This is a genomic window from Pantoea sp. X-Soil-ISGK-275 (assembly GCF_059730795.1).
Window position 1 is genome coordinate 1 of the sequence record NZ_AP035976.1, and the last position, 57,295, is coordinate 57,295.

55 protein-coding genes (1 of these 55 cut by a window edge) are annotated in these 57,295 nt (G+C 55.4%); 34 read left to right on the forward strand and 21 right to left on the reverse strand.

The annotated features are described in order from the left end of the window. The first annotated feature begins 325 nt into the window (after positions 1–325). The 19 genes from mnmG to AC6I8A_RS00095 all read left to right on the forward strand — a co-directional run bounded on the left by mnmG (position 326) and on the right by AC6I8A_RS00095 (position 20,170). Positions 326–2,215 carry a tRNA uridine-5-carboxymethylaminomethyl(34) synthesis enzyme MnmG gene (gene mnmG / locus AC6I8A_RS00005; protein WP_497817831.1) on the forward strand — a complete coding sequence of 630 codons (1,890 nt, stop codon included), beginning with the start codon at positions 326–328 and terminating at the stop codon, positions 2,213–2,215. A 47-nt stretch (positions 2,216–2,262) separates the two neighbouring features. After that, complete coding sequence (gene rsmG, locus AC6I8A_RS00010) at positions 2,263–2,880, forward strand: 16S rRNA (guanine(527)-N(7))-methyltransferase RsmG (RefSeq protein WP_256697885.1); 618 nt, start codon at positions 2,263–2,265, stop codon at positions 2,878–2,880. Positions 2,881–3,593: 713 nt separating this feature from the next. Further along, positions 3,594–3,974, forward strand: a complete 381-nt coding sequence (gene atpI / locus AC6I8A_RS00015; protein WP_008106725.1) for a F0F1 ATP synthase subunit I — start codon at positions 3,594–3,596, stop codon at positions 3,972–3,974. Between the two features lie 8 nt (positions 3,975–3,982). Further along, positions 3,983–4,801, forward strand: a complete 819-nt coding sequence (gene atpB / locus AC6I8A_RS00020; protein WP_007893608.1) for a F0F1 ATP synthase subunit A — start codon at positions 3,983–3,985, stop codon at positions 4,799–4,801. A gap of 49 nt (positions 4,802–4,850) precedes the next feature. Beyond that, positions 4,851–5,090: a F0F1 ATP synthase subunit C gene (gene atpE / locus AC6I8A_RS00025; protein WP_003849523.1), complete on the forward strand. Its 240-nt coding sequence runs from the start codon at positions 4,851–4,853 to the stop codon at positions 5,088–5,090. A 107-nt stretch (positions 5,091–5,197) separates the two neighbouring features. Continuing rightward, positions 5,198–5,668: a F0F1 ATP synthase subunit B gene (gene atpF, locus AC6I8A_RS00030; RefSeq protein WP_007893603.1), complete on the forward strand. Its 471-nt coding sequence runs from the start codon at positions 5,198–5,200 to the stop codon at positions 5,666–5,668. A 14-nt stretch (positions 5,669–5,682) separates the two neighbouring features. Then, the gene (atpH, locus tag AC6I8A_RS00035; protein ID WP_008106723.1) at positions 5,683–6,216 is read left to right on the forward strand and encodes a F0F1 ATP synthase subunit delta; all 534 of its coding nucleotides are present in this window, start codon (positions 5,683–5,685) and stop codon (positions 6,214–6,216) included. 14 nt (positions 6,217–6,230) lie between these two features. Then, entirely contained in the window at positions 6,231–7,772 is a 1,542-nt protein-coding gene (gene atpA, locus AC6I8A_RS00040) for a F0F1 ATP synthase subunit alpha (RefSeq protein WP_497817832.1), read from the forward strand. Positions 7,773–7,824: 52 nt separating this feature from the next. Continuing rightward, positions 7,825–8,691, forward strand: a complete 867-nt coding sequence (gene atpG, locus AC6I8A_RS00045; RefSeq protein WP_007893596.1) for a F0F1 ATP synthase subunit gamma — start codon at positions 7,825–7,827, stop codon at positions 8,689–8,691. 63 nt (positions 8,692–8,754) lie between these two features. After that, positions 8,755–10,152: a F0F1 ATP synthase subunit beta gene (atpD, locus tag AC6I8A_RS00050; RefSeq protein WP_008106718.1), complete on the forward strand. Its 1,398-nt coding sequence runs from the start codon at positions 8,755–8,757 to the stop codon at positions 10,150–10,152. Positions 10,153–10,176: 24 nt separating this feature from the next. Beyond that, positions 10,177–10,596, forward strand: a complete 420-nt coding sequence (locus AC6I8A_RS00055; protein WP_008106717.1) for a F0F1 ATP synthase subunit epsilon — start codon at positions 10,177–10,179, stop codon at positions 10,594–10,596. A 163-nt stretch (positions 10,597–10,759) separates the two neighbouring features. Further along, positions 10,760–12,130: a bifunctional UDP-N-acetylglucosamine diphosphorylase/glucosamine-1-phosphate N-acetyltransferase GlmU gene (gene glmU / locus AC6I8A_RS00060; protein WP_497817833.1), complete on the forward strand. Its 1,371-nt coding sequence runs from the start codon at positions 10,760–10,762 to the stop codon at positions 12,128–12,130. 130 nt (positions 12,131–12,260) lie between these two features. Continuing rightward, complete coding sequence (gene glmS / locus AC6I8A_RS00065) at positions 12,261–14,090, forward strand: glutamine--fructose-6-phosphate transaminase (isomerizing) (RefSeq protein ID WP_497817834.1); 1,830 nt, start codon at positions 12,261–12,263, stop codon at positions 14,088–14,090. Between the two features lie 176 nt (positions 14,091–14,266). After that, the gene (gene pstS / locus AC6I8A_RS00070; RefSeq protein WP_008106709.1) at positions 14,267–15,310 is read left to right on the forward strand and encodes a phosphate ABC transporter substrate-binding protein PstS; all 1,044 of its coding nucleotides are present in this window, start codon (positions 14,267–14,269) and stop codon (positions 15,308–15,310) included. A gap of 89 nt (positions 15,311–15,399) precedes the next feature. After that, complete coding sequence (gene pstC / locus AC6I8A_RS00075; RefSeq protein WP_256697888.1) at positions 15,400–16,362, forward strand: phosphate ABC transporter permease PstC; 963 nt, start codon at positions 15,400–15,402, stop codon at positions 16,360–16,362. Next, positions 16,359–17,246, forward strand: a complete 888-nt coding sequence (gene pstA, locus AC6I8A_RS00080) for a phosphate ABC transporter permease PstA (protein WP_008106705.1) — start codon at positions 16,359–16,361, stop codon at positions 17,244–17,246. The genes pstC and pstA overlap by 4 nt, the downstream gene beginning before the upstream one ends. 43 nt (positions 17,247–17,289) lie before the next feature. Beyond that, on the forward strand, positions 17,290–18,063 hold the full coding sequence (gene pstB / locus AC6I8A_RS00085; protein ID WP_007893584.1) for a phosphate ABC transporter ATP-binding protein PstB: 774 nt from the start codon (positions 17,290–17,292) through the stop codon (positions 18,061–18,063). Between the two features lie 14 nt (positions 18,064–18,077). Further along, positions 18,078–18,812, forward strand: coding sequence for a phosphate signaling complex protein PhoU (gene phoU / locus AC6I8A_RS00090; RefSeq protein WP_007893583.1), 735 nt, complete (start codon positions 18,078–18,080; stop codon positions 18,810–18,812). Between the two features lie 119 nt (positions 18,813–18,931). Beyond that, positions 18,932–20,170 (forward strand): MFS transporter, encoded by a 1,239-nt coding sequence (locus AC6I8A_RS00095; RefSeq protein ID WP_265301388.1) that lies wholly within the window; start codon positions 18,932–18,934, stop codon positions 20,168–20,170. 107 nt (positions 20,171–20,277) lie between these two features. On the opposite strand, the gene yieH is transcribed toward AC6I8A_RS00095, so the two are convergent. After that, entirely contained in the window at positions 20,278–20,940 is a 663-nt protein-coding gene (yieH, locus tag AC6I8A_RS00100) for a 6-phosphogluconate phosphatase (RefSeq protein WP_479490354.1), read from the reverse strand. 151 nt (positions 20,941–21,091) lie between these two features. Here yieH and AC6I8A_RS00105 point away from each other — a divergent pair, with 151 nt between their 5' ends. Further along, positions 21,092–22,405, forward strand: coding sequence for an NCS2 family permease (locus AC6I8A_RS00105; RefSeq protein ID WP_101763902.1), 1,314 nt, complete (start codon positions 21,092–21,094; stop codon positions 22,403–22,405). A 28-nt stretch (positions 22,406–22,433) separates the two neighbouring features. On the opposite strand, the gene AC6I8A_RS00110 is transcribed toward AC6I8A_RS00105, so the two are convergent. Continuing rightward, the gene (locus AC6I8A_RS00110) at positions 22,434–23,183 is read right to left on the reverse strand and encodes a 4'-phosphopantetheinyl transferase family protein (protein WP_497817835.1); all 750 of its coding nucleotides are present in this window, start codon (positions 23,181–23,183) and stop codon (positions 22,434–22,436) included. 295 nt (positions 23,184–23,478) lie between these two features. Here AC6I8A_RS00110 and AC6I8A_RS00115 point away from each other — a divergent pair, with 295 nt between their 5' ends. Then, a complete protein-coding gene (locus AC6I8A_RS00115; protein ID WP_256697894.1) occupies positions 23,479–23,988 on the forward strand; it encodes a flavin reductase family protein in 510 nt (169 codons plus the stop codon). 46 nt (positions 23,989–24,034) lie between these two features. Here the strand turns inward: AC6I8A_RS00115 and AC6I8A_RS00120 are convergent, their stop codons facing one another. The 6 genes from AC6I8A_RS00120 to rpmH form a co-directional block, all read right to left on the reverse strand. After that, a complete protein-coding gene (locus tag AC6I8A_RS00120) occupies positions 24,035–24,625 on the reverse strand; it encodes a malonic semialdehyde reductase (RefSeq protein WP_497817836.1) in 591 nt (196 codons plus the stop codon). 206 nt (positions 24,626–24,831) lie between these two features. Further along, positions 24,832–26,196 (reverse strand): tRNA uridine-5-carboxymethylaminomethyl(34) synthesis GTPase MnmE, encoded by a 1,365-nt coding sequence (gene mnmE, locus AC6I8A_RS00125; RefSeq protein WP_137386828.1) that lies wholly within the window; start codon positions 26,194–26,196, stop codon positions 24,832–24,834. Positions 26,197–26,280: 84 nt separating this feature from the next. Beyond that, the gene (gene yidC, locus AC6I8A_RS00130) at positions 26,281–27,927 is read right to left on the reverse strand and encodes a membrane protein insertase YidC (RefSeq protein ID WP_497817837.1); all 1,647 of its coding nucleotides are present in this window, start codon (positions 27,925–27,927) and stop codon (positions 26,281–26,283) included. A 2-nt stretch (positions 27,928–27,929) separates the two neighbouring features. Further along, positions 27,930–28,187: a membrane protein insertion efficiency factor YidD gene (gene yidD / locus AC6I8A_RS00135; protein ID WP_007893564.1), complete on the reverse strand. Its 258-nt coding sequence runs from the start codon at positions 28,185–28,187 to the stop codon at positions 27,930–27,932. After that, positions 28,151–28,510, reverse strand: coding sequence for a ribonuclease P protein component (gene rnpA / locus AC6I8A_RS00140; protein WP_036648555.1), 360 nt, complete (start codon positions 28,508–28,510; stop codon positions 28,151–28,153). The genes yidD and rnpA overlap by 37 nt, the downstream gene beginning before the upstream one ends. Positions 28,511–28,524: 14 nt before the next feature. Next, positions 28,525–28,665 carry a 50S ribosomal protein L34 gene (gene rpmH / locus AC6I8A_RS00145; protein WP_003849659.1) on the reverse strand — a complete coding sequence of 47 codons (141 nt, stop codon included), beginning with the start codon at positions 28,663–28,665 and terminating at the stop codon, positions 28,525–28,527. A gap of 602 nt (positions 28,666–29,267) precedes the next feature. Here rpmH and dnaA point away from each other — a divergent pair. The 11 genes from dnaA to AC6I8A_RS00200 all read left to right on the forward strand — a co-directional run bounded on the left by dnaA (position 29,268) and on the right by AC6I8A_RS00200 (position 42,889). Next, complete coding sequence (dnaA, locus tag AC6I8A_RS00150) at positions 29,268–30,674, forward strand: chromosomal replication initiator protein DnaA (protein ID WP_008105301.1); 1,407 nt, start codon at positions 29,268–29,270, stop codon at positions 30,672–30,674. A 5-nt stretch (positions 30,675–30,679) separates the two neighbouring features. Then, the gene (gene dnaN / locus AC6I8A_RS00155) at positions 30,680–31,780 is read left to right on the forward strand and encodes a DNA polymerase III subunit beta (RefSeq protein WP_008105300.1); all 1,101 of its coding nucleotides are present in this window, start codon (positions 30,680–30,682) and stop codon (positions 31,778–31,780) included. Between the two features lie 138 nt (positions 31,781–31,918). After that, a complete protein-coding gene (gene recF / locus AC6I8A_RS00160; RefSeq protein ID WP_256697901.1) occupies positions 31,919–33,004 on the forward strand; it encodes a DNA replication/repair protein RecF in 1,086 nt (361 codons plus the stop codon). 17 nt (positions 33,005–33,021) lie between these two features. Further along, on the forward strand, positions 33,022–35,430 hold the full coding sequence (gene gyrB / locus AC6I8A_RS00165) for a DNA topoisomerase (ATP-hydrolyzing) subunit B (RefSeq protein ID WP_265301409.1): 2,409 nt from the start codon (positions 33,022–33,024) through the stop codon (positions 35,428–35,430). 169 nt (positions 35,431–35,599) lie between these two features. Further along, on the forward strand, positions 35,600–36,409 hold the full coding sequence (gene yidA / locus AC6I8A_RS00170) for a sugar-phosphatase (RefSeq protein ID WP_497817838.1): 810 nt from the start codon (positions 35,600–35,602) through the stop codon (positions 36,407–36,409). A 259-nt stretch (positions 36,410–36,668) separates the two neighbouring features. Next, the gene (locus AC6I8A_RS00175; RefSeq protein ID WP_479490351.1) at positions 36,669–37,367 is read left to right on the forward strand and encodes a FadR/GntR family transcriptional regulator; all 699 of its coding nucleotides are present in this window, start codon (positions 36,669–36,671) and stop codon (positions 37,365–37,367) included. Then, positions 37,364–38,242, forward strand: coding sequence for a 2-dehydro-3-deoxygalactonokinase (locus AC6I8A_RS00180; protein ID WP_497817839.1), 879 nt, complete (start codon positions 37,364–37,366; stop codon positions 38,240–38,242). The genes AC6I8A_RS00175 and AC6I8A_RS00180 overlap by 4 nt, the downstream gene beginning before the upstream one ends. Next, positions 38,226–38,843, forward strand: coding sequence for a 2-dehydro-3-deoxy-6-phosphogalactonate aldolase (locus tag AC6I8A_RS00185; RefSeq protein ID WP_256697907.1), 618 nt, complete (start codon positions 38,226–38,228; stop codon positions 38,841–38,843). Before AC6I8A_RS00180 ends, AC6I8A_RS00185 begins: the two co-directional genes overlap by 17 nt. Next, a complete protein-coding gene (gene dgoD, locus AC6I8A_RS00190) occupies positions 38,840–39,988 on the forward strand; it encodes a galactonate dehydratase (protein WP_007893527.1) in 1,149 nt (382 codons plus the stop codon). The genes AC6I8A_RS00185 and dgoD overlap by 4 nt, the downstream gene beginning before the upstream one ends. Positions 39,989–40,180: 192 nt before the next feature. Then, positions 40,181–41,473, forward strand: coding sequence for an MFS transporter (locus AC6I8A_RS00195; protein ID WP_256697908.1), 1,293 nt, complete (start codon positions 40,181–40,183; stop codon positions 41,471–41,473). A gap of 153 nt (positions 41,474–41,626) precedes the next feature. Further along, positions 41,627–42,889, forward strand: a complete 1,263-nt coding sequence (locus tag AC6I8A_RS00200) for a YidR family protein (RefSeq protein WP_497817840.1) — start codon at positions 41,627–41,629, stop codon at positions 42,887–42,889. Here AC6I8A_RS00200 and AC6I8A_RS00205 read toward each other — a convergent pair. Continuing rightward, positions 42,867–43,226: a YceK/YidQ family lipoprotein gene (locus tag AC6I8A_RS00205; protein ID WP_293795770.1), complete on the reverse strand. Its 360-nt coding sequence runs from the start codon at positions 43,224–43,226 to the stop codon at positions 42,867–42,869. The two genes, AC6I8A_RS00200 and AC6I8A_RS00205, sit on opposite strands and share 23 nt — an antisense overlap. 286 nt (positions 43,227–43,512) lie before the next feature. On the opposite strand from AC6I8A_RS00205, the gene ibpA reads away from it, so the two are divergent. After that, on the forward strand, positions 43,513–43,926 hold the full coding sequence (ibpA, locus tag AC6I8A_RS00210; RefSeq protein ID WP_008105285.1) for a small heat shock chaperone IbpA: 414 nt from the start codon (positions 43,513–43,515) through the stop codon (positions 43,924–43,926). Positions 43,927–43,973: 47 nt separating this feature from the next. On the opposite strand, the gene AC6I8A_RS00215 is transcribed toward ibpA, so the two are convergent. Genes AC6I8A_RS00215 through AC6I8A_RS00240 form a run of 6 tightly spaced genes read right to left on the reverse strand, consistent with a single transcriptional unit; the run spans position 43,974 to position 49,691 of the window. Then, positions 43,974–44,879: an EamA family transporter gene (locus tag AC6I8A_RS00215; RefSeq protein ID WP_293795534.1), complete on the reverse strand. Its 906-nt coding sequence runs from the start codon at positions 44,877–44,879 to the stop codon at positions 43,974–43,976. A 21-nt stretch (positions 44,880–44,900) separates the two neighbouring features. After that, positions 44,901–45,401, reverse strand: a complete 501-nt coding sequence (locus AC6I8A_RS00220) for a YbaK/EbsC family protein (protein ID WP_497817841.1) — start codon at positions 45,399–45,401, stop codon at positions 44,901–44,903. A gap of 27 nt (positions 45,402–45,428) precedes the next feature. After that, positions 45,429–46,229, reverse strand: coding sequence for a 2OG-Fe(II)-dependent halogenase WelO5 family protein (locus tag AC6I8A_RS00225; RefSeq protein WP_154156943.1), 801 nt, complete (start codon positions 46,227–46,229; stop codon positions 45,429–45,431). A gap of 5 nt (positions 46,230–46,234) precedes the next feature. Continuing rightward, on the reverse strand, positions 46,235–46,942 hold the full coding sequence (locus tag AC6I8A_RS00230; protein WP_497817842.1) for a class II glutamine amidotransferase: 708 nt from the start codon (positions 46,940–46,942) through the stop codon (positions 46,235–46,237). Next, positions 46,930–48,207: an ATP-grasp domain-containing protein gene (locus AC6I8A_RS00235; protein WP_497817843.1), complete on the reverse strand. Its 1,278-nt coding sequence runs from the start codon at positions 48,205–48,207 to the stop codon at positions 46,930–46,932. The genes AC6I8A_RS00230 and AC6I8A_RS00235 overlap by 13 nt, the downstream gene beginning before the upstream one ends. 17 nt (positions 48,208–48,224) lie before the next feature. Then, a complete protein-coding gene (locus tag AC6I8A_RS00240) occupies positions 48,225–49,691 on the reverse strand; it encodes a hypothetical protein (RefSeq protein ID WP_497817844.1) in 1,467 nt (488 codons plus the stop codon). Positions 49,692–49,904: 213 nt separating this feature from the next. Here AC6I8A_RS00240 and AC6I8A_RS00245 point away from each other — a divergent pair, with 213 nt between their 5' ends. Continuing rightward, positions 49,905–51,338: an aminotransferase-like domain-containing protein gene (locus AC6I8A_RS00245; RefSeq protein ID WP_497817845.1), complete on the forward strand. Its 1,434-nt coding sequence runs from the start codon at positions 49,905–49,907 to the stop codon at positions 51,336–51,338. 102 nt (positions 51,339–51,440) lie between these two features. Here AC6I8A_RS00245 and AC6I8A_RS00250 read toward each other — a convergent pair whose 3' ends face one another. From AC6I8A_RS00250 to AC6I8A_RS00275, 6 genes are all read right to left on the reverse strand, one after another. Then, on the reverse strand, positions 51,441–52,688 hold the full coding sequence (locus tag AC6I8A_RS00250) for a valine--pyruvate transaminase (protein WP_497817846.1): 1,248 nt from the start codon (positions 52,686–52,688) through the stop codon (positions 51,441–51,443). A gap of 81 nt (positions 52,689–52,769) precedes the next feature. Beyond that, a complete protein-coding gene (gene ghrB, locus AC6I8A_RS00255; protein WP_497817847.1) occupies positions 52,770–53,744 on the reverse strand; it encodes a glyoxylate/hydroxypyruvate reductase GhrB in 975 nt (324 codons plus the stop codon). A 50-nt stretch (positions 53,745–53,794) separates the two neighbouring features. Further along, a complete protein-coding gene (locus AC6I8A_RS00260; protein WP_256697921.1) occupies positions 53,795–55,078 on the reverse strand; it encodes an MFS transporter in 1,284 nt (427 codons plus the stop codon). A 143-nt stretch (positions 55,079–55,221) separates the two neighbouring features. Beyond that, the gene (locus tag AC6I8A_RS00265) at positions 55,222–56,169 is read right to left on the reverse strand and encodes a sugar kinase (protein ID WP_497817848.1); all 948 of its coding nucleotides are present in this window, start codon (positions 56,167–56,169) and stop codon (positions 55,222–55,224) included. Positions 56,170–56,176: 7 nt separating this feature from the next. Beyond that, a complete protein-coding gene (locus tag AC6I8A_RS00270) occupies positions 56,177–56,923 on the reverse strand; it encodes a sugar phosphate isomerase/epimerase family protein (RefSeq protein WP_265301442.1) in 747 nt (248 codons plus the stop codon). Positions 56,924–57,048: 125 nt separating this feature from the next. Beyond that, positions 57,049–57,295 carry the 3' portion of a LacI family DNA-binding transcriptional regulator gene (locus tag AC6I8A_RS00275; RefSeq protein WP_265301444.1) on the reverse strand. It continues 779 nt past the right edge of the window, so the window shows 247 of its 1,026 coding nt (coding positions 780–1,026); its start codon lies off the right edge, out of view — the gene reads right to left on this strand; it ends in the stop codon at positions 57,049–57,051.

A 57,295-nucleotide genomic window follows, 5' to 3' on the forward strand; every position in this document is an offset into this window, starting at 1 on the left:
CCAGTAGTTATCCAAAGAATAACGGTTGATTCTATTTTGACCTGTGTATAAGTCGCTATTTTGATCCCAGCTTATACGGATCAGGATCACCGATCATTCACAGCTAATGATCTTCTCTAATCTGCTGTTAAGCCTGCGCTTTTCGAGGTTATCAACAGCAAGGTGCGATCCTAATAGTAGATCTAACAGAGAGATCATATAAAAGACTTAAGATCCTTTCTTTTAAATCTCAGGATCCCGCGACTTTCGCCGCCGACATTATTTCAGTAGAATCCACCGCCCAGGGCAACGATCCCTGTCCGAAACATTAACGAGGACCCACTTCATGTTTTATCCAGATCCTTTTGACGTCATCGTAATCGGTGGTGGTCATGCGGGCACCGAGGCCGCGATGGCCGCAGCCCGAATGGGTCAGCAAACCCTGTTACTCACCCATAACATTGATACGCTTGGACAAATGTCCTGTAACCCGGCGATCGGTGGCATCGGGAAAGGACATCTGGTGAAGGAAGTGGATGCCTTAGGCGGTTTGATGGCCACGGCAATTGACCAGGCAGGTATCCAGTTTAGGATACTAAACGCGAGCAAAGGCCCCGCCGTTCGTGCCACCCGTGCTCAGGCTGACCGTGTACTGTATCGCCAGGCGGTACGCACTGCGCTGGAGAATCAGCCGAACCTGATGATCTTCCAGCAGGCGGTTGATGATCTGATTGTGGAAAACGATCGTGTCGTCGGTGCGGTAACGCAAATGGGCTTGAAGTTCCGCGCCAAAACCGTGGTGCTGACCGTTGGAACCTTCCTCGATGGCAAAATCCACATTGGCCTGGATAACTACAGCGGTGGCCGTGCAGGCGATCCGCCATCAATCCCATTGGCAAAACGCCTGCGTGCACTGCCGCTGCGCGTAAATCGTCTGAAAACCGGTACGCCGCCACGTATTGACGCACGCTCGATTGATTTTTCGGTGCTAACACCGCAGCACGGTGATAATCCGATGCCGGTGTTCTCGTTCATGGGCAAGGTTTCACAGCATCCTCAACAAGTGCCGTGCTGGATCACCTACACCAACGAACAGACGCATGATGTGATCCGCAATAACCTCGATCGCAGCCCGATGTATGCCGGGATCATTGAAGGTATTGGTCCACGTTACTGTCCGTCGATCGAAGACAAAGTGATGCGCTTTGCCGATCGCAACGCGCATCAGATCTTCCTGGAGCCGGAAGGCCTTACCAGCAACGAGATCTACCCGAATGGTATCTCCACCAGCCTGCCGTTTGACGTACAGATGCAGATCGTACGTTCGATGATAGGACTGGAAAACGCGAAGATCATCCGTCCGGGTTATGCTATTGAGTATGACTTCTTCGATCCACGCGATCTTAAACCGACGCTGGAGAGCAAATTTATCCACGGCCTGTTCTTTGCTGGCCAGATCAACGGCACCACCGGCTACGAAGAAGCGGCAGCGCAAGGTTTGCTGGCTGGTCTGAACGCAGCACGCGCTTCCGCCGACAAAGAAGGCTGGGCGCCACGCCGCGATCAGGCTTATCTCGGTGTGCTGGTTGACGATCTCTGCACGCTTGGCACGAAAGAGCCGTACCGCATGTTTACATCGCGCGCGGAGTACCGCTTGATGCTGCGCGAAGATAACGCCGATCTGCGTTTGACCGAAGCCGGTCGCGAACTCGGTCTGGTTGATGATGCACGCTGGGCGCGCTACAACCAGAAACTGGAAGCGATTGAGCAGGAGCGTCAACGTCTGCGCGATCTGTGGGTGCATCCAAAATCGGATAACGTGGCTGAAGTGAACGCGGTGATCAGCGCGCCGCTTACCAAAGAAGCCAGCGGTGAAGATCTGCTACGTCGTCCAGAGATGACCTATCCGCTGCTGACGTCACTCGCCAGCTACGGTCCGGCACTGCCTGATGAGCAAGCCGCTGAGCAGGTGGAGATTCAGGTGAAATACGAAGGATACATTGCGCGTCAGCAGGAAGAGATTGATCGCCAGCTGCGTAATGAAAACACCTTGTTGCCTGTTGAGCTCGACTATCGTCAGGTGAATGGCTTGTCGAATGAAGTGATCGCCAAACTCAACGATCACAAACCGACGTCCATCGGCCAGGCTTCGCGTATTTCGGGTATCACGCCTGCGGCAATCTCAATTCTGCTGATTTACCTGAAAAAACAGGGCCTGCTGCGTAAAAGCGCCTGATAGACTTTGGGGCGAGGCAACTCGCCCCCGTTAATGGAATTCTCGTCGTGATCAACAAACTCTCCTCGCTGCTCAATGCGGCAAACATTTCCCTTACCGATCAACAAAAACAGCAGTTGGTTGGCTATGTTGAGTTGCTGCATAAGTGGAATAAGGCCTATAACCTGACATCGGTGCGCGATCCGCAGCAGATGCTGGTGCGCCATATTCTCGACAGCGTGGTGGTTGAGCCACATTTGCAGGGCGAACGCTTTATTGATGTGGGCACCGGTCCGGGCTTACCGGGTATTCCGCTGGCCATTGTGCGCCCGCAATCGCATTTCACCTTGTTGGATAGCCTTGGCAAACGCGTGCGTTTCCTGCGTCAGGTACAACATGAGTTAGGACTTACTAACGTCACGCCAGTGCAGAGCCGCGTTGAAGAGTTCCCGTCTGAGCCGCCATTTGATGGTGTTATCAGCCGTGCATTTGCGTCACTTGAAGATATGCTGAACTGGTGCCATCATCTGCCGAGCCCTGAAGGTCGCTTTTATGCCCTGAAAGGCGTGCGTCCGGATGATGAAATTGCTGCATTACCCGCAGGCTTTACAGTAGAGAAAATTCAACCGCTGCAGGTACCCGAACTGGATGGTGAACGTCATCTGGTGGTGATAACCCGCCAATAGCCTTTTAAACGGTATGGATTTAAGCCAGTTCATGCCGTTTGCCTTCGTCTTTTCACTGAACGAAAAAGCAGCGATTGAACACTTTTAGGTAAACGCTTTTATTTAGCAGGGCAGGGCGAGCGAGTTAACAACTCCGACGGAAATTATCCGAAAAGCTCTGTTACATTTAACGAACATTTCACATTTCATTATCACTTAGATCACTTTATTGCGTGTATTTACCCAACCAAATAATCACTGGGGAAAATATAACTTTGCAATAAATTGGCGTGCGTAATATCAGTTTTGCGTTTTTATTGCAGCGCATGATGTCAATAGAGTGTTTTTCTCGAAAATCGTAGTGCATCACCTAATAAATAAATTTAATGCACTGATTTATTGATGCTTTAGGCGTATTTGAAATCCTATAAATCTTGTCTGATACAAATTCAGTCAGGCATTCCTTGTTTATTATGTGATCTAAAGCACGCTTTAAAAGCAAGTCGATCGGGCATTTTCAGCATTTAAGTCAGACATTGCCTAAAGACGATGTTTTGAAAAATAGCCCTTCAGAAAGAAATTTAAATAATTGTTCACCTTTTCGCTACTTACCGATTGAAATCGCAGGTGGCGCCCGTATAATTTGCACGGCTTTTGCTGCTTGACTCAAATGAGTAAAGGCAGTCTTATACGACACGCGACATACCCCGTTCGGGGCAGGAGAGTTCAGCGTCATGTCAGTGTCTCTTTACAGTGTGAAATTAGCCCGGGCCGTGCTGATCATTCAGCTGGTGACCTTTGTCATCATCGGTGCGCTCTTTACCCTGAAAGAGGTTACCTGGGGCGCCTCCGCCTTCGCGGGTGGAGTGGCAGCCTGGCTGCCGAACGTGTTGTTTATGTTTTTGGCCTGGCGCCTGCAGGATCAAACGCCTGCGAAAGGACGTGTTGCCTGGAGCTTCGCCCTCGGTGAAGTGTTGAAGGTGTTCACAACCGTCATTTTCCTCGCGGTGGCGTTGGGTGTGTTTGGAGCGGTCTTCTGGCCACTCGCAATCACGTGGTTATCGGTGCTGGTGGTGCAGATCGTCGCTCCGGCTGTAATTAACAACAAAGGGTAAGAGGCATCATGGCTGCTGGAGAAATCTCTACTCCGCAAGAATACATAGGTCACCACCTGAATAACCTTCAGTTGGACCTGCGTACTTTCGAGTTGGTGAATCCGCACGACGCTCCCGCGACGTTCTGGGTATTAAATATCGATTCCATGTTTTTCTCTGTGGTGCTGGGACTGATTTTCCTGGTGTTGTTCCGTAAAGTGGCGAAAAGCGCTACCAGCGGTGTTCCAGGGAAATTACAAGCGGCTATCGAACTGGTTGTCGGCTTCGTTGATAACAACGTGCGCGACATGTACCACGGTAAAAGCAAACTTATCGCCCCGCTGGCTCTGACGATTTTCGTCTGGGTCTTCCTGATGAACTTCATGGATCTGCTGCCTATCGATTTGCTGCCGTTTATCGGCGAGCACTATTTAGGCCTGCCGGCGCTGCGCGTCGTGCCGTCTGCAGACGTGAACATCACGCTGTCTATGGCGCTGGGCGTATTTATTTTGATTCTGTTCTACAGCATCAAAATGAAAGGCATTGGCGGCTTCACCAAAGAGTTGACGCTGCAGCCTTTTAATCACCCGATCTTCATCCCCATTAACCTGATTCTTGAAGGTGTTAGCCTGCTGTCCAAGCCTGTTTCACTGGGTCTGCGACTGTTCGGTAACATGTATGCGGGTGAGTTGATCTTTATCCTGATTGCCGGCTTGCTGCCGTGGTGGTCGCAGTGGTTGTTGAATGTGCCTTGGGCCATTTTCCACATCCTGATCATTTCGCTGCAGGCTTTCATTTTCATGGTCCTCACGATCGTCTATCTGTCGATGGCATCTGAAGAACATTGATTTTTATCTCAACACTTAAGCTTTTAACTGAAACAAACTGGAGACTGTCATGGAAAACCTGAATATGGATCTGCTGTACATGGCTGCCGCTGTGATGATGGGCCTGGCGGCAATCGGTGCTGCGATCGGTATCGGCATCCTCGGAGGTAAATTCCTGGAAGGCGCCGCGCGTCAACCGGATCTGATCCCTCTGCTGCGTACGCAGTTCTTTGTTGTAATGGGTCTGGTGGATGCAATCCCGATGATCGCTGTAGGTCTGGGTCTCTACGTGATGTTTGCTGTCGCTTAAACCTGGTAGCCTTGTTCACTCATGGCACCTGGTGTGATGAGGGACGGATTCTGCCGTTTATCTCTGATAGCGGCAGAGCAAGTTAACTTAATAAGAGGCATTGTGCTGTGAACATTAATGCAACAATCCTCGGCCAGGCCATCGCGTTCATTCTGTTTGTCGCGTTCTGCATGAAGTACGTATGGCCGCCGATTATGGCTGCCATCGAAAAGCGCCAGAAAGAAATTGCTGAAGGCCTTGCTTCTGCTGAGCGCGCGAAGAAAGATTTAGATCTCGCGCAGGCCAATGCGACCGACCAGCTGAAAAAAGCGAAAGAAGACGCTCAGGTCATTATCGAGCAGGCGAACAAACGCCGTGCCCAGATTCTGGACGAAGCGAAAACCGAAGCTGAGACTGAACGTAACCGCATCGTGGCACAGGCGCAGGCAGAAATTGATGCCGAGCGTTCGCGTGCCCGTGAAGAGCTGCGTAAGCAAGTCGCGTTGCTGGCATTAGCTGGCGCCGAGAAAATCATCGAACGTTCCGTGGATGAAGCTGCTAACAGCGACATCGTTGATAAACTGGTCGCTGAACTGTAAGGAGGGAGGGGCTGATGTCTGATCTGATTACTGTAGCTCGCCCCTACGCCAAAGCAGCTTTTGACTTTGCTGTTGAGCATCAAAGCATCGATCGCTGGCAATCAATGCTGGCGTTTGCCGCAGAAGTGGCTCGCAACGAACAGATCGCAGATCTTCTTTCCGGTGCGCTTGCACCGGAAGCGTTATCTGCTTCTTTCATTGCAGTTTGTGGCGATCAACTTGATGAAAACGCCCAGAACCTGATTAAGGTAATGGCCGAAAACGGACGTTTGACAGCGCTTCCAGCCGTACTGGCTCAGTACATTCAACTGCGTGACGCTTATGAAGCGACAGCCGAAGTTGATGTGATTTCTGCCAGCACGCTGAGTGACAGTCAGCTGACTAAAATCAGCGCCGCGATGGAAAAACGTCTGTCACGTAAAGTTAAGCTGAATTGCAAAATTGATAAGTCTGTAATGGCAGGTGTGGTTATCCGTGCGGGTGACCTGGTCATTGATGGCAGCGTACGCGGCCGTCTTGATCGTCTGGCAGACGTCTTGCAGTCTTAAGGGGACTGGAGCATATGCAACTGAATTCCACCGAAATCAGCGAACTGATCAAGCAGCGCATTGCTCAGTTCAATGTCGTGAGTGAAGCTCACAACGAAGGTACTATTGTTTCTGTAAGTGACGGTATCATCCGCGTACACGGCCTGGCCGATGTGATGCAGGGTGAGATGATTGCCCTGCCGGGCAACCGTTACGCTATCGCACTGAACCTCGAGCGTGACTCGGTTGGTGCAGTAGTGATGGGCCCGTATGCTGACCTCGCGGAAGGCATGAAAGTAAAATGTACGGGTCGTATTTTAGAAGTTCCAGTTGGCCGTGGCCTGCTGGGCCGTGTGGTGAACACCTTGGGTGCACCGATCGACGGTAAAGGCGCAATCGAAAACGACGGCTTCTCGCCTGTTGAAGTGATTGCACCGGGCGTTATCGACCGTCAGTCAGTAGACCAGCCTGTTCAGACCGGTTACAAATCTGTCGATGCGATGATTCCAATCGGCCGTGGCCAGCGTGAGCTGATCATCGGTGACCGTCAGACCGGTAAAACTGCAATGGCAATCGACGCCATCATCAACCAGCGCGATTCAGGCATCAAGTGTGTCTACGTTGCGATTGGCCAGAAAGCGTCAACCATTTCTAACGTAGTTCGCAAACTGGAAGAGCACGGCGCGCTGTCTAACACCATCGTGGTTGTCGCTTCTGCTTCTGAATCTGCAGCACTGCAGTACCTGTCACCGTACGCCGGTTGTGCGATGGGTGAGTACTTCCGTGACCGCGGTGAAGATGCATTGATCGTGTACGATGACCTGTCTAAGCAGGCTGTTGCTTACCGTCAGATTTCTCTGCTGCTGCGCCGTCCACCAGGTCGTGAAGCATTCCCTGGCGACGTGTTCTATCTCCACTCTCGTCTGCTGGAGCGTGCATCACGCGTTAGCGCTGACTACGTTGAGCGCTTCACCAATGGTGAAGTGAAAGGCCAGACCGGTTCTCTGACAGCACTGCCAATCATCGAAACTCAGGCGGGTGACGTTTCTGCGTTCGTTCCGACCAACGTAATCTCGATTACTGATGGTCAGATCTTCCTGGAATCTAACCTGTTCAACTCAGGTATTCGTCCAGCCGTTAACCCGGGTATCTCGGTATCCCGTGTTGGTGGTGCTGCACAGACCAAGATCATCAAGAAACTGTCCGGTGGTATTCGTACCGCGCTGGCACAGTATCGTGAACTGGCTGCGTTCTCTCAGTTCGCTTCCGATCTGGACGATGCAACGCGTAAACAGCTGAGCCACGGTCAGAAAGTGACCGAGCTGCTGAAACAGAAACAGTATGCGCCGATGTCAGTCGCGCAACAGGGTCTGGTGCTGTTTGCTGCTGAGCGCGGCTATCTGAACGATGTTGAACTGGCGAAAGTCGGCAGCTTCGAAGCCGCTCTGCTGGCGTTCGCGGATCGCGATCACGCTGAGCTGATGGCTGAAATCAACCAAGCGGGTAACTTCAATAACGAAATCGAAGAGAAGCTGAAAGGCCTCCTCGAAACGTTTAAAGCAACCCAGTCCTGGTAATGTCTGGCGGCTTGTCTGAAAAGGCAGGCCGCAAGGCTTTGAGGAGAAGCTAATGGCCGGCGCAAAAGAAATACGTAGTAAGATCGGAAGCGTAAAAAATACGCAGAAGATCACCAAAGCGATGGAAATGGTCGCCGCCTCCAAAATGCGTAAAACGCAGGAACGCATGGCGGCCAGCCGTCCGTATGCAGATACCATGCGCAAAGTGATTGGTCACCTTGCTCTGGGTAATCTGGAATACAAGCACCCTTACCTGGATGAGCGTGACGTTAAGCGCGTCGGCTACCTGGTCGTTTCGACTGACCGCGGGCTTTGTGGTGGTTTGAACATTAACCTGTTCAAAAAATTGCTGGCAGATATGAAAGGCTGGGCAGATAAAGGCGTACAGAGCGATCTGGCCGTTATCGGTTCGAAGGGCAATTCATTCTTCGGCTCTGTAGGTGGCAACATCGTGGCACAGGTCACCGGTATGGGCGATAAGCCTGCACTCTCTGATTTGATCGGCCCGGTAAAAGTGATGTTGCAGGCCTATGATGAAGGTCGCATCGACAAGCTGTATATCGTTGCCAACAAGTTTAATAACACCATGTCTCAGACTCCGACCATTACCCAACTGCTGCCGTTACCGCCAGCGGAAGGTGAAGAAGAGATGAAGGCGAAGACCTGGGATTACCTGTACGAACCCGATCCGAAAGCGCTGCTGGATACCCTGCTGCGTCGTTACGTCGAATCGCAGGTTTATCAGGGTGTGGTGGAAAACCTGGCCAGTGAGCAGGCCGCACGTATGGTTGCGATGAAAGCTGCAACCGATAACGGCGGAAACCTGATCAAAGAGCTGCAGTTGGTTTACAACAAAGCTCGTCAGGCCAGCATCACCCAGGAACTTACCGAGATCGTCTCGGGAGCCTCCGCGGTTTAACCAGGCATATATCCTGTCGCGCGAGCGCGGCTGGGTATTTTCGTATTAGGTAGAGGATTCAAGATGGCAGCTGGAAAGATTGTCCAGATTATCGGCGCCGTAGTTGACGTCGAATTCCCTCAGGACGCGGTACCGCAGGTATATAGCGCTCTCGAGGTGAAAAATGGTGATGCTCGTCTGGTGCTGGAAGTTCAGCAGCAGCTGGGTGGTGGCGTGGTTCGTACCATCGCCATGGGTACTTCTGACGGCCTGAAGCGCGGTCTGGAAGTTACTGACCTGAAAAAACCTATCCAGGTTCCGGTTGGTAAAGCAACCCTCGGCCGTATCATGAACGTATTGGGTGAGCCAATCGACATGAAAGGCGACCTGCAGAATGACGACGGCACTGTAGTAGAGGTTTCCTCTATTCACCGTGCAGCACCTTCTTATGAAGATCAGTCTAACTCGCAGGAACTGCTGGAAACCGGCATCAAGGTTATCGACCTGATGTGTCCGTTCGCTAAGGGCGGTAAAGTCGGTCTGTTCGGTGGTGCGGGTGTTGGTAAAACCGTAAACATGATGGAGCTGATCCGTAACATCGCGGCTGAGCACTCAGGTTATTCGGTATTTGCTGGCGTGGGTGAGCGTACTCGTGAGGGTAACGACTTCTACCACGAAATGACTGACTCCAACGTTATCGATAAAGTAGCGCTGGTGTATGGCCAGATGAACGAGCCGCCGGGTAACCGTCTGCGCGTAGCACTGACCGGCTTGACCATGGCGGAAAAATTCCGTGATGAAGGCCGTGACGTTCTGCTGTTCATCGACAACATCTATCGTTACACCCTGGCCGGTACTGAAGTATCAGCACTGCTGGGTCGTATGCCATCTGCGGTAGGTTATCAGCCAACGCTGGCAGAAGAGATGGGTGTGTTGCAGGAGCGTATTACCTCCACTAAGACTGGTTCAATCACCTCTGTACAGGCCGTTTACGTTCCTGCGGATGACTTGACTGACCCGTCACCAGCAACCACCTTTGCTCACTTAGACTCAACCGTTACGCTGAGCCGTCAGATCGCCTCTCTGGGTATCTACCCAGCCGTTGACCCGCTGGATTCAACCAGCCGTCAGCTGGATCCACTGATCGTGGGTCAGGAGCACTATGACGTTGCGCGTGGCGTGCAGTCTCTGCTGCAGCGTTACCAGGAATTGAAAGACATCATCGCCATCCTTGGTATGGACGAGCTGTCTGAAGAAGACAAACTGTTGGTGGCACGTGCGCGTAAGATTCAGCGCTTCCTGTCTCAGCCGTTCTTCGTTGCTGAAGTCTTCACCGGTTCTCCAGGTAAGTACGTGACCCTGAAAGACACCATCCGTGGCTTCAAAGGCATCATGGAAGGCGAATTCGACCACCTGCCAGAGCAGGCGTTCTACATGGTCGGCGCTATCGAAGAAGCCGTAGAAAAAGCGAAGAAACTGTAATTTAGGTTTCCCAGGAGGAATGGTATGGCTATGACTTATCATCTGGACGTGGTCAGCGCGGAGCAACAAATGTTCTCCGGTCTGGTCGAGCGTATCCAGGTGTCAGGTAGCGAAGGTGAGTTGGGGATTCGTCCTGGCCACGCCCCGCTGCTGACAGCCATCAAGCCTGGTATGATTCACATCGTGAAACAGCACGGCGAAGAGGAGTTTATTTACCTCTCTGGCGGCGTGCTGGAAGTTCAGCCTGGCAGCACCACCGTTCTGGCCGACACCGCGATTCGCGGTGAAGACCTTGACGAAGCGCGCGCGCTGGAAGCGAAACGTAAAGCAGAAGAGCACATGAACAGCAGCCACGGCGACGTGGACTATGCTCAGGCTTCTGCGGAACTGGCGAAAGCCATCGCGAAACTGCGTGTCATCGAGCTGACCAAAAAAGCGATGTAATCAGGCTTTATGCGTCACGAAATGCCAGCCCTTTGGGTTGGCATTTTTTTTGCCCAAAATTTGGCGTCTGGCGCTGAGCCCGGCTAATTTCGACCCGAGAAAAATGTAGTAATCTCGGGGTTAAACCTTACACTTTCGACAGTTGAAGAGAATCAGGATAGTTATGTCTACGAACGCGATGAGTGTGGTGATCTTGGCCGCTGGCAAAGGCACCCGAATGTATTCCGACCTGCCCAAAGTTCTGCACACCCTTGCAGGCAAACCGATGGTTCAACACGTTATTGATGCCGCCACCGGTTTGGGCGCCCAGCAGATCCATCTGGTTTATGGCCACGGCGGAGATTTGCTGCAATCGACGTTAGCGCATAACGCACTCAACTGGGTGCTGCAGGCCGAACAACTCGGTACCGGCCACGCGATGCAGCAGGCTGCACCTTTCTTTGCCGATGACGAAGATATTCTGATGCTGTATGGCGATGTGCCGCTGATTTCGCAGGCCAGCTTGCAGCGTCTGCGCGATGCAAAACCGGCGGGCGGCATTGGTTTACTCACCGTGGTTCTGGATAACCCAACCGGTTACGGTCGTATCGTGCGTGAAAACGGCACGGTGACCGGCATTATCGAGCAGAAAGATGCCTCGCCAGAACAGCTGAAAATTCAGGAAATTAACACCGGCATCCTGATTGCCAACGGCGGCGACCTCAAGCGCTGGCTGTCGCAGCTCAACAACAACAACGCGCAGGGCGAGTTCTATATCACCGATATCATCGCCATGGCGCACCACGAAGGCCGCGTGATCAATGCGGTGCATCCGGCGCGCATCAGCGAAACCGACGGCGTCAACAACCGCCTGCAGCTGGCAACGCTTGAGCGTGTCTATCAAAGCGAGCAGGCAGAAAAGCTGCTGCTGGCGGGTGTGATGCTGCGCGATCCGGCGCGTTTCGATCTGCGCGGTTCGCTGCAACACGGCCGCGATGTTGAGATCGATACCAACGTGATCATCGAAGGCAAGGTCACGCTCGGCAACCGCGTCAAAATCGGTGCCGGCTGCATCATCAAAAACAGCGTGATTGCTGACGACTGCGAAATCAGTCCCTATTCGGTGATCGAAGATGCCACCCTAGCCGCCGCCTGTACGGTTGGACCTTTTGCGCGTCTGCGTCCAGGCAGCGAGCTGGCGGAAGAAGCGCACGTTGGCAACTTCGTTGAAATGAAAAAAGCCACGCTGGGTAAAGGCTCGAAAGCCGGTCATCTCTCTTATCTTGGCGATGCGGAAATTGGCGCAGGCGTAAATATCGGCGCGGGTACCATTACCTGCAATTATGACGGCGCCAACAAATTCAAAACCATCATCGGCGATAACGTGTTTGTCGGCTCCGATACGCAATTGGTAGCGCCTGTAACCGTAGCGAGCGGCGCCACTATCGCTGCCGGCACCACGGTAATGAAAGATGTCACCGCGGCGGATCTGGTCTACAACCGTAAAGAGCAGAATCAAAAATCGGGCTGGCAGCGCCCTGTTAAGAAAAAATAAATTTTAAAGGCCGACAACGATCGGCCTGTTTGCAGTGCCATAAAAAAATATCCCCACTCTCTACAAGGCTCGGGGAAATCAGGTCAGATGACAACGCAATGGCCGAAAGCCATGAAGTCAGGAAATTACTATGTGTGGAATTGTTGGTGCAGTAGCGCAGCGTGACATCGCAGAAATTCTGCTGGAAGGTTTGCGTCGTCTTGAATATCGCGGTTATGACTCAGCGGGATTATCCGTTGTCGATCGTCAGGGCCATATGACGCGCCTGCGTCGTCTGGGCAAAGTGCAGAACCTGGCGGAAGCCGCAGAGCAGCAGCCGCTGATTGGCGGCACCGGTATCGCACACACGCGCTGGGCGACACACGGTGAGCCGTCGGAGGCCAATGCGCATCCGCACGTTTCTGAGCACATCATCATCGTGCACAATGGCATCATTGAAAACCATGAGCCGCTGCGCGCGCAGTTGCTTGAGCGCGGCTATCACTTTGCCTCAGAAACTGACACCGAAGTGGTGGCGCATCTGGTGCATTGGGAGCAGAAGCAGGGCGGCACGCTGCGTGAAGTGGTGCTACGCGTCATTCCGCAGCTGCGCGGTGCGTATGGCATGGTGATCATGGACAGCCGCGATCCGTCGCTGCTGGTGGCGGCGCGTTCCGGTAGCCCGCTGGTGATTGGCCGTGGCGTGGGTGAAAACTTTATTGCTTCCGATCAGCTGGCACTGCTGCCGGTGACGCGTCGCTTCATCTATCTGGAAGAGGGCGATATTGCCGAGATCACCCGCCGCGAAGTCACCATTATCGATCGTGACGGTAACACGGCTAAGCGCGCCGAAATCGAATCGACCGCGCAATACGATGCCGGCGACAAAGGCATCTATCGTCACTACATGCAGAAAGAGATTTACGAGCAGCCGAACGCGATCAAAAACACCATCACCGGTCGTTTTAATCACGGCGAAGTCGATCTCAGCGAGCTCGGTCCGGATGCTGAAAAGCTGCTGAGCCAGGTCGAGCATATTCAGATCATCGCCTGCGGTACGTCATACAACTCCGGCATGGTGTCGCGCTATTGGTTTGAGTCGCTCGCCAACCTGCCTTGTGATGTGGAAATCGCTTCGGAATTCCGTTATCGCAAATCTGCGGTGCGTAAAAATAGCCTGCTGATCACGCTGTCACAATCGGGTGAAACTGCCGATACGCTGGCGGCGTTGCGCCTGTCAAAAGAGCTGGGTTATCTCGGTTCGCTGGCGATCTGTAACGTGGCCGGTTCATCGCTGGTGCGCGAGTCAGATTTGGCGCTGATGACCAAAGCCGGTACCGAAATTGGCGTTGCCTCGACTAAAGCTTTCACCACGCAGCTGGCGGTATTGCTGATGCTGGTGGCGAAACTGGGGCGTCTGCACGGCATGAAAGCCGAAATCGAGCACGAAATTGTGCACGCGCTGCAAGCCTTGCCGAGCCGCATCGAACAGATGCTGGCGCAGGACAAAGTGATCGAAAATCTGGCGGAAGGTTTCTCGGATAAACATCATGCGCTGTTCCTTGGCCGTGGCGATCAGTATCCAATCGCTATGGAAGGCGCGCTGAAGCTGAAAGAGATCTCCTACATCCACGCCGAAGCCTATGCGGCGGGCGAGCTGAAGCACGGCCCGCTGGCGCTGATTGATGCCGATATGCCGGTGATCGTGGTCGCGCCGAACAACGAACTGCTGGAGAAGCTGAAATCCAATATTGAAGAGGTACGCGCGCGCGGCGGTTTGCTGTACGTGTTTGCCGATCAGGATGCCGGTTTCAGCGACAGCGATGGCATGAAAATCATCTCTCTGCCGCATGTAGAAGAGGTGATTGCACCGATCTTCTACACCGTGCCGCTACAGCTGCTCTCGTATCATGTGGCGCTGATTAAAGGCACCGACGTTGATCAACCACGTAACCTGGCGAAATCGGTTACCGTTGAATAATCAGTAACAAGAGTGGGCCCGCAATGGGCCCGCTTCATTTCTACATGCTGTCATATAACTGTCATATTTCGTACATTTCACTGTCATCAAACTGTCCTATTTTCCCTCCAGCAGCAATCACTAACTCCTACTAAAAAGGCATTGAGCCTGATTTTTTTAAATCCCCTGGAGGGAACATGACACTGATGCGTAGCACCGTAGCCCGAATCCTCGCCGCCACCTTCGCAGTAAGCGCGGTCTCTGCTTTTGCAGCAACCGATCTGACGGGCGCAGGCGGGACATTCCCGGCGCCGGTTTATGCCAAGTGGGCAGCCGAGTACCAGCAAGCCACTGGTAGCAAAATCAACTATCAGGGTATTGGTTCTTCAGGCGGCGTGAAGCAAATCATCGCGAAAACCGTCGATTTCGGTGCGTCTGATGCACCAATGAAAGAAGAAGATCTGCAGAAAAATGGCCTGTTCCAGTTCCCTACCGTGATTGGTGGCGTGGTGCTGGCGGTTAACATCCCAGGTGTGAAATCAGGTGAACTGACTCTCGACGGTAAAACCGTGGGCGACATCTACCTCGGTACCATCAAAAAGTGGAACGACCCGGCGATCACTAAACTGAACCCAGGCGTGAAACTGCCAGATTCCAACATCAACGTGGTTCGCCGCGCTGACGGTTCCGGTACTTCATTCGTCTTCACCAGCTACCTGGCGAAAGTGAACGAAGAGTGGAACAGCAAAATCGGTAAAGGTAACACCGTTAACTGGCCGACCGGTCTGGGCGGTAAAGGTAACGACGGCGTGGCCGCATTTGTACAGCGTCTGCCGGGTTCAATTGGCTATGTGGAATACGCTTACGCCAAGCAGAACAACCTGACCTACACCAAACTGGTTGATGCTGACGGTAAAGCGGTCGCACCAAGCGAAGAGAGCTTTGCGAACGCCGCGAAAGGCGCAGACTGGAGCAAAACCTTTGCTCAGGATCTGACCTTCCAGAAAGGCAATGCAGCATGGCCGATCACCTCAACCACCTTCATCCTGATTTACAAAGATCAGGCGAATGCGGAGAAAGGTAGCGAAGTGCTGAAGTTCTTCGACTGGGCTTACAAAGGTGGCAGCAAAACCGCAACCGACCTGGATTACGCCGCGCTGCCAGAAAGCGTTGCTAACCAGATTCGTGCAGCGTGGAAAGCGAACATCAAAGATAGCTCCGGTAAAGCGCTGTACCAGTAACAGATTTACCTGGCCAGCCGAGACGGTTGGCCAACCCCAATGGGCGGCCTGCGTGCCGCCCTGACATCCTCCTGAGAACAGAGAATTCTATGGCTGCCACTAAGCCGACGTTCAAAGCCCCCGGTAAACAAGGCGACATGATTTTCGGCGCGCTGGTGAAGCTCTCCGCGCTTATCGTGTTGTTATTGATGGGCGGCATTATCGTCTCCCTGATTTTCTCCTCCTGGCCAAGCATCCAAAAATTTGGTTTCTCTTTCCTGTGGAATAAAACCTGGGATGCGCCAAACGAACAATTTGGTGCGCTGGTACCGATTTACGGCACCCTCGTCACCTCGATTATTGCCTTGATCATTGCCGTACCGGTGAGTTTCGGCATCGCGCTGTTCCTGACGGAACTGGCGCCAGGTTGGCTGCGTCGCCCGCTGGGCACCGCCATTGAGCTGCTGGCGGCGATCCCCAGCATCGTTTACGGCATGTGGGGCCTGTTTGTTTTCGCCCCGCTGTTCGCCGAATATTTCCAGACGCCGGTGGGTAACGTGATGTCGACTATCCCGATTGTCGGCACGCTGTTCTCTGGCCCGGCATTTGGTATCGGTATTCTGGCGGCGGGCGTGATTCTCGCCATCATGATCATTCCGTACATCGCCTCGGTGATGCGCGACGTGTTTGAACAAACGCCGGTGATGATGAAAGAGTCGGCTTACGGTATCGGCTGCACCACGTGGGAAGTGATCTGGCGCATCGTGCTGCCGTTCACCAAAAACGGCGTGATTGGCGGCGTGATGCTCGGCCTGGGCCGCGCGTTGGGTGAAACCATGGCGGTGACCTTTATCATCGGTAACACCTACCAGCTCGACAGCGCTTCGCTGTTTATGCCGGGCAACAGTATTACCTCGGCGCTGGCCAACGAATTCGCCGAAGCGGAATCGGGTGTGCACGTGGCAGCACTGATGGAACTGGGTCTGATCCTGTTCGTGATTACCTTCATTGTACTGGCGATCTCCAAACTGATGATCCTGCGTCTGGCGAAGAGTGAAGGAGCCCGTTCATGACCGCTATTGAAGTTCAGGCTCGCGCTGAGCTGGAAGCCTCGCGCCGCAAAATGCAGGCGTGGCGCAGTACCAAAAACAAAATTGCCCTGACGCTGTCGCTGATGACCATGGCTTTCGGTCTGTTCTGGCTGGTGTGGATTCTGTTCACCACCATTACGCGCGGTGTTGATGGTTTAAGCTGGTCGCTGTTTACCGAATCGACGCCGCCGCCGAATACCGCGGGCGGTGGTTTGGCCAACGCCTTAGTCGGCAGTGGTTTACTGATTTTCTGGTCGACGATCGTCGGAACGCCGCTCGGCATCATGGCCGGGATCTATCTGGCGGAATATGGCCGTAAACACTGGCTGGCGGAAGTGATTCGCTTCATCAACGACATTCTGCTGTCAGCACCGTCGATTGTGGTGGGCCTGTTCGTCTACACCATCGTGGTATCGCAGATGCAGCACTTCTCCGGTTGGGCCGGCGTAGTGGCGCTGGCGCTGCTGCAAATCCCGATTGTGATCCGCACCTCCGAAAACATGCTGCGTCTGGTACCAGATAGCATGCGTGAAGCGGCTTATGCACTGGGTACGCCGAAGTGGAAGATGATTTCGGCGATTACGCTGAAAGCGTCAGTTTCCGGCATCATCACCGGTGTGCTGTTGGCCGTAGCGCGTATCGCCGGTGAAACCGCACCGCTGCTGTTCACTGCGCTGTCGAACCAGTTCTGGAGCACCGACATGATGCAGCCGATCGCGAACCTACCGGTCACCATCTTTAAATTCGCCATGAGCCCGTTTGCCGAGTGGCAAAGCCTGGCGTGGGCAGGTGTGCTGATTATTACCGTGTGCGTGCTGCTGCTGAACATTGTGGCGCGTGTGGTTTTCGCCAAGGGCAAACACTAATTTCCCGGCGCGGCTTCGGCGGCGCTGCTTATGAGAGACGAGAATGAGTAACGTGACTTCATCAGCCGGTAAAATTCAGGTCCGTAATCTGAACTTCTATTACGGTAAGTTTCACGCGCTGAAAAACATCAACCTGGATATCACCAAAAACCAGGTGACCGCGTTTATCGGCCCATCAGGCTGCGGTAAATCCACTTTGCTGCGCACCTTCAACAAAATGTACTCGCTCTATCCGGAGCAGCGTGCAGAAGGTGACATCCTGCTGGATGGCGATAACATTCTGGCTTCCAATCAGGATATCGCCCTGCTGCGCGCGCGCGTCGGCATGGTGTTCCAGAAGCCGACGCCGTTCCCGATGTCGATTTATGACAACATCGCCTTCGGCGTGCGTCTGTTTGAAAAGCTGTCGCGTGCCGATATGGATGAGCGCGTGCAGTGGGCGCTGACCAAAGCCGCGCTGTGGAATGAAACCAAAGACAAGCTGCATCAGAGCGGTTACAGTCTCTCCGGCGGCCAGCAGCAGCGTCTGTGCATCGCGCGCGGCATCGCCATTCGCCCGGAAGTGTTGTTGCTGGATGAGCCTTGCTCCGCGCTGGATCCGATCTCAACCGGTCGTATCGAAGAACTGATCACCGAACTGAAGCAGGATTACACTGTGGTGATCGTGACCCACAACATGCAGCAGGCCGCGCGTTGTTCTGACCACACCGCTTTCATGTATCTGGGCGAGCTGATTGAGTTCAGCGATACCGATACCTTGTTTACTAAGCCCGCACAGAAGCAGACCGAAGATTACATCACCGGTCGTTACGGCTGATTCAGGAGACGCACATGGATAATTTAAATCTGAACAAACACATCTCCGGTCAGTTCAACGCGGAGCTGGAGCACATTCGCACGCAAGTGATGATCATGGGCGGCATGGTTGAGAAGCAGCTGATGGACGCCATCACCGCGATGCACAACCAGGATGGCGAGCTGGCGCGTCACGTGATCGACGGCGACCAGAAGGTCAACATGATGGAAGTGGAGATTGATGAAGCCTGCGTGCGCATCATCGCCAAACGCCAGCCCACCGCCAGCGATTTGCGTCTGGTCATGGCGATCATCAAGACCATTTCTGAACTGGAACGCATTGGCGATGTGGCGGAAAAAATCAGCCGCACCGCGCTGGAGAAGTTCAGCCAGCAGCACCTGCCGCTGCTGGTGAGCCTTGAAGCGCTGGGTCATCACACCGTGCAGATGCTGCATGACGTGCTGGATGCGTTTGCGCGCATGGATCTCAACGAAGCCATCAAAATCTACCGTGAAGATAAGAAGGTGGATAAAGAGTACGAAGGCATCGTGCGTCAGTTGATGACCTACATGATGGAAGATCCGCGCACCATCCCAAGCGTGCTGACCGCGCTGTTCTGCGCGCGCGCCATCGAGCGTATCGGCGATCGCTGCCAGAACATCTGCGAAATTATCTTCTATTTCGTCAAAGGTCAGGATTTCCGTCATGTGGGCGGCGACAAGCTGGATGAACTGCTGTCGGGCGATGATGGCAGCAATAAACCCTCTTGATTGACGCGTCGGCGGCCCGTTGCCACTGTGGCTAACGGGCTGCCTGCTTAAATTCTGTCTGTTCTCAGCGATTCCCTCTCTTTATACTTGGCGCACTTTTTTCTGCCAGGTGCTGTTACATGTCCTCCCCAACTCCTAAAAAACAAGCCATTACACCGGCGAAAGCCATGGTGGCTGCGATCAGCGGCTACGCGATGGATGGATTTGATCTGCTGATTCTTGGTTTTATGCTGCCAGCGATCAGCGTCTCGCTGGCGCTCGATCCTTCTCAGGCCGGTTCGCTGGTCACCTGGACGCTGATCGGCGCGGTGATCGGCGGCATTGTGTTTGGTCATCTGAGCGATCGTTATGGTCGCATCCGCATTCTTACCGTCACCATTCTGGTGTTCTCGGTGTTCACCGGCCTGTGTGCGGTGGCGCAAGGCTATTGGGATCTGTTGGCGTACCGCACGCTGGCGGGTGTGGGATTGGGTGGCGAGTTCGGCATCGGCATGGCGCTGATTGCCGAAGCCTGGCCGAAAGAGAAGCGCAACCGCGCCTCGGCGTGGGTTGGCATTGGCTGGCAGCTCGGTGTACTTCTGGCGGCCTTTATCACGCCGCCGCTGCTGAGCGTGATTGGCTGGCGCGGCATGTTCCTCGTCGGTTTGCTGCCGGCGCTGGTGTCGTTTGTGATCCGCCGCAGCATGGGCGAGCCGGAAAGTTTTACCCGCCACGTTGAGAGAACGCCGCAGCTCTCCTTTGCCGCACGCATTAAATTGCTGTTTGCCGACCGCGCCACCAGCAAAGCCAGCCTGGGAATTTTCATTCTCTGCTCGGTGCAGAATTTTGGTTACTACGGATTGATGATCTGGATGCCGAGCTATCTGTCATCCAACTTCGGGTTCAGCCTGACCAAATCTGGCCTGTGGACCGCCGTCACGGTGGTGGGCATGACCTTCGGCATCTGGCTGTTTGGCGTGCTGGCCGATCGCTTCGCGCGCTGGAAAATCTTCCTGCTGTATCAGTTCGGCGCGGTGGTGATGGTGGTGGTGTACGCGCAGCTGCGCGATCCGACGGTGATGCTGTTTACCGGCGCGCTGATGGGGATGTTTGTAAACGGCATGATTGGCGGCTACGGTGCGCTGATTTCCGACACCTTCCCACCGCAGGCACGCGCGACGGCGCAGAACGTGTTGTTTAATTTGGGACGTGGCGTGGGCGGATTTGGTCCATTGGTGATTGGCCTGCTGGCGACCAATATCTCTTTCACCGCGGCGATTACGCTGCTGGCACTGATTTATCTGCTGGATATCGCCGCCACGCTGTTCTTGCTGCCGAAGAAGCAGAGCAACGAGGATTCGTTGGGGGCGATTGGTTGATTACCCTCACCCTAACCCTCTCCCGCAAGCGGGAGAGGGAATAGTTAGCACGATCAGCTCCTTCTCCCGCTTGCGGGAGAAGGTTGGGATGAGGGCCAGCGCGCACCTTACTTCACCAAATCCCACCCACGCGCACGCCACAGATCCGGCAACTGCGCCATATCATCAAAGCGCGTCACCAGCGGATGATCTAATTCAGGATTGTGCGCATCGGCGCAGTAGTAAAACACTGGAATCCCGGCCGCGATCCCCGCGCGCGCACCAGCCTCGGAATCATCCACCAGAATGCACTTCTCAATCGGCACCTGCATCTGCTCGGCGGCGTGATACATCAGCTCTGGATCCGGCTTCCAGTGGTTAATGTCATAACCGCTATACAGCTTGCCATCGAGATACGGCAGCATGCCGGTCAAGCCCAGCGAATGTTGCATCTTCTTCACCGTGCCGTTGGAAACCACGCACATCTTCACTTTGACACTTTCCACCAGCGCTTTGGCACCGGCAATCGGTTTTAAATCGAGATCAAACAATCTAGCCACTTCGGCGCGATAGGCGGTTTCCACCTCTTCGAGCGGCAATTCAACCTGATGTTCGGCCGCCACATCGCGGATGATGTCGTAAAGCTTCACCCCTTTATACTGCTCAAACATTTGCTGTAGAGAGCATTCAATACCGTAGCGGGCAAAGGTGTTGACGTAAGCTTGCGTACAGATCACTTCGCTGTCGACCAGCGTGCCGTCGCAATCAAAAAAAATACATTCAACCGACATTGCACATCATCCTTTTGTTAAACAATAAGCTGACACTCTAACGCACTGAGCGCAGAAAGCGACCCTGAGCAACCGGTTGCGAAAAATCAGTGTTTTGCCGCGCTAAACTCTATAGGATACGCGGCGATAAATTTTTTAGCGGAACAGTGGAATGACTAATCAGGGCCTTTTGCAGCGTATCTTCAAACTGCAGGAACACGGAACCACGGTGCGCACCGAAGTGATTGCCGGTTGCACGACTTTCCTGACGATGGTGTACATCGTTTTCGTTAACCCGCAAATTCTCGGTGTGGCGGGCATGGATACGCAGGCCGTGTTTGTTACTACCTGCTTGATTGCCGCGTTCGGCAGCATTCTGATGGGGCTGGTGGCGAATCTGCCGGTGGCGCTGGCGCCGGCGATGGGCCTGAACGCCTTCTTCGCCTTTGTGGTGGTCGGTGCCATGGGTTATTCGTGGCAGATTGGTATGGGCGCGATTTTCTGGGGCGCGCTGGGTCTGCTGATCCTTACGCTGCTGCGCGTGCGTTACTGGATGATTGCCAACATTCCGCTCAGCCTGCGCGTGGGTATCACCGCCGGTATCGGCCTGTTTATCGCCATGATGGGGCTGAAAAACGCCGGTATCATCGTGCCAAACGCCGATACCATCGTTGCTGTTGGCAATCTGACCTCGCACAGCGTGCTGCTTGGAGCGCTCGGTTTCTTCATCATCGCGATTCTGGCTTCTCGCAATATCCATGCGGCGGTGCTGGTGTCGATTGTGGTGACGACCGCGCTGGGCCTGATCATTGGCGATGTGAAATTCAGCGGCGTGTTCGCGGCGCCGCCTGCGATCACTTCCGTTGTCGGCCAGGTCGATATCAAAGGCGCGTTCAACATCGGCATGGCCGGTGTGATCTTCTCCTTTATGCTGGTCAATCTGTTCGACTCATCCGGCACGCTGATTGGCGTAACCGATAAAGCCGGGCTGACCGACGAGAAAGGCACGTTCCCGCGCATGAAGCAGGCGCTGTACGTTGATAGCATCAGTTCAGTGACCGGTTCGCTGATCGGTACCTCATCGGTGACCGCCTACATTGAAAGCTCGTCCGGCGTGGCGATCGGTGGTCGCACCGGCTTGATGGCGGTGATTACTGGCATTTTGTTCCTGCTGGTGATGTTCCTGTCACCGCTGGCGGCGATGGTGCCTTCTTATGCGGCGGCGGGTGCGCTGATTTACGTTGGCGTATTGATGACGGCGTCGCTGTCACGCGTGCAGTGGGACGATCTCACCGAAGCGGTGCCAGCATTCGTTACTGCGGCGATGATGCCTTTCAGCTTCTCGATCACCGAAGGTATCGCGCTGGGCTTTATCTCTTACTGCGTGATGAAGTTGGGGACCGGCCGCTGGCGTGAAATCAGCCCGTGCGTGGTGGTAGTCGCGCTGCTGTTCGTGCTGAAAATCGTCTTTATCGACGCCCACTAAATAGAAGAGGCCGCTGATGCGGCCTTTTTTATGACGGATGTCCCATCTCATGCGGCGTGACCAAACTGGTCAGGCGCAAGGTACGCGGCCCGATATTGGGTTTGCTCATCTCGACATCGCGCAGCGCTTGCAAGTGCTGCGCGCCATCAATCTCCCACAAGTGTAAGCGTTCGGTGCCGGGCGACAGCGCGCAAGACCACACCAGCGTTGGCTCAGCATCACACACCGCCTGAATATCGGGAAACACGGTGGAACGCAGCCGACCGGCCGCAGGATGCAAACGCAGTGAATCAATGCCGCTATTGGTTTCGCCGGTGAGCTTGAGAATGCTTTGGCGCAGCGTCCAGATTTGCGTCACCGCTTCCATGAAATCCTGCTGCGCGTTGATCCAGGCTTTTTCGCCGGAGGAGAGATCCTGCGTCAGCATATCCTGCGTTTGACGGCTGTGTGCGCGCACAATCTCCATATCCAATCCGGCGCGCCCGCCTTCTTCGGCCAGTAGCACACCGATGGTGTTGCCAGCGTAGGAAATACTGAAGTCGGGCAGGTTAGTATCGGCAAAGCAGGGACGTCCGCTGCTGGAGGTCGTCAGCGCGGGGAGTTCGCGAATGCCATAAACGCGCAGCATCAGTTGCGCCAGCAGTTCACGCGCGGCAAGAAAGCGTCCGCGACGCTTGTCAGCGAAGCGCTGAGCGCTGTTGATCACTTCCTGTGGCACCCGCATATTCTCGAAAGAAAAGGGCGGATTACCTATCCAACGTACAAAATGACTAGCCATCTGTCGCTCCGTGAAAATGGTCGAATAATCATCAGTGCTATTGTAAGAATTTTCTCATGGGTTTGCATCCGGCTTAAGATGGAATCGGCGATATTTCAGATAAGGACGAAGCCAGGCGGCAATCCCATTTGGCAACTTTGCATAGAACGCTTTTGCAGATTCGTGTCTCAACGGATGCCGAACGGCCTGATGTGGTGTAGGATTTGGACAGTAAAAAGGCACAGTGAAGTGCGCTAACCAATTCATTCATCTGCCAATCGTGCGCATCTTAGAAGCATGCACGTCGGAGTTTTCTATGTCAGTTACCGCTATTTCTCGCCAGGAATCGATCTCGCTTGATGAGTTTCGTCACGGCATGCGTCGCTTAACCGCGGGTGTTTCTCTGGTTACCACCGAATTTCAGGGCGAAAAGCTGGGGCTGATTGCGACGTCGGTCAGTTCGCTGGCGGCTGAGCCACCAAGTCTGCTGGTGTGCGTCAATCGCAGCGCATCCAGCCATGATGCCTTTATCAACGCCGGCCATTTTGCCGTTAACGTGCTGCGTGAACAGCATGACGACTTATGTGCCCAGTTCAGCCAATCCTCACGCCGCGACGAGCGCTTTCAAAGTGGTACGTGGCAGACATTAAATACCGGCGCGCCGATTTTAGCTGATGCGCTGGTGAGTTTTGATTGTCAGCTGGAGAAGGTGGTGGAGTGGAACACGCACAGCGTGCTGCTGGCGCGTATCGTGGGGATCGCTCTGCCCGGTGAAGCGGCAGAGCCGATGATCTACTTCAACAGCGGCTTCCATTCACTGGGATAACCGCTTAAAACCGGCGTCGTGGACTCAGCCCGACGCCTTTTCTCAATCAGGCAAAGGTGCTGGCTTCATCAAAGCCCAGACGCGGCAGACGCGCATGCAGTTTGCTGGCTTCGCCATAGCCGAGATTGATCAGTAAGTTCACATGCCATTTACTCTCGCTGAAGAACGCCTCGTTCACTTTTGACGGATCGAAACCGGACATCGGGCCCGCATCCAGGCCCAGCGAACGCGCGGCCAGAATCAAATAACCTGCTTGCAAGCTGCTGTTACGGAACGCGGTTTCTTTCGCCAGATCCGGGCTGCTGGTAAACCAGCTGCGCGCATCACCGTGCGGGAACAGCTTTGGCAGCGCTTCGTAGAATTCAGGATCCCACGCCACGATCACCGTCACCGGTGCGGCCATGGTTTTATCGACGTTGCCGGAGGAGAGCGCGGGTTTCAGCTTCTCTTTCCCTTCCTGCGAGGTCACAAATACAAAACGGCCTGGCGAGCAGTTAGCGGAGGTTGGGCCCAGCGCGGTCAGGCTATAGAGCTGCTTCAGCAAATCCTGCGAAACCGGTTTGTCCTGCCAATAGCTGTGGGTGCGGGCTTCGTTGAACAGCGCGTTCAGCGCCACGCTGTCGAGCGTTGTACTCATGTTTCTCTCCTGTTCAGGCAGCAACTGGCGCCCAATATTTAGCATGAATAATGAATGTACCCAGCAGGACCTGTACGCCGGGCAGTGATCGTTATACTGCAAAGGCGTTGGGGAGCCAAATAACAAAGACGCATGATTAACGGGATTGCGCACCCTACATTAGAACGCCGTAGGGTCGCCATTCATGGCGACCACGTAACAGGTCATTACTTACCAATACAGAAACTGGAGAAGATTCTGCCCAGCAAATCGTCTGAGGTGAATTCACCGGTGATTTCGCTCAGCGCTTGCTGCGCTAAACGTAACTCTTCTGCCAGTAATTCGCCGGCCCACGCGCCTAACAGCTGATGCTTGCCCTGCTGCAAGTGCGTTGCGGCTAACTCCAGTGCTTGCAGATGGCGGCGGCGTGCGAGAAATCCGCCTTCCATATTGCCGGCAAATCCCATGCTCTGTTTCAGGTGATCGCGCAGCGCTTCCACACCTTCCCCGGTGCGCGCCGAGAGACGAATCAGTGAGTGACCGTTCACTTCAGTGAGGCCCAGCTCTTCGCCGGTCATATCCGCTTTGTTGCGCACCACGGTTATCGGCAGCGCTTCCGGCAGACGGGCAACAAAATCCGGCCAGATTGCGGCGGCTTCGGTCGCGTCGGTGGTGGTGCCATCAACCATAAACAGCACGCGGTCGGCCTGCTCGATCTCCTGCCACGCGCGCTCAATACCGATGCGCTCGACTTCGTCGCTGGCTTCTCGCAAACCTGCGGTATCGATGATGTGCAGCGGCATGCCGTCAATGTGGATATGCTCGCGCAGCACGTCGCGCGTGGTGCCAGCGATATCGGTGACGATCGCCGCTTCGCGCCCGGCTAAGGCATTGAGCAGGCTCGATTTCCCGGCGTTGGGACGACCGGCAATCACCACCTTCATCCCTTCACGCAGCAGGCTGCCCTGACGCGCTTCGGCACGCACGCCATCAAGGTCGCCGATCACCACATTGAGCTGGGCTTCAATTTTGCCGTCGGAAAGGAAATCGATCTCTTCATCCGGGAAGTCGATGGCTGCTTCCACATAGATGCGCAGGTGAGTAAGTGCTTCCACAAGTGCGTTGATGCGCAGGGAAAATGCGCCCTGCAACGAGTTCACCGCCGAGCGAGCGGCTTGCTCTGAACTGGCATCGATCAGATCGGCAATCGCTTCGGCTTGCGCTAAATCGAGCTTGTCGTTGAGGAAGGCGCGTTCCGAGAATTCGCCTGGCTGGGCAATACGCAAGCCGGGCAGCGCCACGATGCGTTTCAGCAGCAGGTCAAGAATTACCGGGCCGCCATGGCCTTGCAGCTCCAGCACATCTTCACCGGTAAAGGAGTTCGGGCCAGGAAACCATAGCGCAATGCCCTGATCGAGCACGCTGCCATCGGCATCGGTAAAGGGCAGATAGTCGGCATAGCGCGGTTTTGGCAGCTTGCCGAGCACGGCTTGCGCCACCTCAGCGGCTTTTGCGCCGGAGATACGCAGAATGCCGACGCCGCCGCGGCCTGGAGGCGTCGCCTGGGCAACAATAGTGTCGCTGTGGCTCATGATTCACCTTTTCTCAAAACAAAAAAACAGGGCGACATAAATGCCGCCCCTTAATTATACGCTGCTGCTGGTTGCAGTCAGACGTTACGCTTTCTTCTTGTCGCGGCTATGCAGACCACGTTTTTCCAGGCCGCGATAAATCAGCTGCTGCTGGAGAATGGTCACCAGGTTGCTGACGATGTAGTACAGCACCAGACCTGATGGGAACCACAGGAAGAACACGGTAAAGATAACCGGCATGTAGGTCATGATCTTCTGCTGCATCGGATCGGTCACGGTAGTCGGTGACATCTTCTGAATGAAGAACATGGTGATACCCATGATGATCGGCAGAATGTAGTACGGGTCCTGCGCTGACAGGTCATGAATCCACAGAATAAACGGCGCATGACGCAGTTCAACCGAGCCTGACAGCATGTAGTACAAGGCCAGGAAGATTGGCATCTGGATAACCAGTGGCAGACAGCCGCCCAGCGGGTTCACTTTCTCCGCCTTATACAGCGCCATCATTTCCTGGCTCTGCTTCTGCTTATCATCGCCCAGACGTTCACGCATCGCCTGAATCTTCGGCTGCAGCATACGCATCTTCGCCATCGAGGTGTACTGCGCTTTGGTCAGCGGGTACATGATGCCACGCACGATGAAGGTGATAACGATAATGGAGAAGCCCCAGTTACCGATGAAGCTGTGGATGAACTTCAGCAGCTTAAACAGCGGCTGAGAGATGAACCACAACCAGCCGTAATCCACGGTCAGATCCAGGTGCGGCGCGATGGCTGCCATCTGGTCCTGAATTTCCGGGCCGACCCACAGTGTTGCGCCGAGATCCTGCTGTGCGCCTGCGCCAACGGTAACCGGTGCAGATTTGTAGCCAATTGCCGCGATGCCATTGCCGAGGTTGCTGGTGTACAGCGTGTTGTTATCCTGCGTGCGTGGCACCCATGCGGTAGCAAAGTACTGCTGCAGCATCGCCACCCAACCATTGCTGGTGGTGGTATTCAGGTTCTCATTATCCGCGATGGTGTCGAATTTATATTTTTCGTATTTCGCATCGCTGGTTGAGTACGCTGCGCCACGGAAGGTGTGCAGAGCAAAGTTGTTGCTGCCGGTATCACGGTGCTTAGGCACGTCGATCGTCTGCTTCAGCTGACCAAACATCGACACTTCCAGCGGCTGCTGAGTGGTGTTGTTGATGTTGTAGTCAACGTTTACCGCATACTCACCGCGCTTAAAGACGAACGTCTTGGTGTAAACCACGCCGTTTTCACCGGTCCAGGTCAGCGGCACGCGCAGTTCGCTCTGGCCATCCGCCATCACGAAGCTTTCTTGCGAAGTGGTATACAGCGGACGTGCGCCATTGTTCGGGTTATCCGGACCGTTACGGCCCGTTAAGCCGCTCTGCGCCTGATAAACGAAGGCAGGTGTGGTTTCAAGCAGCTGGAACGGTGCGTCTGAACCCAGTTTGTCCGGGTAAGTCAGCAGCTGAGCCTGCTCAATATCGCCACCACGCGTATTGATGTTGAGTGACAGGACATCTGTCTTAACGGTGATCGTTTTGCCCTGTCCGCTAGCCGGCACGCCGGAAGTGGCGGCATCACCCGCTGCGCTGCTTGTGTTTTGCGTGGTCTGGGTTTGCTGTGGCTGCGGAGCGTGGTCCGTCTGCCAGGCTTGCCAGATCATAAAAGACACGAACAGAAAAGCGATGAGAAAGAGATTGCGTTGCGAATCCATCGTTAATGTTCTCTGGTATCAAAGGTTTTTGGCGGCACAGGATCGTCACCACCCGGGTTCAAAGGGTGGCATTTTAATACGCGTTTTATCGTCAACCAACTGCCTTTTACAACGCCAAAGCGGCGTAAGGCCTCAATCCCATACTGCGAACAGGTGGGATGGAACCGGCAATGAGGTCCCAGCAGTGGGCTGATGGCGCGTTGATAAACGCGTATCAGGGCAATCAGGAGCCGCGAGCCAGGCGACAGTGACGACGCCATAGTTTCTCCAACGCTTCCGTCAGCGCACGGTTATCCAGGTCAGCAATCCCTTTTTTAGCCACGATCACAAAATCCATCGCAGGGAGCTCATGTTGACGCAGACGAAAGCTTTCGCGGGTCAATCGCTTGATCCGGTTGCGTTCATGGGCACGTTTTACATGTTTTTTTGCGACGGTGAGACCGATGCGGGGATGCCCCAGCGCGTTAAGTCGGCCGAGTATGGTGATTTGCGGCGTACCGGCTCGTTGTGGCTGCTGGAAGACGAAAGTGAAATGAGTGGGAGTTAACAAACGTAACTCCCTGGGAAATGCGAGCTTAACCACGAGGGTTAGCTTTATTACTTAGAAACGGTCAGACGAGAACGGCCTTTAGCACGACGACGTGCCAGAACCTGACGACCATTTTTTGTTGCCATACGAGCACGGAAACCGTGTGAACGGTTGCGCTTCAGTACGGACGGTTGAAAAGTGCGTTTCATGGCGATTTCTACCTAAACTTGAAAATTTTCACTGGGTGACGCGTTTTCGGGCCAGTAAATCGACCAACGCCTCAATGTGTCTTTAATAAAGAGGCGGGATTGTAATAATTGTACAGTCCAGAGTCAATTTACTTCGCTGGTCGCGGCACCTGGAAACCCAGATACAGCCCGCTGATTCCGGGCATCAAGGCTTCACGCAATAATGCCGGGTGGGGAATTATACGGGCTGTGGGTTAAAGCGCAAGGATCGCGCAGGATCTTCTTGCGATCAATTTGCAGATTTGTTGCGCAGAAACGAGAGCTCGCCAGAAAAATTACCGCTTTCAGCCACATTAACGCTGGCTTTTTTCGCAGAAAGCGTAAACTCATTATCGCTTCAGCAGCCTGTGGATAAATTGGATCAAAACTGTGTAGAAAGGGAAGATCTCTGTGCGGCTTTACGTTATGATCCGCCCTTCCGCTGACGATCCTCACTGCGATCGCCGGGGAAGACTACCGCGAATAGCGGTCGCAGGCGCTTTCCAACCGTCTGTGTCTAAAAATTACGTTTCTATTTATTAGCGCCTAAAATTCTTATCGATTTTGTACGAGTGGAGTCCGCCGTGTCACTTACGCTTTGGCAACAGTGTCTTGCCCGTTTGCAGGATGAGCTTCCTGCCACCGAATTCAGCATGTGGATTCGTCCGCTGCAAGCTGAATTGAACGACAATACGCTGACCTTGTATGCACCAAATCGGTTTGTACTCGACTGGGTTAGAGATAAATATCTCAATAGTATCAATGGGCTGCTGAATGAATTCTGCGGTGCAAATGTGCCGTTACTGCGTTTCGAAGTCGGCACGCGTCCTGCCGCACAGGTGACAACCAGCCAACCGGCGATGGCCACGTCCAGTTACAGCGCACCTGCACCGATTGAAAATCGTCCCGCGCCGACGCAAATCCTGCGTCCAAGCTGGGATTCTGTGCCTGCGCCGGCGGATGTCACTTACCGCTCCAATGTGAATAACCGTCATAACTTCGACAACTTCGTTGAAGGTAAATCGAACCAGCTGGCGCGCGCGGCGGCACGTCAGGTGGCGGATAATCCTGGCGGCGCGTATAACCCACTGTTCCTTTATGGCGGCACCGGCCTGGGTAAAACTCACCTGTTGCACGCGGTGGGTAACGGCATTATTGCGCGCAAGCCCAATGCCAAAGTGGTGTACATGCACTCTGAGCGTTTTGTGCAGGACATGGTTAAAGCCTTGCAGAACAACGCCATCGAAGAGTTCAAGCGTTACTACCGCTCGGTTGATGCGCTGCTGATCGATGACATTCAATTCTTTGCCAATAAAGAGCGCTCTCAGGAAGAGTTCTTCCATACGTTTAACGCGCTGCTGGAAGGCAATCAACAGATCATCCTGACCTCGGATCGTTATCCAAAAGAGATCAACGGCGTAGAAGATCGCCTGAAATCACGTTTTGGCTGGGGATTAACTGTGGCGATCGAGCCGCCAGAGCTGGAAACGCGCGTCGCGATCCTGATGAAGAAAGCCGATGAAAACGATATTCGTCTGCCAGGTGAAGTCGCCTTCTTTATTGCTAAGCGTTTACGTTCCAACGTTCGTGAGCTGGAAGGCGCGCTGAACCGCGTGATTGCCAACGCGAACTTTACCGGTCGCGCCATTACTATCGATTTTGTGCGCGAAGCGTTGCGCGATCTGCTGGCGCTGCAGGAAAAGCTGGTCACCATTGATAATATTCAGAAAACGGTGGCCGAGTATTACAAAATCAAAGTGGCGGATTTGCTGTCGAAACGCCGTTCGCGTTCGGTAGCGCGTCCGCGCCAGATGGCGATGGCGATGGCGAAAGAGCTCACCAACCACAGCTTGCCGGAGATTGGCGATGCGTTTGGTGGCCGCGACCATACCACCGTGCTTCACGCTTGCCGTAAAATCGAGCAGCTGCGTGAAGAGAGCCACGACATCAAAGAAGATTTCTCTAACCTCATTCGAACACTATCTTCCTGACGCATATGAAATTTATTGTAGAACGTGAGCAGTTACTGAAGCCACTGCAACAGGTTAGCGGTCCACTTGGCGGACGCCCGACGCTGCCGATCCTGGGAAATTTACTGCTGCAGGTGAGCGAAGGCTCGCTGCGCTTGACCGGTACCGATCTGGAAATGGAAATGGTAGCCCGTGTTGCGCTGACGCAGCCGCACGAGCCGGGCGCCACCACGGTTCCCGCGCGTAAATTCCTCGATATTTGCCGCGGTTTGCCGGAAGGCGCGGAGATCAGCCTGACGCTGGAAGGCGACAGAATGCTGGTGCGCTCTGGCCGCAGCCGTTTCTCGCTGTCAACGTTGCCCGCCAGCGACTTCCCGAATCTGGATGACTGGCAGAGCGAGGTGGAATTCACCTTACCGCAGGCGACGTTGAAACGTCTGATCGAAGCCACGCAGTTCTCAATGGCGCATCAGGATGTGCGTTATTACCTCAACGGTATGTTGTTCGAAACCGAAGGCGAAGAGTTGCGTACCGTCGCCACCGATGGTCACCGCCTTGCGGTGTGCTCCATGCCGATTGGTCAGGCGCTGCCGAACCATTCGGTGATCGTACCGCGTAAAGGTGTGATTGAGCTGATGCGTTTACTGGATGGCGGCGAAACGCCATTGCAGGTGCAAATCGGTAGCAGCAACATCCGCGCACACGTGGGTGACTTCATCTTTACGTCGAAACTGGTTGATGGCCGTTTCCCGGATTATCGCCGCGTACTGCCGAAGAATCCCGACAAAGCGCTGGAAGCTGGCTGTGATATTTTGAAGCAGGCGTTTGCGCGTGCGGCAATTCTCTCGAATGAGAAATTCCGCGGCGTTCGCATCTATATCACGGAAAATCAGCTCAAGATCACGGCGAATAATCCTGAGCAGGAAGAAGCAGAAGAGATGCTGGATGTCTCTTACAACGGCACCGATCTGGAGATCGGTTTCAACGTCAGCTATGTGCTGGATGTGTTGAATGCGCTGAAGTGCGAGAACGTGCGTTTGCTGCTGACCGATGGCGTTTCAAGCGTGCAGATTGAAGATGTTGCCAGTCCGGCTGCAGCCTACGTCGTCATGCCAATGCGCTTGTGATCATGCCATTCCCCCTCCCACTTGTGGGAGGGGGCTAGGGGGAGGGACAGCGAGCAGATAACCTATTTCGCTGTCTTTCCCCCACCCAGCCTCCCCCGCAAGCGGGGGAGGTGAAAACCACTTCGACCCGGACTTTTCATGGCTTTAACCCGCCTCCTGATTAAAGATTTTCGCAACATCGAGCAGGCCGATCTGGCCTTAGCGCCGGGCTTTAATTTCCTGGTCGGTGCCAACGGCAGCGGCAAAACCAGCGTGCTGGAGGCGATTTACACGCTGGGGCACGGTCGCGCGTTTCGCAGTTTGCAAGCGGGCCGCGTGATTCGTCATGAGCAGGACGCCTTTGTGCTGCACGGTCGCATTGAAGGCAGCGAACGAGAATTGTCGGTCGGTTTGACCAAAAATCGTGCTGGCGACAGTAAAGTGCGTATTGATGGCAGCGATGGCCACAAAGTGGCGGAGTTGGCGCAGTTGCTGCCGATGCAGTTGATTACGCCGGAAGGGTTTACCCTGCTCAATGGCGGTCCAAAATACCGGCGTGCCTACATCGATTGGGGCTGTTTTCACGCTTCGCCCGGATTTTTCCATGCCTGGAGCAATTTGCGTCGTCTGCTCAAACAGCGCAATGCTGCGCTGCGTCAGGTTTCGCGCTATAGCCAGATTCGTCCGTGGGATCAGGAACTGGTGCCGCTAGCTGAGCAGATCAGTGCCTGGCGGGCCGAATACAGCGCGGCGATTTCCCGCGAGATCATCGCCACCTGCGGCCAGTTTTTACCGGAGTTTGAGTTGGCGTTCTCTTTCCAGCGCGGCTGGGATAAAGAGAGCGACTACGCCGAACTGCTGGAACGCAATTTCGAGCGCGACCGCGCGCTCACCTACACCGCCAGCGGCCCGCATAAAGCCGATTTTCGTATTCGTGCCGAAGGTACGCCGGTGGAAGATTTACTCTCACGCGGTCAATTGAAACTGCTGATGTGTGCGCTGCGTTTAGCGCAGGGCGAATACCTGACGCGCAGCAGTGGACGACGCTGTTTGTATTTGATTGATGACTTTGCCTCAGAGCTGGATGACACCCGTCGTCGGCTGTTAGCTGAACGCCTAAAAGCCACGCAGGCTCAAGTATTTGTCAGCGCCATTGGTGTCGAGCATGTAATCGACATGAGTGATGAAAAGGGCAAGATGTTCCGCGTGGAACAGGGTAAAATAGTGGTTCAACCTGAAGATTAAATGAGCGAGAAACGTTGATGTCGAATTCTTATGACTCCTCAAGTATCAAAGTCCTGAAAGGGCTTGATGCGGTACGCAAACGCCCGGGCATGTACATCGGCGATACGGATGACGGCACCGGTCTGCATCACATGGTATTCGAAGTCGTGGATAACGCAATCGACGAAGCGCTCGCCGGTCACTGTAGTGATATTACCGTTACTATTCATGCAGATAACTCTGTCTCAGTGCAAGATGATGGCCGTGGTATTCCTACCGGCATTCACCCGGAAGAGGGCGTCTCTGCTGCTGAAGTGATCATGACCGTCCTGCACGCCGGCGGTAAATTTGATGATAACTCGTATAAAGTTTCCGGTGGTCTGCACGGCGTTGGCGTTTCAGTGGTAAACGCCCTGTCGCAGAAGCTGGAGCTGACCATTCGCCGTGAAGGCAAAGTGCATCAGCAGGTTTATCAGCACGGCGTGCCGCAGGCACCGCTGGCAGTATCGGGTGATACCGATGCAACCGGTACTCGCGTGCGTTTCTGGCCGAGCTACGAAACCTTCACCAACGTGATTGAGTTTGAGTACGACATCCTGGCGAAACGCCTGCGTGAACTGTCGTTCCTGAACTCTGGCGTCTCAATTCGTCTGGAAGACAAACGCGACGGCAAGAACGATCACTTCCACTACGAAGGCGGCATCAAGGCGTTTGTTGAGTATCTCAACAAGAACAAAACCCCAATCCATCCAACGGTGTTCTACTTCTCGACGGAGAAAGATGGCATCGGCGTGGAAGTGGCGCTGCAGTGGAACGATGGTTTCCAGGAAAACATCTACTGCTTCACCAACAACATTCCACAGCGCGACGGCGGTACGCACCTGGCCGGCTTCCGTGCGGCAATGACACGTACGTTGAACGCCTACATGGACAAAGAAGGCTACAGCAAAAAAGCCAAAGTCAGCGCCACCGGTGACGATGCGCGTGAAGGCCTGATTGCCGTGGTTTCCGTGAAAGTGCCGGATCCGAAATTCTCTTCTCAGACCAAAGATAAGCTGGTCTCTTCAGAGGTCAAATCGGCGGTTGAGCAGCAAATGAACGAACTGCTGGCGGAATACCTGTTGGAAAACCCGTCTGACGCAAAAATCGTGGTCGGCAAAATTATCGATGCGGCGCGTGCGCGTGAAGCTGCCCGTCGTGCACGTGAAATGACTCGCCGTAAAGGCGCGCTGGATTTGGCCGGTCTGCCGGGCAAATTGGCCGACTGTCAGGAGCGCGATCCGGCGCTGTCTGAAATCTACCTGGTGGAGGGTGATTCTGCAGGCGGTTCAGCCAAACAGGGTCGTAACCGTAAGAATCAGGCGATTCTGCCGCTGAAAGGTAAAATCCTTAACGTAGAGAAAGCGCGTTTCGACAAGATGCTCGCTTCACAGGAAGTTGCCACGCTGATCACCGCGCTGGGTTGTGGTATCGGCCGTGATGAATACAATCCGGACAAACTGCGTTATCACAGCATCATCATCATGACCGATGCGGACGTCGACGGCTCGCACATTCGTACGCTGCTGTTGACCTTCTTCTATCGTCAGATGCCAGAAATCGTGGAACGTGGTCACGTCTACATTGCTCAGCCGCCACTGTATAAAGTGAAGAAAGGCAAGCAAGAACAGTACATTAAAGACGACGAAGCGATGGACCAGTATCAGATTTCTATCGCACTCGACGGCGCAACGCTGCACACCAACGCCAGCGCACCGGCATTGGGCGGCCAGCCGCTGGAAACGCTGGTGGCTGATTTCAACGGCACGCAGCGTATGATCAAACGTATGGAGCGCCGTTTCCCTACGGCCCTGCTGCGCGGCCTGATCTACCATCCAACCTTAAGCGACCTCAGCAATGAAGCCGATGTTAAGAGCTGGATTGACGGTTTAGTGGCCTATTTGACCGAGCGTGAAGCGCACGGCAGCAGCTACCTGGCGCATGTCCGTGCTAACCATGAGCAGAATCTGTTTGAGCCGGTGCTGCGTGTGCGTACGCACGGCGTGGATACCGATTATCCGCTGGACAGTGAGTTCATCGATGGACCGGAATACCGCAAAATCTGTGCGCTAGGCGAGCAGCTGCGCGGCCTGATCGAAGAAGATGCTTATATCGAACGTGGCGAACGCCGTCAGCCGGTCACCAGCTTCGAGCAGGCGATTGAGTGGCTGGTGAAAGAGTCGCGTCGCGGCCTGTCAGTGCAGCGTTATAAAGGTTTGGGTGAGATGAACCCAGAGCAGCTGTGGGAAACCACCATGGATCCTGATAGTCGCCGCATGTTGCGCGTTACCATCAAGGATGCGATTGCTGCCGATCAGCTGTTCACCACCTTGATGGGCGATGCGGTAGAACCACGTCGCGCCTTCATTGAAGAGAATGCGCTGAAAGCCGCCAACATCGATATCTAATCGACACGGCAAAACGTAAAAACCCTTCCCTGGTGGAAGGGTTTTTTGTTTTCAGCGTAGTAACTGAACAACGCTCACTATGAGAAAAAATCTTAAGTTAGGCGCAAAACTGGTCAGTGTGAGCTGAATCGCGCTAGCATTGATCGAAACCCTGACACACGAGGACGTTATGGCTATAAAACTGGTAGCAATCGATATGGACGGCACGCTGCTCAATCCGCAGCACGAGATCACGCCTGCAGTTAAATCGGCCATTGAGCGCGCACATAAAAAAGGTGTGATGGTGGTGCTCACCACCGGCCGTCCGTTGGTCGGCATTCAGCGCTATCTGATGGAGCTGAATCTGGTTGATGAAGGCCAATATTGCATCAGTTACAACGGTGCGCTGGTGCATCGCGCTAATGATGGTGAGTGTGTCGCGGAAATCACGCTGGGTTTTGACGACTATCTCTATATCGAACAGCTGGCGCGCGACCTTGGCGTCCACTTCCAGGCCTTCGATAAATCCTTCCTCTATACGCCGAACAAAGACATCAGCGAATTCACCATCCACGAAGCGAGCCTGACCGGCATTCCGGTGCGCTATCGTTCCGTGGAAGAGATGGATCGCGCCACGCGTTTCCCTAAGCTGATGATGATTGATAAGCCCGATCTGCTGGATTCTGCCATTCAGCGCTTGCCGCAGCAGGCTCGCGACAACTACACCATTCTCAAAAGCGCACCTTACTACCTCGAAATCCTCGATTCCCGCGTGAATAAAGGACAAGGCGTGAAAATGCTGGCGGATAAGCTCGGCCTGGCGCGTGAAGAAGTGATGGCGATTGGCGATCAGGAAAACGATCTGGCGATGATTGAGTATGCCGGAACCGGCGTAGCAATGGGCAATGCCATTGATTCCGTGAAGAAAATCGCGCAGTTCATTACCAAAACCAATATGGAAGACGGCGTAGCGCACGCCATTGAAGAGCTGGTGCTGTAAACCCTTCTTATTTCTTCTCACGCTTTTTTTGGTCGCCATAAATGGCGACCCTACAAACCTCACCAATCCATCGTAGGGTCGTCATTCATGGCGACCTTATCGCATCATCGCACATGCATTGTCTATTTTGTGATCCAGATTGTAGTACAACTTAACGTTATGGTACTACAATCGACGGCACAGGTCAGGGCGGCCGTTAGGCTTCGCTCCGCGAAAGCAGTAATCTGATGCGTAACTGCCTTTCACTGAATGGAACATCATGACGCAAGAACAATTAAGCAAAACAGAGCGCATCATCCTGACGCTGGGTGAAGAGATTGTGGCCGGCAAATTTGTACCGGGCGCGGCGTTACCCGCCGAAGCTGAGCTGTGTGAACGTTTCGGCACCTCGCGCAATATCATCCGCGAAGTGTTTCGCTCGCTAATGGCGAAACGTTTGATGGAGATGAAGCGCTATCGCGGCGCGTTCGTCACGCCGCGCAATCACTGGAACTATCTCGATAGCGACGTATTGCAGTGGGCGCTGGCGCACGATCAAGACCCGCGTCTGATTGCCGCCATGAACGAAGTGCGCGTGCTGGTTGAGCCGCAGATTGCGCGCTGGTCTGCTGAACGCGCCACCTCAAGCGATCTGGCTGCGATTGAACAGGCGTACAACGACATGGTGGCTAACCACCTCAATCGTGATGCCTTTAATGATGCGGATATCCGCTATCACGAAGCGGTGCTGAATTCGGTACACAATCCGGTGCTGCAGCAGCTCAACGTGGCGATCAGCCAGCTGCAAAAAGCGGTGTTTGCGCAAACCTACATGGCGGACGAAGGCAACATGCCGCGCACGCTCGCCGAACATAAAGCGCTGTTCGATGCCATTCGTCATCAGGATGGCGATGCTGCTGAGCAGGCGGCGAAAGCGATGATTGCCAGCTCAACGGCGCGACTCAAGGAGATTATGTGACCCGCTATATCGCGATTGATTGGGGCTCAACCAACCTGCGCGCCTGGCATTATCAAGCCGGCGTTTGTATTGATGAGCGCCGCTCTGAAGCTGGCGTTACGCGCCTTGGCGATCGCACGCCAGCTGAAGTATTTGCTAGCGTCACTGCGGGTTGGCCAGTCAACGACGTGCCGGTGGTGATGGCGGGCATGGTGGGCAGCAATGCCGGCTGGCTGTCGGTGCCGTATCTCTCCTGTCCGGTGGCGCTGGGCGAAATCGCTGGCCGCCTGACGCGCGTTGAGGAGAAAGCGTGGATCGTGCCGGGATTGAGTGTGGAACGTGCTGACAACTACAACGTGATGCGCGGTGAAGAGACGCAGCTGCTCGGCGCGGTGGAACTGCAACCTGCGCCGCTCTACGTGATGCCAGGCACGCACGCTAAATGGGTGCAGATGGAACAGGATCGCGTGCTGGATTTCCGCACCGTGATGACCGGCGAACTGCATCATCTGCTGCTGAAACAGTCGCTGATTGGCGCGGGTTTACCCGAGCAGCAAGAGAACGCGGCAGCTTTCCGCGAAGGCGTGCAAGTCGGCAGCAACGATGCTTCGATTCTCTCGCGCCTGTTTGAAGTCCGCGCTTCTCACGTGCTCGGCGCACGCGACCGCCGCCATATCAGTGACTTTCTTTCAGGCTTGCTGATTGGTCACGAAGTGGCGCTGATGACGCAACAGGCCGACGCTACCAGCCAACCGATCATCATTATTGCCGGGAGCGCGCTGGCGCAACGCTATCAGCAGGCGCTGCAGTTTATCGGCATGGATTCAGTCACGCTGGAAGGCGATCGTGCTTTCCAGCACGGAATAAGGAGTATTGCGAATGTCCTGGCAAACTAAAGTCCCGCTGATCGCCATTCTGCGTGGCATCACGCCGGATGAAGCCGAAGCGCACGTTGGCGCACTGATTGACTCGGGTTTCGATGCGATTGAAATCCCACTTAACTCGCCGGAGTGGGCGAAAAGCATCGGCGCGATGGTGAAAACCTTCGGCGATAAAGCGCTGATTGGTGCCGGTACGGTGCTGAATCCGGCGCAGGTCGATGAGCTGGCGACGCTGAACAGCAAATTAGTCGTCACGCCGAACACCGATGCCGCCGTGATCCGCCAGGCGGTCGCCAAAGGGATGATCGTCGCCGCCGGTTGCGCCACCGCGACCGAAGCGTTTGCCGCCTTACAGGCCGGTGCGCAGGCGTTGAAAATTTTCCCGTCGTCAGCCTTTGGGCCGGGCTACATCAAAGCGCTGAAAGCCGTGCTGCCGCCGGAAGTGCCGGTGTTTGCCGTGGGCGGCGTGACGCCGGAAAACCTGCATGAATTTATGGCCGCAGGCTGCATTGGCGCGGGTCTGGGCAGCGATCTCTATCGCGCCGGCCAACCGCTGTCGCGCACTGTGGAACAGGCTCGCGCATTTATTGCTGCATATAAGGACGCTGTACGATGAAAATTACCAAACTGACCACTTATCGCCTGCCGCCGCGCTGGATGTTCCTGAAAATCGAAACGGACGAAGGCATTGTAGGCTGGGGCGAACCGGTGATTGAAGGCCGCGCGCGCAGCGTAGAAGCGGCGGTGCATGAGCTGTCGGAATATCTGATTGGTCAGGATCCGGCGCGCATCAACGATTTATGGCAGGTGATGTATCGCGGTGGCTTCTATCGCGGCGGCCCGATTCTGATGAGCGCCATCGCCGGTATAGATCAGGCATTGTGGGATATCAAAGGCAAAGCGCTCGGCGTGCCGGTTTATCAACTGCTGGGCGGTTTGGTGCGTGACAGCATCAAAGCCTACAGCTGGGTGGGCGGCGATCGTCCGGCGGATGTGATTGATGGCATCAAGAAACTGCGCACCATCGGTTTTGATACCTTCAAGCTTAACGGCTGCGAAGAGATGGGCATTATCGATAACGCGCGCAAAGTCGATGACGCGGTGAATACCGTGGCGCAGATCCGCGAAGCCTTCGGTAAAGAGATTGAGTTTGGCCTCGATTTCCACGGCCGCGTTAGCGCGCCAATGGCAAAAGTACTGATCAAAGAGCTGGAGCCGTATCGCCCGCTGTTTATCGAAGAGCCGGTGCTGGCGGAGCAGGCGGAATATTATCCGCGTCTGGCGGCGCAAACTCACATTCCCATCGCCGCTGGCGAACGCATGTTCTCGCGCTTTGAGTTCAAACGCGTGCTGGAAGCGGGTGGACTGGCGATTCTGCAACCGGATCTGTCACACGCGGGCGGCATCACCGAGTGCTACAAAATTGCTGCGATGGCCGAATCTTACGATGTGGCGCTGGCTCCACACTGTCCGCTGGGCCCGATCGCGCTGGCCGCGTGCCTGCACGTTGACTTCGTCTCACGCAATGCGGTGTTCCAGGAGCAGAGCATGGGGATTCACTATAATCAGGGCGCTGAACTGCTCGATTACGTGATCAATAAAGACGATTTTAAAATGGATGACGGTCATTTCTATCCGTTAAATAAACCGGGCCTCGGCGTGGAAATTAATGAAGAGCTGGTGATCGAGCGCAGTAAAAATGCACCTGACTGGAGAAACCCGCTTTGGAGATTCCCCGACGGTTCAGTTGCCGAATGGTAATTAACACGTACTAAAAATAGTCATTTGAAAATATCTATATGCCGGTGAAATAGGGCATAGGGCTTCGCTCAGCCTGTTTCCCGGCACAGCTTATTTACCGTTGACGCGGTTTTACCTTTGATATCGCTACCCTACATCTGCCGGGGCGTGCTCTGTCGCGCCTAAACGGCAAAACGATTACGGAGAAACACCATGGATCTCTCTGCTGTTCAGGCCAAACCGACGCGCCGTCGCTATATCACGCTACTGATGATATTTATTACGGTGGTCATTTGTTATGTCGATCGCGCTAATTTAGCTGTCGCGTCCGCGCATATACAGGAAGAGTTCGGTATTACCAAAGCGCAAATGGGTTATGTCTTCTCGGCCTTCGCCTGGTTATATACGCTGTGCCAGATTCCCGGCGGCTGGTTCCTCGATCGCGTAGGTTCACGCTTAACTTATTTTATTGCCATCTTTGGCTGGTCGGTTGCGACCTTATTACAAGGTTTCGCCACCGGCTTATTATCGTTAATTGGTCTGCGTGCGATTACCGGCATATTTGAAGCGCCGGCTTTCCCCACCAATAATCGTCTGGTAACCAGCTGGTTCCCGGAGCAGGAGCGCGCTTCCGCCGTCGGCTTCTACACGTCCGGTCAGTTTGTCGGCCTGGCTTTCCTCACACCACTGCTGATCTGGATTCAGGAACTGCTGAGCTGGCATTGGGTGTTCATTATTACCGGCGGCATCGGCATTGTTTGGTCGTTCATCTGGATCAAGTTCTATCAGGCGCCGAGCCAGAGCAAAGGCATTAATAAAGCCGAGCTGGAATACATCCGCGAAGGCGGCGCGATGGTGGATGGCGATGCGCCGAGCGAAAAGAAGACCCGCACCAAACTCACCGCCGCCGATTGGAAACTGGTGTTTCACCGCAAGCTGTGCGGCGTCTATCTTGGCCAGTTCGCCGTGACATCCACGCTGTGGTTCTTCCTGACCTGGTTCCCGAACTATCTGACGCAGGAAAAACACATCGCGGCGCTCACCGCGGGCTTCATGACCACCGTGCCCTTCCTCGCGGCATTCGTTGGCGTGATTCTCTCGGGTATCGTCGCCGATCGTCTGGTGCGCAGCGGCCGTTCGCTGGGTTTTGCGCGCAAAACACCGATCATCTGCGGCCTGCTGATTTCCACCTGCATCATGGGCGCGAACTACACCAATGATCCCATCTGGATTATGACGCTGATGGCGATCGCCTTCTTCGGCAACGGCTTCGCCTCAATTACCTGGTCGCTGGTCTCCTCGCTGGCGCCGGTGCGTCTGATTGGTTTGACCGGCGGCATGTTCAACTTTGTTGGCGGCCTGGGCGGTATCACCGTGCCGCTGGTGGTGGGCTATCTGGCGCAGGATTACGGCTTTGCGCCAGCGCTGGTGTATATCTCGGCGGTGGCGCTGATCGGCGCACTGTCCTACATCCTGTTAGTCGGTGATGTAAAACGCGTAGGTTAATACACCCCGTAGGGTCGCCATTTATGGCGACCTGGCCAACAACCGCACGATAATGGCGACCTTGCAGATAACCGCACAATAACCGCAACCCGGTTTATTCGCATCGCTAAATCACGTAATTTATCCGGCAACAGTTTGATGGAAGGTTGCCTCATGTCAGAAAAACAAATCACCTTTGCCGCGCGTCATCATCAACTCACCAACATCAACGTCTGGACCGGCGACAGCCAGTGGCTGGCATTTGATGTACGGCCTTCCGGCGCTTCTTTTACCAGCCTGACCATTGAGCGCGTCAACGTGGTGAGCGGCGCCGTTGAGGTGCTGTATCAGGCGCGCGATGGCGCGCATGTTGGCGTGGTCACCGTCAGTCCGGATTTGCCGCCGCGTTACGTCTGCATTCATGGCCCGGAACATCCGGATGCGCACTGGCACTACGATTTCCATCACCGTCGCGGCGTGATCGTGCAGCACGGCATCGCTGAGAACCTCGACGCCTGCGATATCACCGCGCCTTACACGCCCGGCGCGCTGCGCGGTGGCTCGCATGTTCACGTCTTCAGTCCGGACGGTTCGCGCCTGAGTTTTACCTACAACGATCATGTGATGCATGAAAAAGAGGCCGGCGACGATCTGCGTAACGTCGGCGTGGCCGTGCCGCTGCATCCGGTGTGTCCGCCCAAACAGCATCCGCGTGAATATGAGGGCAGCCATTATTGTGTGGTGGTCAGCCAGACGCAGCGCGATCCACAGCCAGGCAGCGACCAGATTGACCGCGCCTATGAAGAGTGCTGGATCGGGAATCAAGGCTATCAGAAAGCAGATGGCAGCTGGCAGCGCTGGGCCATCGCCTTTATCGGCGATACGCGCGGCGCGAACGGCGACAAAGTGCCGGAGGTGTTCGTGGTGGATCTGCCCGCCGCGTTAGCCGATTACGCCAAAGCTGGCGCATCGCCCTTGCAGGGCACGGCGGATAAATTGCCTGCGCCGCCAGCTGGCGTGCAGCAGCGCCGCATCACGCACACCAACGGCCTGGCGTTGCAACCGCGTCACTGGCTGCGCGCCTCAGCGGATGGCAGCGCCATCGCCTTTTTGCTGGCGGACGATCAGGGCGTGATTCAGCTGTGGACGGTTTCACCTAATGGCGGTCAGCCGCGTCAGGTGACGCAGCTAGCAAGCAGCATTCAGTCGGCGTTTAGCTGGCATCCACAAGGTGGCGCGATAAGTTTTATCTGTGATAACAGTGTGATGCGCTGTGAGATGGCGACGGGGAAATGTACGCGCTTAACACCACGTAGCGATCAAGCGCCATCCGGTGATGCGGTGGTTTGGTCACCGGATGGGGAAAAGATCGCTTATATGCGGGAAGTAGACGGCTGGCGGCAGCTGTTTTGCGTTAATGCGGCTGCACGGGCATAGCCGCCGCGGTCGCCAGGCTGGCTTGCGTGCCGGCCATTTTCTCGCTCTGCATCACGCGCTCGTGGATGGAATCCTTACTTTTATCGTCGTCAGAACGGAAGTAATCCCACGGCAGCAGCACGGTGTCCATCACCGCTGAGAACGGGAGATCGATCAGCGCCAGCGGCTTGATCGCCCAGCTGGTGTTGTCGTCAGTGATCATCTCTGCGCTGGCGCGCGTGCCGGGGTAGTAGCCCTGACTGGCGCCGGTGTGAGACATAACGCTGGAGCAGCCCGAAGTAACGAAGGTACTGCAAACCAGCACAGCTGTGAGCGGAAAGCGTTTCATCATATTCATCATCATCATCCCTTCAGTCATGGCATGGCCCTGGCTGGAGTGTTTCACCTGACGTTAAGCAAAGCTCTATGGCTAGGTCTTGGATCTCAGGCGATTGGTCCCCTGAGTGTATGTCATATCGTCAAATTTGCTGTAAAAAAATACGCATCAGCCCTTGAAAGCGACCAGGCTGCACCCACTTTTAAGGAACGGTCTTGTTGTTGTTGCCGGAAGGGACAACAACGGGCTGCACAACCTGTCCATGGTGGAAGGTTGCCTAAACTTGCTGAATATCAGGAGTCTTATTATGCGTAATTTTGATCTCTCTCCACTTTATCGTTCTGCCATTGGTTTCGATCGCCTGTTTAACCTGCTTGAGTCCAACCAAAACCAGGCCAATGGTGGCTATCCTCCGTATAACGTTGAGCTGGTGGATGAGAATTTCTACCGTATCACCATTGCCGTGGCGGGCTTTGCCCAGAGCGAGTTAGATATCACCTCGCATGACAACGTGCTGGTGGTGCGCGGTGCGCATCCTGAAGAGCAGCCGGAGCGTAAGTACCTGTATCAGGGCATCGCCGAGCGCAACTTCGAGCGCAAATTCCAGCTGGCCGATCACATCACGGTGCGCGATGCGCGTCTGGAGAATGGTCTGCTGAGCATCGATCTGGTTCGCATCGTCCCGGAAGAGGCGAAACCGCGTCGTATCGAAATCCTGTAATCAGGATGTGAGTTGAAAAAAACGCCGCTGAAAAGCGGCGTTTTTGTTTAGGTGCGCACCAATAATCGCTGACTGACCATGCCGCCAAACACGTTCACCAGCAGGCCAAGGATGATCACTGAAACCCCAATCATCTGTTGAATCGACAAGGTTTCACCGAGAATTAGCGCCGCGCTGAGAATGCCCACCACCGGCACCAGCAGCGACAACGGAGCCACGCGCCAGGTTTCATAGCGACTCAGTAAGTTACCCCAAATCGCGTAACCGACAATGGTGGCGATAAAGGCGAGATAGATCAGCGCCAACACCGTTTGCAGCGAGATGTGCAGCAGGCTGGTGACAATCGCCGCCTTACCATCGAACAGCCACGAGCAGGCAAAAAACGGCACTATCGGCACCAGCGCACTCCACACCACCAGCGACATCACCGGCACTTTGCGGTTACGCAAAATGATTTTGTTGGTGATATTGCCGAGCCCCCACGACAGCGCCGCAGCCAGCGTCAGCATCATGGTAGTGAGCGTAATGCCCGCCGTGGTTTGGCCTGCCATGCCTGCGGTCGCCAGCATAAACATGCCGAGCGTCGCCACTAAAATGCCGGCGATGTGATTCCAGCGCAGCTTCTCCGCCAGGAACAGCGCGCCCAACAGCAAGGTGAAAAAGGCCTGCGCCTGCAGCACCAGCGACGCCAATCCTGCCGGCATGCCCAGCTTGATGGCAAGGAACAGAAAAGCGAACTGACCAAAGCTGATGGTCATGCCATAGACGACCAGCCAACGCAGCGGAATCGCCGGACGTTTCACAAACAAGATCGCCGGAAATGCCACCAGGCTAAAGCGCAATCCCGCCAGCAAGAAGGGCGGCATGTCCTGCAGGCCCAGCTTAATCACCACAAAATTCACGCCCCACGCCACCACAACCAGCAGGGCTAACAACATATCTTTAACTGACATACTCATTCCTTCCTGCCGTAATCAGGCAGTTACCGTTACCGGTGTCGCGATCTCGGCACAACATTCTTCACCGACAATCTGAAAGAAATCATCCACCTGTAAAGCAATGGAGCGATCCAGTGCGCCCGCGTTGAACCACAGCGTGCCGACGTCGCGCAGGCGCGCATCGACGCGCAGCGCCAGCCGGTCATCAAAACTAAACGGCGGCACCGCGCCCATCACGCACTGGGTTAACTCCTGCGCTTTCTCTGGCGGCGCAAAGCTCGACTTCTTGCCGCCAATTGCGCGTGCGGCGCTTTTGAAGTTGATCTTGCAGTCGCCCGGCACAATCGCCAGCAGATAGCGCGCATCCGCGCCATCCGGCATCGTCACTTCCAGCACCATCGCTTTGGCCGCCTGATTGAGATCGTTACCGCGAATCTCGCTAATCAGGTCGGTCTGGCCGATGGCTTCATGCTCCACCACGCGATAACGCGCCTGATGCTGATCCAGCAGGGCCGCTACTTTTTCATAGGTATTCATGCTCGTCTCCTCGTCGAAAACCTGGCGTTAACTCCAGGCGATGGCGTGTTTCATTTTTTTGTCGGTCAGGCCAAAGAAGAAGCCCATGGTGATGCGCGTGTCGCCTTCCACGCGATCAATTTCGTGATAAAACGCAGGGTTAAACAGATAGATATCGCCACTGCGCGGTGAGAACTCGCACACCTCGCTGTGCTCAATGACGCCGGTTTGATAACCGAGCTCGCCCGGCGTTTTGTAATACTCATCCACCGGCTGCCACTTCTTATTGAAGATGCGCAGCTCGCCGCCGGCGTTGCACTCCTGCAAACAGACCACGCAGCTGAGTTGATGCAGGATGTGGGTCACCGCCAATCCGCTGCCAGCGGCATCGCGCACGATGTTGTCGTTATGCAGGGGATTGGCGACGCCGTTAGCATGGAAGCGCACAATCGAACCGGCGTAATCGCCCAATTCAGGTTCGTTGGCGGTTTGCAGGCTTTCCAGGCGCAGCGCGTGCTTCACCCAGTTGTAGATCTGATCGCGCAGGCAGTGCAGCGACGGCGGCAGCGCGGGCTGGATATCGCGCAGCTCGGTGAAGTAGTTTTCCGGTGCTGCGGTGTGCTTCGCCAGATAAGGGCCAAGCGTGGTCAGCGCGCCGTTCGGATAGTGCGACACCCGCACCTGTTCGCGGCACTGCTGTAAATCATCGACCACCGCTGCGCGCACGTCCGGCGTGAGGAAGTTACGTAATACCAGCAACGGCACGCGCGCGGTGACGATGTCATCCAGCCAGGTGCTTTCCACAAACATGTTCGGATGAATAACGCGGATCTGATTGAAAATCGCCATGTTGATCACTCCCCAATAGGAAACTCATGAAGTTCATGGTTACTCATACGACGCCATTCAGACGCCGTGCCCAGTGCTGAAGTAGGTTCAGAAGAGATAAATGTGGTGTTGTTGTTCTGTAAGCGGTGCAGCGTGAAATAGTTGGGATAGGGCGTATCGTCGGGATGCCATTGCCACGCCCAGGCTTTATCGCGGGTGACAAAAATGGCGTTTGCCGAACTGCCGCCCGGCGCGACCTGCGCCATCTTGTCGCGCAGATAATCGCGGGTGAAATCCGCGGGCGTGGCGCGATCGACCATATATTCCAGATACTCAGCGGAATCAAAACGCGACTCCGCCATGCCCAATTGCTGATAAACGGTGGGCAAAAAACCGTTATGCATCATGTACCACTGCGTTGCGCCGCTGGTGCGCCACAGCGGATGGGAAAATTCGATACCGTGATTTTTGCTCAGCGTGGCGTGGCGGACATGCACCGCCAGAAAGCGGCCGCGCAGGCGATCAACATCAATGGTCGGCAGCGCATCGGCGAAAGTGCCGGTGCCGTGCAGCGTGCGAATGTGCCCTTGTTCCAGCCATAAACAGCCCCAACCGTTGGGATGCTGTTTAATCGGACCTTCGTGCGTGGCGGTCTCGCCGCAGCTCATGGCACGCGCGGCGTCGAGCACTGCGGCGGCATCAAATTGGCCGTGCGCCACGATCATTCTGCACATAGTAAATCTCTCCGTGTGGTGAGCGATGAGACTTCAAGGATCTGATGGAACACCGCCAGAATTTCGTCACGGCTGGTAGCGGCGAGGCGGAAGGTGGCGAGAATGCCGGCGTGGCGGGTTAAATCGGCATACAGCGAAGAGCGCGGCGAAACCGCCAGCGCCGGCAGATTGAGCGGCGGCAACAGCTGACCGCGTTGATGCTGCTCGATCCAGCGTTCAGCCGCGTCATACTGCAGGCGCTGACGCAAACGCACGCGGCCCACCGCCTGCGGCTGCGGCGGAAAATGCAGCGGCGGCATGCCGTGACCGGCTTCGATGTGGAACGCCACTTCCGCCCAGTTGATGCCGGTGACTTCCTGCACCAGATTCACCACGCCCATGCCGGAAAGGCGGAAGCCCATTTCGAGGAAATGCGGTTCGCCGTTGACCATAATAAAGTCGATGTGAAACGCGCCCTGACGATAGCCGAAGGTTTCGCAGCAGAAGCTCATCAGGCTGCTAAAGCTGGCGGGCAGCTGTTGCGCCGCGACCGCCACATGACCGGATTCGTAAAAACTGACGCAGCCATCGGCATCGCGATGGTGTTCGATCACCTTTTGGCAGCAGGTCAGCGCCACGGCGTGGCCGTCCGCCACCACGCCTTGCAGCGAATACTCATCGCCCGCCAGCCAGCTCTCAACGATAAATCCGCTGAAGCCGCGCCCGCCGTAATTCATGGTATCGACCAGCTTGCCGATCACCGCATCAAGCTGGCTGGCCTCTTTCACCAGCCAGATGCCAAGGCCGCCGCCGCCATCAACCGGCTTGATCACGCAGGGATAGAGCAGCGCTTCACGCGCATCGCGAATACTGAGCGGCGAGGCAAAAAAGCGAAACTCCGGCTGCGGAAAGCGCTGCCAGGCTTTGCGCAACGCCATACGCTGCGCGTACTTATCTGGCGGAATAAAGCTCACACCGGCGTCGGGCCCCGCCAGCAGTTCGCGCACGCGACCGGCGCTGGCGTTGTAGGCTTCAAAGCCGGCCAGCACCACGTGAGGATGTTCCATCAACCCGGCATGCAAACAGGCTTGCAGCACATCCCACGGATTTTCCGGGCGATCGAGCCGCACAATCAGATCGAACGGCAACGGGATGCTCAGCGATTGGTAATCGACGAAGTCGCCCATCTCCGCCAGCACGGTAAAGTAGCCCTCGCGTTTGGCCACCGCGCAGTAAGGATTTTGTCCGTCGCGGGTGGCGCCAATCTGCAGGAAAATCTTTCTCATCGCGTTGCCTTACCGGGTTAACGCCCGGAGATCACTTCAGTGACGACGTCTTGCATGACACCGTTATTCACCTGAATCACTGCTTTGTGCGGGTCAAAACGCAGCACGCGCGAAAGCGCATCGCCGCGCTGATCGTCCAGCAGTGAACTCACCTGCGCGCTGCGCCAGCAGTGACGCATCTGCGCCACGGTCAAACCAGAAAGTTGCTCCAGCTGCTGCGCCAGCAACAGATCGTCGCTTTCGCCGCGCAGCAGGGCGCGCACCGCCGCTTCGTCCGGCGCATCGACCAACTGCTGCAGCCAGCTTTTGAGCTGATGGCCTTCGGCGATAAACGGCGAATAGATCATGCAAACCAGTTGGGTTTCATTGAGGCTGAATGCTTGTTCGGCGAACTGCGCAGCGCGCTGGCGGGCGCGCTTAATCGCCTCATCGTCCTGATAGCGTGCCGCCATCTCATCGATCAGCTGCGGCGGGAAATCCTTTTTCACCATCAGCCCGAGCGCAAAGCGCACATATTCGCGAATGCCTTCGGCGTAGCTGCGCTGCAACAGCGTCTCCGCTCGCAGACCGCGAATATGTGCCATTAACGTCGGATTACCGCAGTCCGATTCGGAGAAGCTGAACATCAGTTCATCAAAGCGGAAATGCATAAATTCGGTCAGCAGCGCCCAGTGCGCGCCAGCTTCATACGCGGTGTCCTGATAGATGTTGAAGAACAGCGGATCGCGTTCCAGCTGCCAGGTGATACGGTGCGCGGGCGTCACCTGATCGGCACCGTAAATATCGGCGAAATAGCGCTCGGCCACGCCATCCAGCGTCTGCAGGAAGCCGCTAAAGCCGCGCGATTTATCCGCCACCGGCGCATCAAACAGCCGCGAAAGATGGCGCGCCCATGCCAGATAAGCGGTTTGTTCCTGCGGCGAATCGCCGGTGATGATCACATCAACGCCACCGTCGTAATGCGCCGCCAGGCCAAACGAGTTCACCATGCTGAGATTGCAGGCGTTACAAAAGGTAGAGCGCGCATCGGCGCGGAAGCGGTGGCCATTCATCAGTACATCGTTGCGATTTTGCTGGCGCACGCTGTCGGGCATCGGTAAATGGCGATCGAAGTGGCGGATTTGCAGGCCGTCGGTCACCAGACATTCGGTAAAGTCATCATCGGGGATGTGCAGCGCGCGATACACGCGATCGATATTCTCCATCACGCTGTCGTTCATCGCCGCATGACGGTTGGTGCTGATGCGTAGCTGAAAGGTGGTGCCGTGCTGCTGCCAGATCAGCCCCTGAATGTAGCGTACGTACGCCACCATATAGCTGCTGTCTTTGCCGCCGCCGTAGGCCAGCAGCACGCGGTTATTTTCCGGGTGCGCGGCATCGGGAAGTGCGGCCAGTAAACGGCGTGAACAGTGTTGCGCTGAATCGATAATCGTCGGAGTGAGATATCCACTCATCTCTCGCATCATGGTGGACAGATTATTCATTTTTCACTTCATCCTTTGGCTAATAAAGTCGCTGCTGCCGTGCTGGCGGCAACAGACGGGAAATGGGCCACGAAGGTGCTACGGAATGAATTTTTTAGTCGGAAGCGGCACTGCAACTAATGCGTATGGTTATCAATTAACTAATGCAGCCTAAAGTACTTTGAATGTAATCTGGTGAAAACGCACAGATCCGGACGAAATAGGGTGGAACAGATGGCGGGTGAAACGGAACAGGGCAGTCGTTACCGTCAAATCGCAGAGCAGATAAAACAAGCCATTCACAGCGGCTCGCTGCCGCCCGACAGCCGTTTACCGTCGGTGCGCACGCTGGCGACGCAGTACAGCGTCAGCATGACCACCGCGCTGAAAACATTACGTACCCTTGAGGATGAGCACTACGCGGTGGCGCGTCCCAAGTCTGGTTTTTTTGTCGCCCCGCGACCTGCTAATAAAGCGTTTCCCACGGTGATCAACGAGCAAGCGCGCGAAGTGGCGCCGCTCGACGAGCAAACCGAGCTGCATCTGGCGATGCTCGGTTCAGACTGCCGCGTGCGGCTGGATCTGGCCAACGGCGACATCTCACTCTATCCGGTGAAGAAGATTGGTTTGCTGATGCGCCAGATGGGATACAGCAAACCGGCGCTGCTCGGCAACACCGTGAAGGGCACCGGCTATGCGCCGCTGAAAAATGAAATTGCACGCCGCGCGGTGGATTATGGCTGCAATATCAACGCTGATGACATCCTGATCACTAACGGCTGCATTGAAGCGATTTCGCTGGCGCTGCGCGCTACTACGCGGCCGGGCGATATCGTCGCGGTGGAATCACCCTGCTATTTTGTGCTGCTGCAGATGCTGCATAACCTCAATCTGCGGGTGATTGAGGTGGAAGCCGGGCCGGAAGGCTACGTTAATGTCGAGAAACTCACCGCGCTGTTCAAGCGTAAGGCGGTGCAGGCCTATCTCACTATCAACAACATCAATAACCCGCTGGGCAAAAGCATTCCCAACGAGCAGAAAGCTTATATTGCGCGTCAGGCCGACGAGAACGATGTGGTGATCATTGAGGATGATATCTTCGGCGATACCGCATTCGGCGAGCGCCGCCCGTTCCCGATGCGCGCCTTCAGCCCGAACGCTATTTTGTGCAGCGGCTTCTCGAAAACTGTCGCGCCCGGCATTCGCATTGGCTGGGTGCACAGCAGCAACTACATGCGCAAAATCGCCTCGCTGAAATACACCACCAGCATGGGCACGTCGGTATTGTCGCAGGCGGCGATTGCCGAACTGCTGCGCAGCGGCGGCTACGATGCGCATCTGCGTAAGCTACGGCGTGAGTTGAAGAATCAAATCCAGCATATGCGTCAGGCGGTGCTGCGCTACTTCCCGCCGGGTACGCGGGTTTCAGACCCTGAAGGCGGCTATGTGTTGTGGGTGGAAATGCCGATCGGTGCATTGAATGTGCGCGCGCTGTTTCTCAAGGCGCGCAATGCGGGCATCGGTATCGCGCCGGGGCACATTTTTGCCACGGATCACCGCTACGATCACTGTTTTCGACTCAACGCTGGTTTTGGCTGGAATGCCGAAGTGGAGCAGGCGATTCAGCAACTGGCGCAGTGGTGCCAGCTGTCGTTGCCAGCGAATTGATGCGGAGGTCGCCATAAATGGCGACCCTACAAAATCACCCCGTAGGGTCGCCATTTATGGCGACCTGGCCGAACACCGCACGATTATCGGCGACCTGCCCGATTAATCGCTAAATGCGCTTTCCAATTCTTCCGCCAATATCTGCACCGCGCGCTCAATCTTCTCCGCATCTGGCACATAGTTCATGCGCATGCATTGATGGGTATGCGGCCATTCGTGTTCCAGGCCGGGGAAGAAGAAGTGGCCGGGCACCATCAGCACACCGCGCGCCTTCAGGCGCTGATACAGTGTTTCGGTGCTGATCGGCAGATCGCGGAACCACAGCCAGAGGAAAATTGCGCCTTCGGGTTTATGAATCAGGCAGCGATCTTCTGGCAGATAGCGGCGCAGAATCGCAATCGTCTCGCTCACTTTCGCCTGATAGAACGGCTTGATCACCTCTTCCGACAGACGCAGCAGATCCCCGCGCACAATCATCTCATTGGCAATAGCAGGACCGATGCTGCCCGGCGCCAGACTGATAATACCGTTCATGTTACCAATGGCGGTTATTGTGCTCTCATCGGCGACGATAATGCCGCAACGTGCGCCCGGCAGGCCGAGTTTAGACAGGCTCATACACAGAATGGTATTGGGATTCCACAGCGGACGTGCTTCGCTAAAGATGATGCCGGGAAACGGCACGCCGTAGGCGTTATCAATCAGCAGCGGTACGCCGTGCTGCTGCGCCAGCGCATCCAGCTGCAGCAGTTCGTCATCAGTGATGACGTTGCCGGTTGGGTTAGTCGGGCGCGATACGCAAATCAGGCCGACATCATCATTCAGCGGCAGATGATCGAAATCGACGTGATATTTGAACTGGCCTTCCGGCAGCAGCTCAATGTTGGGCTTGGCGGAGACAAACAGATCCTCTTCCAGACCGGCATCGGCGTAGCCGAGGTATTCCGGTGCCAGCGGGAACAGCACGCGCTTTTTGCTGCCGTCGGCGCGACGTCCGGCGAACAGATTGAAGAGATAGAAGAACGCGCTCTGGCTGCCGTTGGTCAGCGCAATATTTTGCGCGGTTAATGGCCAGCCAAGTTCGTCACGCAGCATCTTCGCCAGCGCATCCAGCAGCAGCGCTTTGCCGCGCGGACCATCGTAGTTGCACAGCGCTTCGCTCAGCTTGCCGTCCTGATGCATCTGCATCAGCAACTGGTTGAAATAGTCATTCATCGCCGGGATCTGCGCCGGATTACCGCCGCCAAGCATGATGGTGCCGGGCGTGCGCAGGCCTTCACCCATGTCTTCCATCAGACGTGAGATGCCGGAGTGTTGAGTAAATTTGTCGCCGAACTGAGAAAAGGACATAGGAAGTTAAAACGTTGTGAAATCGAATGGGGAACCACCATAGCGCCCGCCGCAGGCAGGCGCAATGGGTAAACGGCAAGCTTAGCCTTGGATCTGCGGGTTAACGCAGTTTTTCTCGACTTTGCCGCTCAGGGCGGCGATCAGGTTATCTACCGCGTCGCGCGCCATGCCGTAACGGGTTTCATGGGTGGCGGAACCTATGTGCGGCAGCGCCACCACGTTCGGCAGCGTCAAAATCTCGGCATCGGCAGGCACCGGCTCAACTTCGAACACATCCAGACCGGCGGCGTGGATGGTGCCGTCTTTCAGGGCCGTTGTTAGCGCCTGCTCATCCACTACCGGACCGCGACCGGCGTTGATCAGAATTGCGCTTGGCTTCATCAACTTGAGCTGCGCCGCGCCAATCATATGGTGCGTCTGTTCGGTCAGCGGCAGGCTGATGCAGACAAAATCACTCTCTTTCAGCAAGGTTTTCAGATCGCAGGCACGCGCACCAAAGCGGGTTTCCGCCTCTTCATGCTGACGGCGCGCGTTATACAGAATGTTCATGCCGAAGCCAAAGTGCGCACGCTGCGCCAGCGCCAGGCCGATGCGGCCCATGCCGAGAATGCCAAGGGTTTTGTGATGCACATCGATGCCGAAATGATCCGGGCCGATGCTCTTTTTCCACTCGCCGGCTTTCACCCACTTATCCAGCTCGGTCACGCGACGCGCGGTGCTTAGCACCAGCGCCATCATGGTGTCGGCGACGGTTTCGGTCAGCACGGTTGGCGTATGCATCAGCAACACCTTGCGTTGATTCAGCGCGTCTACGTTGAAGTTGTCGTAACCCACCGACACGGTGGAGCAGGCGCGCAGCGCGGGCATTTTTGCCAGCAGCTCACCATCCACTTTGCCGCCAGAGCCGAGCAAACCTTGCGCCTGTTCGAACTGCGCCGCGTGTTTCTGGATAGTTTCCGGGGAAATATCATGCACTTCAGTGACGGTGAAATGGGCATCCAGCTTGGTGCGCAGGTCATCTGGCAGGCTCTTATAAAGAATCACAGCAGGTTTCATCTTTTGCTCCCTATGAAATGGTGAGGAGGCCTTGAGGCCTCCCGAATTGATTACGCGTGCTTTGCGCCATGCATCGGCGGCGATGTTTTATTCTGCGCCGGTTTGACGATCAACGTCAGCCAGACCGAGGCCAACAGCGCAGCACCCATGAAAATGTAGGAGGCGGCAGGCGAACCGGTCGCGCCATTAAGATAGCCTACAATCCACGATCCAACGAAGGAACCGAGTGCGCCCATGCTGTTGATCAGTGCCATCGCACCACCGGCGACGTTGCGCGGCAACATCTCCGGAATGATGGCGAAGAACGGACCGTACGGCGCATACATCGCACCACCGGCAATCACCAGCAGCGTATACGACAGCCAGAAGTTACTGGAACCGACCAGGTACGAACCAAGGAATGCCAGTGCGCCAATCAGCAGCAGCGGCCAGACAAAAAGTTTACGGTTCTGGGTTTTATCGGAGGCCCACGACACCACGATCATCGCAATGGTCGCCACCAGATACGGCACCGCTGACAGCCAACCGGCTTCCACCATGCCCATCTGCGAACCGTTACGCAGAATGGACGGCAGCCACAGCACGAAACCGTACACGCCGATGCTCCAGGCAAAATATTGCAGGCACAGCAGGATCACGTTGCGATTACGGAACGCTTCACCATAGTTACGTACCGCTTTAATGCCTTCCTGCTCTTTTTGCAGTTGCGCCTGCAGCGCGGCTTTCTCGCTTTCACTCATCCATTTGGCCTGGGCTGGTTTGTCCTGCACAAGGAACCACCAGGCAACCGCCCAGATCACCGCCGGAATGCCTTCAATGATAAACATCTCGCGCCAGCCAAAGGATTCAATCAGATAGCCGGAGACCACCGACATCCACAGCACCGTGACCGGATTACCGAGGATCAGGAAGGTATTGGCGCGCGAACGCTCGGATTTGGTAAACCAGTTGCTGATATAGATCAGCATCGCTGGCATCACCGCCGCTTCCACCACGCCGAGCACAAAGCGGATCGCCGCCAGCATCGGGATGTTGCTGACCACGCCGGTCAGCGAGGCGCAGCCGCCCCATAAAATCAGGCACCAGAAAATCAGCTTCTTCACGCTGCGACGTTCGGCATACAGCGCACCGGGAATCTGGAAGAAGAAGTAGCCGAGGAAGAACAGAGCGCCCAGCAGCGATGACATGCCTTTGGTGATGCCAAGATCGTCATTTATCCCTGCGGCAGAGGCGAAGCTGAAGTTCGCCCGGTCCAGATACGCCAGACTGTAAGTGATAAACACGATGGGCATGATAAACCACCAGCGTTTTGGCGCGATTGTCTGCGATTTCATGGGTGACTCCTCTGGTTGAGGTGGACGCATTTAGGGGATGCGCCTCGCAATATAGTTGTAGTAGGTACAGATATTTTTTAAATCTTTGTCGGGAGGTCGCCATAAATGGCGACCCTACAAAAACGCATCGACTGTCGTGAGTATCAATAATCACCCAACGCCGCGCGCGTCGGCAGGCCTTCGCTGTCGCCAGCGACCTGAATCGCCAGCGAACCGATTTTATTACCGCGCAGAATCGCTTGCGGCAGGGATTTTCCCTCCAGCAACGCGCTGATCAGCCCAACAGCAAAACCGTCGCCGGCACCGACAGTATCGACCACGTTCTCGACACGAATCGGTGCGACCTGGCCTTGCTGGCCGTCAGCGGTTTTGTACCAGGCGCCGTCGCCACCGGTTTTGATCACCACCGCTTTTACCCCTTTATCGAGGTAGAAATCGGCGATGGCTTCCGGCTGGCGATAGCCGGTAAGAATCAAACCCTCTTTTTCGCCTGGCAGCACCCAATCGGCATATTCCGCTAAATGATTGAGCTGCTTACGCATCTCCTCTTCGCTGCGCCATAACACCGGGCGTAGATTGGGATCGAAGGAGATGGTTTTGCCCCGCGCGCGCATCTCTTTTGCCGCATGTTGCGCCAGGACAAGTGAGCTGTCGGAGATCGCCGCCGCCACGCCGCTTAGATGCAGATGGCGCGCGCTGCCAAAGTAGTCATCGTTGAAATCGTCGGGCGACAGATGGCTGGCGGCGGAGCCTTTGCGGAAATATTCCACTTCCGGATCGGAGCCGTCATCGACGCGGGATTTGAGCTGGAAACCGGTACGATAGCGTGCGTCGGTGGTGACGCAGCGGTGATCGACGCTCTCTTTTTCCAGCTGCTGCAGCGTGAAGCGACCAAAGCTGTCGTCGCCGACGCGGCTCACCCAACCGACCTGCAAACCGAGACGCGCCAGGCCAATCGCCACGTTGAGTTCGGCACCGGCGATGCGTTTGACGAAGCCTTCCGCTGCGGCGAGATCGCCGGTTTGCTGGGCGATAAACATCGCCATCGCTTCGCCAATCGTCACCACATCCAGCGTTTTATGCGTCATCATCGGCTCCTTACGCTGCACGCAGCAGGTCAACGTAATGGCGCGTGACCGCCAGCAAATCCGCGCCTTCCAGCGGGAATTCGATGCCGCGCGGTGCGTCGGTTGGCAGCGCGTTCAGCAGCGAGCGCCAGCTATCGTCGGCCTGATCCAGCGCGATAGCGCGGAAAGTCTCACCGTGCGGCACCGCCGTTTTAACGTGGATGTAGCTAACGTAGCGGCTGAGTTGCGCGGCGGCTTGCAAACCGTCTTCGCCGGTCCACTGCCAGTTGCCCATATCGAAGGTCATATCCAGCGGCAATGCGGCATCACAAGCCTGATGGAAGAAGCGCAGCATCGGCGCCAGTTTGCTGTCCGGGGTTTGATCGTTCTCCACCACCAGCGTCACCGTTGAGGCGTTCAACACAGCGCGCAGCGCACTGGCATCGAGCTCCACAAAATGACCGAGCGCCACTTTCAGGCGCTTAGCGCCGATTTGTTCGGCCTCCTGCAGGAATTGCGCCAGACGCGGATTCAGCGCGCCATCATCCAGCCACAGCGCTTCCGGCACGGAATAGCTGGCGCTCAGCTGATGCTGGGAAATCGCATTGCCGAGTGCGTGCAGCAGGCAGAGTTCGTTTTCGTTGAACAGCTCGCGACGGATTTCGACGCCATCCGCGCCCGCCTGTTTGATCAGCGGCAACAGCGCGGTCTGGCCACCCAACTCTGCTACTTTCTGCGCGCCGTATGCGGCAGTTACAACAATAATTTCTGGTTTCATCACGTTTCTCCGGGCATGACCACATCCCATTCGTTATAAAAAACCTAAATGGAACCGGTTCCAAAGAGAAGAGGCAGACCGTGAAATTATGATCATGCTCACGAAGTGAGCCATAAAAGGGGAGGTTAGCGCAGCGGCTGGCTGGAGCCGCGCACGATCAGCTCGCCGGAGAAGAGCTGTTCGCTGATCGATTGCTCGCTGCCTTCAATGCGTGCAATGACTTGTTCCAGCGCGGCGTAACCAATCTGCCAGGTGGGCTGTTTTAACGTGGTGATGCCGACGCCCGCCAGCGCCGCCCATTCCAGTTCGTCAAAGCCCAGCAGGCCAATCGCTTCGCCCCAGCGCAGCTCAAGGCGCTGCAGCGCGCGCGCC

What these genes read in the sequence shown, in the direction of transcription:
- mnmG (WP_497817831.1), top strand. Translation starts at nt 326, where the DNA reads ATGTTTTATCCAGATCCTTTTGACGTCATCGTAATCGGTGGTGGTCAT.
- atpI (WP_008106725.1), top strand. Translation starts at nt 3,594, where the DNA reads ATGTCAGTGTCTCTTTACAGTGTGAAATTAGCCCGGGCCGTGCTGATC.
- atpB (WP_007893608.1), top strand. Translation starts at nt 3,983, where the DNA reads ATGGCTGCTGGAGAAATCTCTACTCCGCAAGAATACATAGGTCACCAC.
- atpE (WP_003849523.1), top strand. Translation starts at nt 4,851, where the DNA reads ATGGAAAACCTGAATATGGATCTGCTGTACATGGCTGCCGCTGTGATG.
- atpH (WP_008106723.1), top strand. Translation starts at nt 5,683, where the DNA reads ATGTCTGATCTGATTACTGTAGCTCGCCCCTACGCCAAAGCAGCTTTT.
- atpA (WP_497817832.1), top strand. Translation starts at nt 6,231, where the DNA reads ATGCAACTGAATTCCACCGAAATCAGCGAACTGATCAAGCAGCGCATT.
- atpG (WP_007893596.1), top strand. Translation starts at nt 7,825, where the DNA reads ATGGCCGGCGCAAAAGAAATACGTAGTAAGATCGGAAGCGTAAAAAAT.
- atpD (WP_008106718.1), top strand. Translation starts at nt 8,755, where the DNA reads ATGGCAGCTGGAAAGATTGTCCAGATTATCGGCGCCGTAGTTGACGTC.
- AC6I8A_RS00055 (WP_008106717.1), top strand. Translation starts at nt 10,177, where the DNA reads ATGGCTATGACTTATCATCTGGACGTGGTCAGCGCGGAGCAACAAATG.
- glmU (WP_497817833.1), top strand. Translation starts at nt 10,760, where the DNA reads ATGTCTACGAACGCGATGAGTGTGGTGATCTTGGCCGCTGGCAAAGGC.
- glmS (WP_497817834.1), top strand. Translation starts at nt 12,261, where the DNA reads ATGTGTGGAATTGTTGGTGCAGTAGCGCAGCGTGACATCGCAGAAATT.
- pstS (WP_008106709.1), top strand. Translation starts at nt 14,267, where the DNA reads ATGACACTGATGCGTAGCACCGTAGCCCGAATCCTCGCCGCCACCTTC.
- pstC (WP_256697888.1), top strand. Translation starts at nt 15,400, where the DNA reads ATGGCTGCCACTAAGCCGACGTTCAAAGCCCCCGGTAAACAAGGCGAC.
- pstA (WP_008106705.1), top strand. Translation starts at nt 16,359, where the DNA reads ATGACCGCTATTGAAGTTCAGGCTCGCGCTGAGCTGGAAGCCTCGCGC.
- pstB (WP_007893584.1), top strand. Translation starts at nt 17,290, where the DNA reads ATGAGTAACGTGACTTCATCAGCCGGTAAAATTCAGGTCCGTAATCTG.
- phoU (WP_007893583.1), top strand. Translation starts at nt 18,078, where the DNA reads ATGGATAATTTAAATCTGAACAAACACATCTCCGGTCAGTTCAACGCG.
- AC6I8A_RS00095 (WP_265301388.1), top strand. Translation starts at nt 18,932, where the DNA reads ATGTCCTCCCCAACTCCTAAAAAACAAGCCATTACACCGGCGAAAGCC.
- yieH (WP_479490354.1), bottom strand. Translation starts at nt 20,940, where the DNA reads ATGTCGGTTGAATGTATTTTTTTTGATTGCGACGGCACGCTGGTCGAC.
- AC6I8A_RS00105 (WP_101763902.1), top strand. Translation starts at nt 21,092, where the DNA reads ATGACTAATCAGGGCCTTTTGCAGCGTATCTTCAAACTGCAGGAACAC.
- AC6I8A_RS00110 (WP_497817835.1), bottom strand. Translation starts at nt 23,183, where the DNA reads ATGGCTAGTCATTTTGTACGTTGGATAGGTAATCCGCCCTTTTCTTTC.
- AC6I8A_RS00115 (WP_256697894.1), top strand. Translation starts at nt 23,479, where the DNA reads ATGTCAGTTACCGCTATTTCTCGCCAGGAATCGATCTCGCTTGATGAG.
- AC6I8A_RS00120 (WP_497817836.1), bottom strand. Translation starts at nt 24,625, where the DNA reads ATGAGTACAACGCTCGACAGCGTGGCGCTGAACGCGCTGTTCAACGAA.
- mnmE (WP_137386828.1), bottom strand. Translation starts at nt 26,196, where the DNA reads ATGAGCCACAGCGACACTATTGTTGCCCAGGCGACGCCTCCAGGCCGC.
- yidC (WP_497817837.1), bottom strand. Translation starts at nt 27,927, where the DNA reads ATGGATTCGCAACGCAATCTCTTTCTCATCGCTTTTCTGTTCGTGTCT.
- yidD (WP_007893564.1), bottom strand. Translation starts at nt 28,187, where the DNA reads ATGGCGTCGTCACTGTCGCCTGGCTCGCGGCTCCTGATTGCCCTGATA.
- rpmH (WP_003849659.1), bottom strand. Translation starts at nt 28,665, where the DNA reads ATGAAACGCACTTTTCAACCGTCCGTACTGAAGCGCAACCGTTCACAC.
- dnaN (WP_008105300.1), top strand. Translation starts at nt 30,680, where the DNA reads ATGAAATTTATTGTAGAACGTGAGCAGTTACTGAAGCCACTGCAACAG.
- recF (WP_256697901.1), top strand. Translation starts at nt 31,919, where the DNA reads ATGGCTTTAACCCGCCTCCTGATTAAAGATTTTCGCAACATCGAGCAG.
- gyrB (WP_265301409.1), top strand. Translation starts at nt 33,022, where the DNA reads ATGTCGAATTCTTATGACTCCTCAAGTATCAAAGTCCTGAAAGGGCTT.
- yidA (WP_497817838.1), top strand. Translation starts at nt 35,600, where the DNA reads ATGGCTATAAAACTGGTAGCAATCGATATGGACGGCACGCTGCTCAAT.
- AC6I8A_RS00175 (WP_479490351.1), top strand. Translation starts at nt 36,669, where the DNA reads ATGACGCAAGAACAATTAAGCAAAACAGAGCGCATCATCCTGACGCTG.
- AC6I8A_RS00185 (WP_256697907.1), top strand. Translation starts at nt 38,226, where the DNA reads ATGTCCTGGCAAACTAAAGTCCCGCTGATCGCCATTCTGCGTGGCATC.
- dgoD (WP_007893527.1), top strand. Translation starts at nt 38,840, where the DNA reads ATGAAAATTACCAAACTGACCACTTATCGCCTGCCGCCGCGCTGGATG.
- AC6I8A_RS00195 (WP_256697908.1), top strand. Translation starts at nt 40,181, where the DNA reads ATGGATCTCTCTGCTGTTCAGGCCAAACCGACGCGCCGTCGCTATATC.
- AC6I8A_RS00200 (WP_497817840.1), top strand. Translation starts at nt 41,627, where the DNA reads ATGTCAGAAAAACAAATCACCTTTGCCGCGCGTCATCATCAACTCACC.
- AC6I8A_RS00205 (WP_293795770.1), bottom strand. Translation starts at nt 43,226, where the DNA reads ATGAATATGATGAAACGCTTTCCGCTCACAGCTGTGCTGGTTTGCAGT.
- ibpA (WP_008105285.1), top strand. Translation starts at nt 43,513, where the DNA reads ATGCGTAATTTTGATCTCTCTCCACTTTATCGTTCTGCCATTGGTTTC.
- AC6I8A_RS00215 (WP_293795534.1), bottom strand. Translation starts at nt 44,879, where the DNA reads ATGTCAGTTAAAGATATGTTGTTAGCCCTGCTGGTTGTGGTGGCGTGG.
- AC6I8A_RS00220 (WP_497817841.1), bottom strand. Translation starts at nt 45,401, where the DNA reads ATGAATACCTATGAAAAAGTAGCGGCCCTGCTGGATCAGCATCAGGCG.
- AC6I8A_RS00225 (WP_154156943.1), bottom strand. Translation starts at nt 46,229, where the DNA reads ATGGCGATTTTCAATCAGATCCGCGTTATTCATCCGAACATGTTTGTG.
- AC6I8A_RS00230 (WP_497817842.1), bottom strand. Translation starts at nt 46,942, where the DNA reads ATGTGCAGAATGATCGTGGCGCACGGCCAATTTGATGCCGCCGCAGTG.
- AC6I8A_RS00235 (WP_497817843.1), bottom strand. Translation starts at nt 48,207, where the DNA reads ATGAGAAAGATTTTCCTGCAGATTGGCGCCACCCGCGACGGACAAAAT.
- AC6I8A_RS00240 (WP_497817844.1), bottom strand. Translation starts at nt 49,691, where the DNA reads ATGAATAATCTGTCCACCATGATGCGAGAGATGAGTGGATATCTCACT.
- AC6I8A_RS00245 (WP_497817845.1), top strand. Translation starts at nt 49,905, where the DNA reads ATGGCGGGTGAAACGGAACAGGGCAGTCGTTACCGTCAAATCGCAGAG.
- AC6I8A_RS00250 (WP_497817846.1), bottom strand. Translation starts at nt 52,688, where the DNA reads ATGTCCTTTTCTCAGTTCGGCGACAAATTTACTCAACACTCCGGCATC.
- ghrB (WP_497817847.1), bottom strand. Translation starts at nt 53,744, where the DNA reads ATGAAACCTGCTGTGATTCTTTATAAGAGCCTGCCAGATGACCTGCGC.
- AC6I8A_RS00260 (WP_256697921.1), bottom strand. Translation starts at nt 55,078, where the DNA reads ATGAAATCGCAGACAATCGCGCCAAAACGCTGGTGGTTTATCATGCCC.
- AC6I8A_RS00265 (WP_497817848.1), bottom strand. Translation starts at nt 56,169, where the DNA reads ATGATGACGCATAAAACGCTGGATGTGGTGACGATTGGCGAAGCGATG.
- AC6I8A_RS00270 (WP_265301442.1), bottom strand. Translation starts at nt 56,923, where the DNA reads ATGAAACCAGAAATTATTGTTGTAACTGCCGCATACGGCGCGCAGAAA.